Raw genomic sequence first — 55,600 nt, forward strand, 5'->3', positions numbered from 1 at the left:
GCGCCATCAGAGATGTGTATAAGAGACAGGGTCGGCACCGCTGCGGGCAAGCCGAAACGCGTTCCGGGCGTTCCGGAAGTCGATCTCGGCCTGCAGGAACTCGATATAGTTCGCGACGGGGCCTTCCTGTGGCTCGTTGCCCGCTCCGCGGGAGAGGTCTTCGAGCAAGTTCTCGTAGAACTCTCGGTCTAAGGCGTTCTCGAGTGGGACGAGCGCGCCCGTCTCTTCGTATTCCTCGAATGCTTCGGTCAGCGCCTCGTAGTACATCGTGCCGTAGAGCACTTCGATCGCGTCCTCGATCGTGTCGGACTCGAGGAGGCGATCGATCGTCCGGTCGTCGAGTTCGCCGGCGCGGATGAGGTCCGTGCGGATCTCCTCGGGATCGCTGTCGGTGTAGATCCCACGGAAGATCGTCTTCAGGTTCCAGACGTCGAACTTCCGGAGGTACCGAGCGATGAGGTCGTAGAGTTTCCCCTGCGACCAGTCGATCATATCCTCGAAGTGCTTTGCGAGGTTGCGGTTGAGCGCGTACTCGATCAGGTCGACGCCCGAAAAGCGCGTTCCGAGCTCGTTGATCTCGCGTTCGTACTCGGTCTCCTCCATGAACCGCGCGATCTCGCTCGGCCCCATCCGGATCAGCTTGCGGTAGTCTTCGTCCGAGAACAGCGAGGCTCGGCGTGACCGGACGCGAGCGTTCACGTATTCCGGATTTGAGGCACCTGCGCTCATTGCTCGAAGAGTCGGTTGCTGATCTCCTGAAGGTTGTCTTCCCACACGTCCTCGAGAACCGAGTCGAACGTGTTGTTGACTCGGACACGGGACTGCTCGCTCTCGACGACGACGCCGCCGAGACAGTCGACGTCACCGGCGTACTCGTAGCCGTCGTACTCGTCGACGATCGACTCGAGTAGCGCCTGATCGTCGCTACGACCGTAGACGCTGACGTCGTCGTCCTCGTCGAACTCGTCGCTTGCGGCCTCGAGCAGCTCGCGGGTCAGCTCCTCGCGAGTGTCGCCCTCGATGGCAGCGAGTTCGTCCTCGACTGCGTCGTTGACCTCACCGAGGACGTCACGGCGCGCCTCCAGGCGCTTCTGTTTCGCCTCCAGCTTCGCACTGGAGAGACGCTGTTCGCGGAGTTGATCGATCTCGCGCTCAACTTCCGCTTCCGCGTCGGCGAGGATCTCCTCGGCGTCTGCCTCAGCGGCCGACTCGATCTCCTCGGCGCGCGTTTCGCCCTCAGCGCGGATGTTCTCCGCACGCGCGTTGGCCTCTTCTCGAATGTCTTTGACGACTGTGTCCAAACTCATTGGTGAAGAAGGGGGTTGGCTTTTAGACGATGAAGACGGTGACCAGGGCGAGGATCACGAGCGTCTCTGGGAGGACGGTCATGATCAGGCCTGGGACGAACATGTCGTCGTCTTCAGCGATCGCGCCGACTGCCGCTGCGCCGATACCGCGCTCTGCGTAACCTGCTGCGAGCGCCGCGAGACCGACAGCAACTGCCGCTGCGCCTGTGTTCTCGAGGGTTGGTCCGGCCGCCTGTGCCGCCTGCAGTGCGATGTCAAGTTCACTCATTGTTAGTAGTCCTCAATGTGGTTTCGATCGGTTCCGAACGGTTCGTAGTTCTCCCCACCGCCTTCATAAAACTTGTTAAAGAATTCGACGTACTCGAGACGAACGGCCTGTAAGCCGGCGCTTGTCACGCCAAGTGCTAGCACGACAACGTGCCCGAGTACGAGAATCACAAGTCCGCCGAGCAGGGCTGCGGTGCCCGAGTGCATGAGGCCGTTGAAGACGACCTCGGCACCCTCGCCGTAGTGTTCGGCGACGTAGCTCGGCTCGTGCGTTCGAAGGAAGTGGAACTCGCCGTTGGGGTCTTCATACGCGCCGAAGAACAGCAGGTTGACCACGAACGCCATGCCGGCCTTCGCGAGCAACACTGCGCCCATCCGGGTGTACGAGATGACGTTCACGACGACGTCGAGCGCTTCGACGGCCTCGACGGGTTCGCTGACGATCAGCATCACGAGGCCGATCAGGAACATGAGCAGCGGTGCTGTCAGCTCGAACCCGAGTCCTGGGACGGTGAACAGTCCCAGTCCGGAGAACCCAGTGAAGCCAATCGGGAACGGTCCGCCGCTTGCGAACGTCTCGAACAGGAAGTCCGGCTTCGTGGCTTGGCCCTGTGTCGAGAAGATCCAGATCCAGATGCCGTTGATCATCAGGATCCACGATCCGCTGTGGAACAGGGCATCCTTGAAGCCGTGGCTAAGGTTCTCGAAGAAGTCCAGGATGTATCCAATGTTGAGGTGGAAAATCCCGGCCAGCACGCTAATGACCATCCAGCCAAGCGCGAAGTCGGCGGCTGCCGGCTCGAGTCCCTTGTTCAGCGGGAGCAGTTCGACGTTGCTCCAGACGACTGCGCCCAGGACGTGCAGGCCGAAGATTTCGCCGTACACGAACCCGAAGATGGTCGTGAACAGACCAGCCCAAACGGCGACACCGCCGAGACTGGAGATCGCGTCGTTGTCGACCTGCGTTACCATGTAGCCCCCGATGGCCATGTAGATGATGCCGTAGCCGGCGTCACCGATCATGAACCCGAAGAACAACGGGAATGTCAGGAACAGGAAGATCGTCGGATCGAACTCGCTGTATTTCGGCATGCTGACTGCCTGCACCAGCACTTCGAACGGCTTTGCCGGACCCGGATTGTCCTGTACCGTCGGCGGCTCGTCGCCCATCGTGACCGCCGATCCGCCGTCGGTAACTGCCTTCTGCTGCTGGTCGTCCGCTTCGGCGGGCGATTCGTCTTCGTCGGCCGCCGGCTGCGTGCCCTCCAGATCCGTTTCAGTGTGGGCGTGTGCGCCGTGGCGGTCGTAATCAGCCCGCTCGAGTTCTTCGATTTCGACGCTGTCGCCGACTGCGTCGGTCAACGCAGCGACGAGTCGGTCGTAGTCGCCGGTCGGGATCCAGCCTTCCGCGACGAACGCGCGATCGGTCGTCGCGAACTGTAGCGGCGCTTCCGCCTGCTGAACCTCCATCGTGAGGTGTTCTTCGACGCGCAGGAGGAAGTCGGCTTCCGCCTGCTTGATCTCCTCGAGCTCCGTGTCGATCTCGTCACGTCGGGTCTCGAGGGACTGCTTTTCGTCCTCGAGGTCGGCGACGTACGCCTCGGGGCTCTGTTCGGTCTCGGGCACCTCGTGGCGGGTGACGTCGACGCCGACGAGCGCGTCGTCGATCGGAGTCTCACCGGCGTCTTCGGTGGGTGCGGCGACGACCGCCACGACGTCACCACCGGTAAACGTCTCGAAGGCCCGAACCTCGTCGGACGCGCCGACGGCTTCGTCGATTGCGTCGACGTTGCCTTCAACGACGACGACGTCGACCGATTCGTACCCCGACAGCAAGTCGAGGTCGATACCCAGTTCGGCAAAGGGCGCGACGCGGTCGATCTTTTCGTCGACCTGCCGCAGTTCGTTGGTGACCTCGCCGCGGCGATCGTCGAGTTCGTTGACCCGCGTGCGGATCTCCTCGAGTCGCGCTTCCCAGCCCTCGTCGATGCTCCCTGGTTCGGCGTCGTCGGCCGACACGTCCAGGGTGCTCTGGAGGGCGCGGACGGTCACCAGCTTCTCGGATGCCTGATCGGCACCGGCGATGGGATTGCCGTTGTCGAACCCCTCCCATGAGCCGTCGTAGTCCGAGAGATGCACCAGGTTCAGTCCGTGGATCGTCTCGATGACCGTGGGCATAACGCCCCGGGAACCGGTCACCGAGACCTTGCTCATCCGTTCAGGTCTGAGCATGGACGTCCTCCTGGAACAGTTCGACGACGTGGTCGGTCACTTCGTCGACCCGGTTTCGGGCGCGCTCGGCGAGTGCCGCGCGCTCCTGTTCGCCTTCTTCGAGGACCTGCTCGCATTCTGCATCGATCTCTTCGCGAGCCTCCTCCAGGCGGCGCTCCTTGAGCTCCTGCGCCTCCTGTTCCGCTTCTGTGCGAATTTCCTCGGCACGTTTCCGGGCCTCGGCTATTCGCTCGTCGCGGTCGTTTTCTGCCAGTGCGACGATCTCGTCGGCCTCGTCTTCGGCCGACTTAATTCGTTCGAGAACCTCTGGCCTCGGCATACTCTAAGCAATCAGACGTTTGCCAGAGCGTGTATATGGTAGTTGCGAAAGTGACTCAGTGGCTGTCGTTCTCGAATATCTGGTAATCACCTATTAGTCGCATCTCATAGCGCCGAGAACAGCAGACATATGTCGATCGGATCGAAATCGATTACTAATGGGACTTCTCGAGAACAAGGCCCGTGCCCGACTGTTTTATAAGTACCTCTCGCGGGTCTACGATCAGGTGAACCCCTTCATCTGGACCGAGGAGATGCGCGACGATGCCCTCTCCCTGCTCGATATCGAGGAGGAGATGACCGTCCTCGACGTCGGCTGTGGGACCGGCTTCGCGACCGAAGGGCTGCTCGAGCACGTCGACGAGGTCTACGCGCTCGACCAGAGCGAACACCAGCTCGAACAGGCCTACGAGAAGTTCGGCAAACACGCACCGCCAGTTCACTTCCATCGGGGTGACGCCGAACGACTCCCGTTTGCGACCGACACGTTCGATGTCGTCTGGTCGTCGGGTTCGATCGAATACTGGCCGAATCCGATCCTCGCACTCAGAGAGTTCCGTCGTGTCCTCAAACCCGGCGGACAGGTGCTCGTCGTCGGTCCGAACTATCCCGACAACGTCGTCAGCCAGCTGTTGGCCGACTCGATCATGCTCTTTTACGACGAGTACGAGGCCGATCAGATGTTCAAGACCGCCGGCTTCGAGGACGTGAAACACGCCTTTATGGGCCCGTCGTACGATCCTGACGTCGCGATCACGACGATCGGCCGCGCGCCGGAATAGCGGCGCTTAGCTCGCCGTCGTCTCGAGCGTCGCTACCTGTCGATCGTCGACGGCGAGTGTGACGGTGACCGAATCACCTGTTGTAAGCGTCGGCCTGTTCGTCCCCGCGATCGAAACGCCGGCGCGTTCTCCTGCTGTCCACGTCGAATCGCTTTTCGCATTGAACGGGCCGTCGGGCGCACCATCGAACCCGCGCGCGCCGACGAACGGAACCGGCGGTTGTGTGGTCAACTCCGTCCCGTTGATTGCGATCGTCACCGACAGCGCCTCGACGTCGATGTCATCTCCTGCGCGGTGTTCGATCACGATCGCGGCGCGGTCGCCGTCAGCCGAGAGCTCGAACGTCGCGGTTGGGCCGGCTGGCTCGAGCGCCCACGCACCAGCACCAACGGCGACGATCGATGCCAGACAGACGGTCAGCGCTAACAGCAGGATGACACCAAGACTTTGGCTGATACCGCGCGACCTGCTCTCGGCGATCGTGCTGGGCTCTTCGTTCGCCATCACGACCGTCTGGCCGCGCATTACCGTATAAAGGTCCGCTTGCCCGTCGACCAGACGCTGGTCGACACCACTAGCTATTCGAAACGGGGACGGTGACGTTGGACCCCGTCGGCCGCTCTACCGTGAGTTCGTATCCGCCACTGGGTGGGACATACCAGAGGCTGCCATCCGCGTTCGTCTCGCCGACGTCGAAGCCGCTGATCGTGATCGTTGCTGTAACTGGCTCGTCGGTCTCTCGGTTGGTTACCGTCACTTTCCGTGGGCCGTTTGCGGCCGTCTTGTTGACGACGATTTCGAGCCCGTCTTTCTGCCACTCTTGCTGCCGAACCGGTGGCAATATCTCTGGGACCAGTGTCTGTAGCTCACGATGAATGTCTCCTGTTCCGCCATCAAGGTACGCTTTGAGCTGGCCTTGCTCGTGGGAGATGTCGATCTGGTACAGCTGCGCCGTCGTGTATTCGCTAACCGACGGTGACTGCCCCGTATCGTACGCCCAGGGATAGAGGTCATCGCTGTGCCCGTATGCCTCCGGGAGATTGGCGAACTGGGTCGACGTCGATGTATCCCGGTTGTCGAATCGAGTCGCTTCGCGGAGGTAGTCCTCGTCGAGGGTCTCGAGAACGTATCCGCTCTCGGATGTCTCGACGGAGATATACTCGATTGCTCCGTTTCCATACGCGCTCGACCAGAGCTGGCCGCGGATTTGGGTGCGATGCATCTTGAGTTTGTCTTGCTGGTCTGCGACCGATAGTGAACTCCCAGAAACACGATCCGAACGCTCTTCGAGTGTATCGAACGCTTCGGAGAGGGCCGCTGCCTCCTGATAATTTCGGAGCAACGTTTTCAGCAATTGTCTACTCGAGAGGTCCCCAGCAGCGTGTGCTCTCACCGCCTGTTTTTCGCGTTCCCTGAGGGTATTCGAGCGGTCTTTCAGCCGGTCGTATGTGGTTTGGAGTACTGCACGCCGCTCTGCGGTGGTTGCATCGTTGAACTGCCGATCGAGCGTGACATACTGGGTGTGATCGATCCGAAGCTCGTCGTCCGTGCTCGCGAGCGCTACACCAAGGTCAGGGCCGTACTCGGCGTACTCGCTTCTGGCTGCTCCCTCGAGTGAGAGCCGGTTCGTCGTATTCGACACTGGCTGGAGTCCAGAGTCGGCCGGGTCGATAGCCGCTACCTCATGCTGAACCGACATCGTTGCGGGTGCGCCTGCTGAAGATCCGGATGTCGCCATCCCTGGGACGGCAGTCAGGGATGAGACGAGAAGTAATGCGAGGAGGGGCGGAATCGAGCGGTTCATCATCGAATCGTAACCTCTCCTGATACAAAAACTGGTCGCACTGCTATTGACCCACGTGGATGAGAAATGAACTGCTGCTAATCACGTGTTAAAACTGAATTAGAAGGGGTCTCCGTCCTCGAGACGCTTCACTTCCGCTGGTAACGCTTTATTTTTCGATGGAAAGTGTTTTTTCCCCCGGGAAACCACCCGTTGATACGCATGCGGGTATCCACCGCCATCACAGTTGCCCTCTCAGCCCTCCTGGTGGCGTCTTTCCTCGGGACGGTGGTCGCTATACCGGGTGCAGCCGCTTCCCCCGCGCCCGAACAGACGGCTGCAGGTCCCGATCGGTCCCGTCCATCACTGGACCACGTCGCGTCCCCGCTTTCGAGTGATTCTCACGCGTTGTCAGTCGATCAGTCGGTATCGGTTCCCACTGCAGTGCAGTCGACTAGTTCGACTCCGGAAGCGACGCCAAAGCAGGTCATTCGGCTCACCGTTCGCGATAATGGGGACGTTCGATGGACAATCGAAAGTCGGTTTCTCCTGACGAACGAGAGCGAAGCTGATTCGTTTCGAGCGTACGCCGAGCAGGTCACGGCCGGCGAGCGAACTGTTGGTCTCTCACCCGAGCAGTTCGAACGCTTCCGTCAGATCGCTCAACAGGAAACCGGTCGCGAGATGTCGATCAAAGATGCCCAGTGGGACGAACCGCGCATCATCGAGTCACCGGCCGACGGTGACGGCAGCGATGAATCGGAGTCCACCACCGAGAACGCCCGGATCGGGGTGATCTCCTATTCGTTTACCTGGACCAACTTTGCGACCGTCGACGGTGATCGACTCCACTTCGGTGATGCGTTTCAGACGGATGATGGAACGTGGATGGGACTGACCGAAGGACAGCGTCTCGTCGTTGAAACACCACCTCAATACGCCCTCGAGACGCCGACATCGCTCACCTGGGATGGTCCCTACGAGTTTACCGCCGACGAACTCGAGATCGTGTTCGTTCGGACTGGAACCCTTCCGTCGTCGATGTCTGGCTGGCTGATCGGGGGTATCCTCGTGCTCATCGCTACCATCGGAACCGGTGGCTACCTGTTGGCGAAACGTGACGGCAAGACCGAGCTTCCGATCCCGATCGATCGACTGCCGTTGCACGAACGGCTCGGATTCGGCGACCGCGATACCGACGAGCACGCTGCTCCAGCGACGGAGACCGCCAGCAGGTCCGAGTCCGTATCCGGATCTGGGGACTCTCTAGCCGGCTCGGAGTCAGCTGGCGGTGCCGTCGCAGGAGAGAGCGATACTGACCGTGGTCGCGGAACCAGTCTCGAGTTCGAGGAATCCACCCATCAGGATGTCGACCCTGAGCTGTTGAGCGACGAGGAGCGCGTCCTCCGCCTGCTCAAACAAAACGGCGGCCGGATGAAACAGGCGTCGATCGTCTCGGAGACCGGCTGGTCGAACGCCAAGGTCTCGCAGTTGCTGTCGAAGATGGATGACGACGGCGAAATCGAGAAACTCCGCATCGGACGGGAGAATCTCATCACGTTGCCCGGCGTCGATCTGACCAATTTCGACTGATCGACCGGATCGTCACCATCCGGGGCCGATACTTAGCTCTCAGTCGATTCCGAATCGGTGGCGGTCGAATTCGAGCCGTCGGCGCTCGTCTCCGGTGTGTACTGAATCTCCGTGCCAACCGAGGCGTAGATGTCGTCCCAGTCTTTGTCTTCGTCCATCAGGAAGACTTCGACGGTCAGGGGGCCAGCGCCGAATTCTTCGATCCCGGCTGGCCGAACGTCGATCGTGAACGTGCCGTTTTCCGTCATTCGGACTTCATCTGTGCGCTCGATGATCTTCTGCTCGTCTTCGTTGATTTTGACGAAGAAGTACGGTTCGCCCTCCACGTCGCCGTGTTCCGGCGGATCGACGTTCTCCATACTGGTATTGGCAACGACTTCGAGATTGAAATTCGAGTATCCGTCACCGCTTTCTGCGGGCACTTTGTCGACGAACGTGACGGACTCGATCCGGTCCTCGCGTTTGTCTTCCAGCGGCCGATTCGGTTCTTCGGGCGGATACCACGCTGCATCGGCGGTATCATCGCCACGATCCGTGCTCGTGTCGTCCTCGGTTCCGTTCGGTTCGGCAGTCGAAGTGGTGTTCGCATCGGCGGATCCGTTTGTGGCTGGTTCGGTCACTGACTTCGTATCGGTCTCGTTTGCCGGTTCACCGGCTGGGATACCCCCGAGGGAACTACACCCGGAGAGAGCCACAAGCAGTGCAACGGCGACAACTGCGGCGTTTCGGAAGTGCATCGTAGTCACGTCTTCCGGGACAGCGTCATTACTACCCCCTCGATAAGTGGTCGCCACTCGACCGACTGCGAATGGATTAGAAACGACTCAAAACGGCTATTTTCGGACGTTGTACGCTGCGGGACGAACATTATACTGTGCAAAAGATCGCTTGGATTGTGCTGCCTTCCCAAAAACCGCTCGTGGTTCCTACGCTAACGGCGTTCGCTCGACGACCTGTCCGTCGTAGGTCGGATACTGCTCGACGATCTCACCGTCCTCGAGATCCCCTTCTTCGATCATCTCCTCTAAGAGCCACCAGGCGACCTCGACGTGGTTCGTCTTGACTGTGTAGAACTCTTCGGGGACGCCAAGTGCCTCGAAGCGTTCAGGGTCGGCATAGGTCTTCCCGTAGACAAGCGTACCGTCGTCGGTGATGTCGTCGAACTCGCGGCGGACGTTGCGGGCCATGCGTTTCAGGCGGCGGCGGTGCTGGGCTGCGTCCTTGAAAACGGAGGTACAGAAGTAGACTCGGTCGTGGTCGCCCATGACCTCGAGGATGTCCTCGCGGTCGCCGTCGACAGCACTCATGTGGTCCTCCTTGAGCTCGTACCCCTGTTCCTGCATCCGACGGTAGTTCCCGTCGCTCATCTCGAACTCGTTGACGTTACAGAACTCCGCTGCGCCCTCATCGAGGAATTCGAGGAACTCCTCCTCGGCGCGGATGCCGGGAATCTCGAAGGCGGGCGTGAGCCCTTCTTCGCGAGCGATATAGAGGATTTCCTCCCATTCGGTGCCATGGAGGTCACCCCACTGTTCGTAGGGCGGGTGGAAGCGAATCTCGTCGAGGCCGGCCTCCGAGAGCCGTCGCATGTTCTCGCGACCGCCCGTAATGCCAGTATAGAGGTGGGTGTGGTGGTCCTCGCCGAACTCGTCTTTCAGGAGCTCGAGGTAGTGACAGGTCCGCCCCAGCGCCTCCTGGGGTTCGCCGCCAGTGATCGATGTGCCGAGTGCGTCCATTCGGTGGGCTTCGGTGAGGACGTCATCGTCGCTTTCGACGAGCCGTTCGTTGGCGTAGACGTCGGTGACGTTTTTGCGATTCTCGCCAAGCGGGCAGTAAAAGCAGTCGCGCTGGTCGCAGTAGCCGTAGACGAACAGCACCATCTTCCCCCCTTTCGCGCACTGCTCACAGCCCTTCGAGATCATTCGAACCAACGTACCCGTCCGAGCCTCAAAAGGGGTACGAATCCACGCCGTCGCTGTGCCCCGTTGATCCGTCTCGTGGGTCGACCCGTTCGAGTGTCTCGATGCGATCCGACGCCTATCGGACACGGACTGGGATGGTCCGTCCCAGAAGACGGAAATAGCGCGGTGTGCAACTATGAGCCGATGCTGCTGGTCCTCTGTGTCGACCTCGACGACGATCTCGGCCGCAAGACCGGCTTTTCGACGCCGGTCATCGGTCGCGACCCAGTCGAGGAGGCGGCCGTCGCCCTCGCGACCGCGGATCCGGAGGACTCGGACGTCAACGTCATCTTCCAGGGATTGCATATCTACGACGATCTCGCCGAGCGCGACGAGAGCGTTGAGGTCGCCGTCGTCACCGGCAACGATCAGGGCGACGTTAGCGCCAACCGCGAGGTCGGTGACGAGGTCGATACCGTCCTCGCGAGCCTCTCGACTGGCGAGGACGTCACTGCGCTCGTGATCACCGACGGTGCACAGGACGAATCCGTCATCCCGATCATCCGCTCGCGGGTCCCTATCGACGGCGTCCGGCGGGTCGTCGTTCGGCAGGCTCAGAACTTGGAGTCGATGTACTACACGATCAAACAGGTGTTAGACGACCCCGAGACGCGCGGGACAGTCCTCATCCCGCTTGGCATTCTCCTGTTGATCTACCCGCTCGCGCTAGTCGGAGCCGTCCTGAACCTCCCCGGGCTCGTACTGGGAACGACATCGACGTTGCTCGGGCTCTATCTCATCTCGCGCGGCCTCGGCCTCGGGGACGTGCTCGACACGGCCGTCGAACGAGCGCGCCGATCGCTGTACGCCGGCCGAACGACCCTGTTTGCGTACGTCGTCGCCGCTGCCCTGTTCGTTCTCGGGGGCGTCAGCGGACACGACAGCCTCGAGGCCGTTCGGTCGTCGTCCGGTGGCGAACTCGAGGCACCCGTCATGCTCGCTGCGCTCGTCTACGGCTCGATCCACTGGTTTGCTGCTGCCGGGCTGACGACAAGCCTCGGTCAGATCACCGACGAGTACATCGCCGGCTCGCTCGAGTGGCGGTATCTCAACGCGCCCTTCTACGTGCTCTCGATCGCGGTCGTCCTTCATGCAGTGAGCGCGTTCTTCCTCGGTACTGTCGAGATGACGTATCTCGCGGTGGCGCTGACCGCAGGGACGGTATTAGGAATTATAAGTACACTTACGTTTGCTGTCGCGGAATCACGACTGTCCGACACGGAGCGCGAGGAGGGAACACAACAGGCTGAGCGGGTCTAACGAGTTGTGTTACCGTTCACGCTGAACGACGAACTCCGCGAGTTCGAGGAGATACTGTCGGGCGTCGGAATCAGCGACCTCGACGCGATCCAAGGCGTCGATCGCGCGGTCGGCTTCCCGCCGGGCGGCGGCGTTGGCCTCGTCCGGCGTGAGATCAGTCACTTGAACGACCGACGGCCGCTCGAGAGCAGCGTCGTGGCCGGTCGGTTTGCCGAGGGCCTCGGGATCGGCGACGGCGTCTAACACGTCGTCTCTGATCTGGAAGGCAACGCCGACCCGTTCTGCGTACTCGCCGAGCGCATCGACGGTGACGGGGTCGGAGTCGGCAGCGATCGCCCCGAGCTCCGCTGCAGCTCGGAATAGCGCGCCGGTCTTCCGACGCGCGAGCGTCATGTACTCGTCTTCGTTGGCTGGCTTGGCTGCCAGTTCGGTCGCCTCGCCGATACCGAGTTCGACCATCGCCTCGGCGACGACGCGCGTCGCGTCTGGATCGGGTGAAAAGAGCGCGAACGCCTCGCCCAGTAAGCCGTCGCTGGTGATAATCGCCGGGCCGTGACCGAACTCGGCCCAGGTGCTGGTCGTCCCGCGGCGCAGTTCGGAGCGATCGATGATGTCGTCGATGACAAGCGACGCCGTATGGACGAGTTCGATACCGACGCCGAACTCGACGGCATCCTCTGCCCGTCCACCCACCGTTTCGCAGGCCAACAGCGTCACCATTGGCCGGACGCGCTTTCCCCCGGAGAGCGCGATATGGCGAACTTCGTTGGAGAGCGTCTCGGGCTCGACCCCTTCGACCACCTCGACGAGGCGCTTTTCGATCAGTGCCCGTCGGCGCTCCAGCAGTTCCATCAACCGCGCTTAGGAGTGGGTAGAAAAGTAGCTGACGGATCCGAAACGAAATTTTTGCACGATTAGTGACTCCTGCGAAAGATACCGACGAAAAACACCGGAAGGGCGCAGCTCTGCCGAGCCCTTGTTCACTCCGTTCACGAGGACGACCGCTCACTCGCGCTGCTCGTTCGCGGTTCGGCTACTGGAATTCGTCGATGAGTTCGGGGACGACGTGCGACCACCTTTTTTCGCTCGGGTCGCTCACGGGTTCGCGACCACTCGCGAAAAAATCTGGATCAAAAAGCCGCTCACTCGCGATGCTCGTTCGCGGTACAGTTACTGGAACTCCTCGATGAGTTCGGGGACGACGTCGAAGAGGTCGTCGACGATCGCGTAGTCGGCAATGTCCATGATCGGCGCGTTGGGGTCGGTGTTGATCGCGACGATCGTATCGGAGCCTTTCATGCCGGCGACGTGCTGAACCGCCCCGGAGATACCGATTGCGATGTAAACGTCGGGCGTGACGACCTTCCCGGACTGGCCGACCTGGCGGTTCTTGGGCAGCCAGCCGTTGTCGACGATCGGACGCGAGGAAGACAGCGTCGCGTCGAGTGCGTCAGCCAGTTCGCGGATCATCTCGAGGTTCTCCTCTTCTTCGATCCCGCGGCCGACCGAGACCAGCAGATCGGCCTCGCTGATGTCGACGTCGCCGCCGCCGACTTCCTCGAAGCCGGTGACAGTCGAGCCGATCGCATCCTCGTCGATGTCGGCGTCGAAAGCTTCGATCGCGGCGTCGCCGGTGCCCTCGGCGGCGGGCCACTCGGCACCGCGGATCGTCACGACGGCGTCGCCCTCGAGTTCGGTTGTCGTCTCGACCTTGCCGCCGTACATCTCGCGGGTGGCGATGAGCGTCTCGCCGTCGGCCTCGAGATCGACGGTGTCGGTGACGACCGGCAGATCGAGCTCGTTTGCGATGGCGGGCGCGTAATCGAGTCCGTTGACGCTGTTGGGTGTCAGGACATACTGCGGGGCGAGCTCGTCGTAGAGTTGCGTGACCGCCTGCGCGTAGACATCGTGGTTGAACTCTTCGCCGTGGTCGACGGTGTGGATCGCGTCGACGCCGTCGCGGTTGAGCTTGTCGGCGAAGTCGTCGACGGTGCCGCTGATGACAGCCAGATGGAGGTCGCCACCGGTTTCGTCGGCGAGTTCGCGGCCGGCGGTGATGAGCTCGTAGCTGACATCGCGGAGGTCACCGCGTCGGTGGTCCGCGACTGCGAGGATGTCGCTCATTGTGCCACCCCCTTCTCGCGGAGCAGTTCACCGAGCTCCCCGGCCGTCTCCTCAGCACTGCCCTCCCAGGTCGTCACGTCGCTTTCGCTTTCGGGCTCGTACATGTCCGTCAGTTCGAGTTCGGTTTCGATCGTGCTTTCGTCGACGCCGATGTCGGCGAGCGTCTGGACGTCGAGTTCCTTGCGCTGGGCCTGCCGAATGCCCCGCAGGCTCGCATACCGGGGCTCGTTGATCCCGGTCTGGATCGTCAGTACTGCCGGAAGCTCGATGTCGGTCAGCTCTTCGACGCCACCCTCGAGTTCGCGTCGGACCGACGCGACGCCGTCCTCGAGATCGTGTTCTAAGTGATTGACGACGGCACCCCACTGGAAGCCGAGCTGTTCGGCGACCGAGACGCCGGTCGCGCCGAAGCTGTCGTCGCCAGCCTGGACGCCGGACAGTACGAGGTCAGGCTCTTCGGCCTCGATGACGGCGCTCAGGATTTCGGTCTTGGCGTTGACGTCGAGTAAGTCGACGCCCTCGAGAGCGTCGTCCCAGACGCGGACGGCACGATCGGCACCTTTCGCGAGTGCCTGCCGGATGGTCTGTTCACAGTCTTCCGGGCCGATGGTGACCGCGACGACCTCGTCGGCGATTCCGTCTTCTTGGAGCTGGACGGCCTCTTCGATCGCGTAGTCGTCCCACTCGTTCAAGTCGGCACCGAGGTACTTGCCCGCGATTTCGGTTCCCTCGATTTCGAACTCGTCTTCGACGGTCGCCACCTCTTTGACCGTAACGAGAATTTTCATCATGGGATAGTGCAACGCCCACCCCGTAAACCTTTTCGAAATCGGAAGCTATTCACCCCCTGTTCAGCTACCATATTTTAATAAATATTCGCGCTGAGTTAGATCTGCTTTCACTATCTCCATTGTTTGCTACCAGCGTTTTGTTCATCTTCCGTCCCCGTCTCGAAGACGGAAACGGTTTAACACCGCCGCCAGTAGTACTGTGCATGGCAGACTGTCCACTCGCCGACGACTGCCCGGAGTTCTCCGAACGGATCTCGGGTATGGGATGCCAACACTACGGCGACCGGGGTGGCAAGGAGTGGTGTAACCACTACAACCAGCCGATCGAGGATCTCAAAACCCAGCCGGTCAAGGCAGGCGAGGAGGTCGTCATCGACGTCGTCGACATGCACGAAAGCGGTGCCGGCGTCGGCCGAACCGAGGACGGGTTCATCGTGATGGTCGACGGCGTCCTGCCGGAAGCGCGCGCTCGCGTCGAGATTACGCGAGTCCACAGCAATCACGCACGGGCGGAGGAACTCGAACTCCTCCCGATGGAGGCCGACGAGGCCGACGAGGACGGTGACGGTGAGGACGACGAGTCCGCAACGGCAGACGGCGTCGATGACGAATCCGATGACGGTCGCTCGCCCGACCGTGAGCGGCTCGGTAGCCGCGAGAACTTCTGGGGCTCCTAGCGTCTCGAGTGGACAGTCGACGCGAGTCGTGGCGAGTCCGGACAGGACGAGACAACCGCTGATACGGCTGACGGCATCGACGTCTCGATTGTAGTCATCGCTGCCCCTCCCGACCGCACGGTGGCGGCCGCTCTCGTCGCGGTCACTGTCCTTGTCGCTGCAATAGCAATACCTATTCTTTGCGTGCGAGAATCCGACTGGTCGCGAACACGGTCTCGGCTTTCCCGTACCGCTTCAGGTAACGTTTTCTCGACGAGCGTGTGATACGTGTTCATGGAACGGCTCTCCCTGTCGAACGCTGCGTTCGAAGGTGATAACAACGCATATCTGTTCGCGGATGGTTCGGCGGTGACGCTGATCGATACTGGCGATTGGATGGCGACGACTCGCGAACAACTCGAGACAGCACTTTCCCAGCACGGCCTCGGGCTGGCGGATATCGACCGGATCCTTCTGACTCACTGGCATCACGACCACTGCGGACTGGCCGGCGAGATTCAGGCCGAAAGCGGCGCTGACGTGTACGTCCACGCCGCCGACGCGGCGCTCGTCGAGGGCGACGAAGCGGCCTGGAACGCGATGGACGACCGTTACCGGCAGTACTTCGAAAAGTGGGGAATGCCCGAAGACAAACAGGCAGCCCTTCGTGAGCGGTTGACCGACGGCGAGACGACTGTCGAGACACCGACGGTCACCACGTTCGAGGACGGCGAGACGTTCTCGGTCACCGACAGCGACCTCGAGGTCGTTCACACCTCCGGCCATGCCGCTGGGCTCTGTATGTTCGAGGCAGCCATCGACGGCGAGCGCCAGGTCTTTGCCGGCGATGCACTGTTGCCAGTCTATACGCCCAACGTCGGCGGTGCAGACATCCGCGTCGACCGACCGCTCGAGAAGTATCTCCGCGCGCTACAGGGAATCGTCGACGCCGACTACGACCGCGCGTGGCCGGGGCATCGGACGCCGATCGATGACCCGGCTGGTCGTGCTCAGTACATCATCGAGCACCACGAAGAGCGTTCCTGGCGGGTTCTCAACGCGCTGGACCGACGCGGCTCCTGTGATACCTGGACCGTCAGCGCCGACCTATTCGGAGAACTCGAGGACATTCACATCCTCCACGGACCCGGCGAGGCTTACGCGCACCTCGAGCACTTAGCGCGCGAGGGGACCGTCGTCAGAGAGGGAACCGAGTATCGGCTCGCTGATGGTGTCGCTGACGCGCTCACCGAGCTCGAGGGGGAGCGCTGGCCGCTCGCGTATTGATGCGAACTCCTGTTACCCATTTCTGGTGCAACCACGACCTGTTCTGCGGTTGCACGAGAACCGTTATAACAGATCGTATGAGCCGGTGTCAGTGCTCAAACACGGCCACACGTCGCGTCTCCGGGTGCCCGTAGCGATCGATCGGTGCTTCGATCTCGTCTGACACCGAGAAGTATTTACTCGCCACTGAGTTAGGAATGTGTATGATGTGGCAAGATCTCGTCTTCCTGGCTGGGAGCGTTCTGTCGATCGCCTTTCTCGCCCCGACAGTGCGTGATACGACGGCGAACGTGCCGCTTGGCTCGAGCGTGCCGTCGATGACGATCGGCGCGATTTATGCGGGAACGTACGCGACGATGGGGATGTCGTTTTCGGCACTGGGGTCGCTTGGCGTCGCGACGATGTGGTCGCTGATCGTCTCCTATCGCTCGCCAGGCCCACACGACGGGCCTGCGAACGTCGTCCGGTTTGGCCGCTCGCTGGTCCGGCGCGCATCCCAGTCTCTGATCGGGTCGTCGACCGAACACGACCAGCCCGTCTCCGGTCGCTCCGCCGACTAATACTACTGGACAGAAGTCAATACGAAACCGGTCGCGAATTCGCGGCCGTCCCCATAGGTGACGGCCGCATACGTGCGGCCGGCTTCACNATACGAAACCGGTCGCGAATTCGCGGCCGTCCCCATAGGTGACGGCCGCATACGTGCGGCCGGCTTCACGTCGTTCTGTCCAGCAGTATAACGGTGACTGGGTTCGTTCTCCACACACCGTCGTCCGACGTTCGTCCCACCATCGCAGTCGTCCAGTGCCGGGACCGTGGAAGCTTTGATCCCACCGACAGCTAGAGGGTACTATGGCCACGCGAGCCTGTAACGTCGGCGGAGGCGGGTCGCCGTGATCGACGAGGTTGCGGACCTCCTCGAGGAAATCGGGTTCGATCCCGAGACCAGCGTGTTGACCTACCGGCAGGCACAGGTGCTCGCGTTACGCGAACGCGACGTCTCGCAGGCCGACATCGCCGAGGCGCTGGGCACCTCTCGAGCGAACGTCTCATCGATCGAGTCAAGCGCCCGCGAGAACGTCGCGAAAGCCCGTGAGACGGTCGCGTTTGCGGAGGCGCTTCGTGCGCCGGTTCGGGTTCGCGTTCCTGCCGGCACCGACCTCTATGACGTGCCCGAACTGGTCTACGACGCCTGCGATGAGGCCGGCGTCAAGGTCGATTACACCGCACCGGATCTGATGAAGGTCGTCAGCGACGCTGCCGGCACCGCGGTTACCGGCCGACAGGTATCGACGCCGTTGATCGTCGGCGTCACGTCGGAGGGAATGGTTCGGGTCCGCCACCAGGACTGAGACGGACCCCTGTCAGTCAGTGCCCGCTCGAGATGACGTTGAGGCCCACGACCCCGACGACGATACAGCAAACAAACGCGACCCGGGCGGCCGTTGCTGATTCGTCGGACAGCCCGATTTCGAGCGTTGCCGTCCCGACCCCGCCGATCCCGTCCAGACAGCGTACGCGGTGCCGATCGGCAAGTTCTGAACCGCGTGCGCGAGCAACCAGCTACTCAGAACGAGGCGATCGCTGTTCCAGCTGTCGGCATCGGTTTCGAGAGGCCATCGGAGTCGTCGAGACCGATCGCCCATGCGGTTTCGAACAGTCCCGCAACGAACAGCAGCGGTCATGACATCGGTGCTATCCAGTCCGTTTTCGTCGACCGATAGTGTCGCGATTCTCGACGGCTACGGCGAGCCCACCTGCCGGCTCCCCGAGAGATTTGTACGCGCCTGTCGTCGAGTCAGGCATGGATCTCGAACTCGACGGCACTTCGGCGTTGGTGACCGCTGCCTCGAGCGGCCTGGGTTTTGCGAGCGCACAGGCACTCGCCGAAGAAGGCGCGAACGTCGCAATCTGTGGCCGCGACGCGGCGCGACTCGCGGACGCGCGCGACGACCTCGTCGCGACGGCCTCGGGCGACGTGCTTGCGGTACAGGCCGACCTGACTGACCCGGACGATGTCTCCCACCTCGTCCGCGAGACGGTCGACGCCTTCGGTGGCCTCGACCATCTCGTCACGTCCTCGGGTGGGCCGCCGAGTACGACCTTCCTCGAGACCGACGAGCAGGACTGGTACCAGGCTTACGACCTGCTGGTGATGAGCGTCGTCTGGACGATCGAGGAGAGCTACGAGCACCTGCTCGAGTCCGACCACGGGACGATCACCTGTATCACTTCCAGAACCGTCCGGGAGGTCGCCGACGGCCTCCTGCTCTCGAACTCGGTACGCCGCGGCGTGATCGGCCTCGTCAAGACGATTTCTCGGGAGTTCGCCCCCGAGATCCGCGCAAACGCGGTGTTGCCGGGGACAATCGAAACGGCTCGCATCGAGGAACTTATCGATGCCAGGGTCGAACGAGGGACCTACAGCGACTACGAGGAGGGACTGACGGCGATGGCCGGCGACATCCCGATGGACCGCATCGGCGAGCCCCGCGAGCTCGGCGACGTCGTCGCCTTCCTCTCGAGTCCCCGCGCGAGTTTCGTCAACGGAGCCGAGGTTCCGATCGACGGCGGCCTGCTTCGGAGCTAAATACCGATGTCCGTTCGCCACGCCGACCGCCAGGACTCGCGTGTCGAACCGTAACCCACTCCCGTCCCCTCGAGCGAAGATCGGTGTGTGTACGGTCCGGTTCGATTCGTCGGCTACGTCGCGTTGCTCGTTACGCCCGCCGCGTTACTCCTTGGTGCCGTTCGCGCGCCGCCCGATCTCTCGATCGGACTCCTGAGCGTTCCGTTCGGGGTCGCGCTCGCAGGCACTGTCGTCGCCGAAACGGAGCGCCAGCGCCTCTCGAGCGCCGACGCGATCGGTCTCGATCGAACGGATACCGTCGATGCGCTCGCAGTTGCCACGGCGGCAGTCCTGACGTACGGGCTGAGCGTTCACGCCGGCCTCGGACCGATTCGTGCCTCTGCGCTCGTCGGACTGGCCGTCGGCATCGGACTCCCGCGAGTCGACGGCGCGGCCTACTGCGGGTCGTTCGTCGGGATGGTCTCTCCGGCCGTCCTGCCGTCGCTCGAGGGAGTCGCACTCGCGGGGACGGTTGCCGGGCTCGCGTTCGTCGCGACGGCGGGCGTCTTCGGCGGTTTCGGTGGCAAATACGGCACGCTCGCACTCTTTGGCTGTCTCACGACCGGTTCCCTGCTCGGTGCCGACTACGCCGCTGGCAGTACACTCGTCTGGGACGTTGTACCTGCGATCGTCGCAGTCGCCGTCGTCGCAGCGGTCGCAACTGTCGTGTTACGCACGCACGCCGGCGCGAGCGCGGTTATCGCGTCCGCAACGGTCGGGTTGGCTGCTGGTCTCGCGTTCCCCGTCTTCCTCCCCACAGTGGGGCCAACGCTGGCTGCCGTCGCCTTCTGTGCCTCGTTCGTCGGGATGTCGAGTGCCGACCGGCTCGAGACCCTCGGTCAAGTCGCGGGGGCCGGCCTCGTCTGTGGGCTTGTCTACGTCGTCGTCGCGCCTGCTCTCGCCGGTGCGGGCGGCAAACTCGGAACGACCGCGTTCGTCTCCTGTCTCGCCGTCGCCGGCGCGCTCGAGTTGCCGGCTCTCATGCGCTCGCGCGTCGGCCCGTCTCCGCTACGCTGATACCAATTGTCGGAATATATACTATTCGAACCGGCAGCTGAAACGGGACCACGCGATTCGGCAACGGTGCCTGCGAACTTCCGGGTTATGCGTCCGTTCGGAGTCCCGAATTCCGTGTCACTGCGAATGAGTTGACCCACCGATTGACAATCCTTATGCGCGCCGAGTCGATTCCCTGAGACAGGATGGTACGTGAGAGTTGGGCGAGTCGCGCCGGATTCATCCTGGCCGCGGTCGGAAGCGCGATCGGCCTGGGGAACATCTGGCGATTCCCCTGGATGACCGCGGAGAACGGCGGGAGCGCCTTTCTACTGTTGTATCTGCTCATCGTCCTCGTCGTCGGGGTGCCGGGGCTGCTGGCCGCGTTCGTGATCGGTCGACGGTCGAATCGGAACCCAGTGGGGGCGTTCAAATCGCTCGCCGGATCGCGTTTCTGGACGGCGTTGGGCGCGCTTTGTGTCGTCACCTCGATCATGCTGATGTCGTTCTACAGCGTCGTCGGCGGGTGGATCCTTCGGTACTTCCTCGAGAGCGCGACGGGTGCCTATTTCGCGGCTCCCGAAACCCACTTCGCGGCGATCAGCTACGGTGCCGAAGCGTTCGGCTACCAACTTGCCGTCCTCGCGGCCACGTCCCTGATCGTCGCTGCGGGGATCAGACGCGGCATCGAGACGACGACGAAGGTGATGATGCCCGGCATCGTCGTGTTGCTCGTCGGACTTGCGATCTGGGCGGCCCGACAACCCGGCGCCGCGCAGGGATACGAGTTCTACCTCGAGTTCGACGGCGCCTACCTCGCGGAGAACTTCCTCCCGGTACTGGGATCGGCCGCCGGCCAGGCGCTGTTCACCCTCTCGATCGGCAGCGGGACGATGATCACCTACGCCTCCTACGTCGACGACAATCGCTCGTTGCCCCTCGACGCCTCGGCCATCGCCGTGCTCAATCTCGGTATCGGCATCCTGGCCGGACTCGTGGTGTTTCCATTGCTGTTCTCGTTCGCGCCGGGACCGACCGAGGGCGGCCCCGGCGCCCTGTTCATCGGGATCGCCGGCGCGTTCGCAAGCCTGCCCGGCGGGCGACTGCTCGGCGCGGTCTTTTTCCTCGTCGTTCTCCTCGCAGCCCTGACGAGTCTCATCAGCATGCTCGAGATTCCGGTCTCGTTCCTGGTCGACGAGTTCGATCTCGAGCGGTCGACGGCGACCCGGGGGCTGTTCGCGCTGGTCGCACTCACCGGCGGCGTGAACGCGTTCAGCCCCGCGGTGTTTACGCTGTTCGCGGACCACCTCGTCGATCTCCTCCTAGTGCTCGGCCTGACCGGGTTCATGGTCTATACGGCCTGGGTCCTCGGCCCGGCCGCGGTCGAGGAGTACCTCGAAGGTGCGGGACCGCTCTCACGCCAACTGGTGGTCCCGTGGCGGTACGCGATCGGGACCCTCTTCCCGGCGTTTCTCCTCTTTACGTTCTACGCCGACGTCGCAGCCCTCGTCGGACTCTCCGCGGGAACGGGACTGTTGGTGGTCGCGGCGCTGCTGACGGTGATGGCGCTCGTCTTCGTGGCCCGCCGTTCCGTCTCCGAAAACCGACCGCAACCGAGCGAGAGCGCGGACTGATTGCGACGAGTCGCTCGGTGCGAGCCGAACGTTTGTCGGCTCGTTCGCTCGCGGTGAGCATACGTACCCTTCCTGTCCTGTCCGTACTGCCGAGTGCCGTGTCCGAGAAAGACAGGAAGGTCGGACGGGCGAGCTCGAGTAGCTGTAACCGACTATGGTGATCGAACAGATGTAAATAAGAAATATAGTAACGCATATAAATATAAATATAGTACATGAAAACAGCCGAGTGGATACTTGTCACGATTACCTTTTTATTATCGGTTATCGCGTTCGAACTCGCATTGATCCTCGATGGAATCGGGTCCAGTCCCACCGGACTGGTGATCGCACCTATTGTCCTGTTTCTGGTCGGAATCCCTGCTTATGTCGTCGTATATGGTGGCTATCTTCTCGTATCGAATATCATCGAGCCGACCTAGGTTCGATCAGGAGTATCGATCGTGTTTCCGTGGGCTGATCGGTACTCGTCCGTTATGCCGTACCCGCATTTACCGTCTGGTTCGCGGCTCCCTCACTCCCGAAATCGCACTCCTGGGTGGGTAAAACTCGAGACACGGCTCGCCAGTCAGTCCGCCGAAATCTCGCAGGTTCCCTCGTAGGCGACGTCCTCGACGGACTCGATCTCGGGGTCGTCCCCACAGACCGGACACGCCGGGTTCGACTGGACCGGAACTTCCTCGAAGGTCATGCCCATCGCATCGTACATCAGCAGGCGGCCCTCGAGCAGGTCGCCTTTCCCGATGAGGTATTTGACGACCTCGGTGGCTTGGATGCAGCCGACGGTGCCCGGGAGGACGCCGAGGACACCCGTGGTCGCACAGTCGGGGACGGTCCCGGGTTCGGGGGCTTCGGGGAAGATACACCGGTAACACGGTGGGTCGTCGTCCCCACCGCGATCGTTGGTAAACGACGTGAGCTGGCCCTCGAACCGGTAGATCGCGCCGTGGAACAGCGGTGTCTCGGTGAGCACACAGTGGTCGTTGAGCAGGTACCGGGTGGCGAAGTTGTCGCTGGCATCGAGGACGACGTCGTAGTCGGCGACCAGTTCGTCGACGTTCGCCGCGGTGATGCGGGTTTCGTGTGTCTCGACGTCGATATCCGGATTCAGCGCCGCGACGTAATCGGCCGCGCTTTCGACTTTCGGTCGGCCGACGTCGTCGTCCCCGTGGACGATCTGGCGTTGTAAGTTCGAGCGTTCGACGACGTCGTCGTCGACGATCCCCAGCCGACCGACGCCGGCTGCTGCCAGATACTGAATTGCTGGCGAGCCGAGCCCGCCAGCGCCGACGATCAGGACTGATCCCTCGAGCAGCCGCTGTTGACCGTCAGGACCGATTTCGTCCATGATGACGTGTCTCGAGTAGCGATCGAGTTGGGTGGCATCGAGGCGGAGATCGCTCATACCGTAGTATTCGGACGAGACCGAGAAAAGGACGCGGGTCGTTTGGCTCGCTTGGCACGTGGTGGATCGGTTTTGTCGTTTCGCCAGCGTGGGCTTGTGGAGGGGGCAGTATCTTCACCGACCCAACGATTTATTACTGTGGTGTACGTTCACACACCTATGGCAACCTCACCCAATGATGCCGGTGACGACGTCATCGATCAATTCCTCGCCGATCGCGGTCACTCGGTCGAACCAGTAGGGTGGGAACAAGAGTATAACAAAAAGCAGTGTCCGGAGTGTGGCGGTCTTCACGATCCGTCCGCCAGCGCCTGTACCGTCTGTGGCTGGGAACCAGCGTCGTAAGCCGTCTTTTTCGCCGGGGACACGGCACACACTGCTGTCGTGATCCGTCCCAGCCGTCGCACTCATACGGACTCCTGTCAGTCAGTGTCGGGGGACCGTAACCCGCACTGCGGGCCCACCGGTACATCGGGACAGCAGCCCGTATCAGTGGAACTAGCGCGCTCGCCGTCGTTTATCATGTTACATACAATATAATTATAGGTCACTATTCGTTACTGTCAATTGAACTTACTATGCCGGAATGCCAGAACTGTGGCGCGTTCGTTACCAAACGATACGCACGAGTATTCACCCCACGCGGCGTCGACGAGCCACGCGTATGTCCAGACTGTCAGGATAAAATCCGCGACGGTGCTGACGTCCGCGAGGCCCGCTCTGCGCGCGATCCGTGAGCACTCGTTTCTGTCGACGAAAACCCACGTCACTTATGCGTGTCGCGCTCTTGTACAGCTACAATGGCTACGACGGACACGACGGTTACCCGCCTGTTCGGTGGTCCGGGAAGCGGGAAGACGACAGCGCTTCTCGACCACGTCGAGGACATTCTCGAGCAGGACGGCGTCACCTTCCGAGACATTCTCGTTGTCTCGTACACGCGAGCGGCAGCGCAAGAGGTTCGAGAACGACTCGCCGAACGGCTCGACGAGAGCCCGCGTGCGCTGCAGGGCAACGTCTGTACGATGCACGCGAAGGCCTACGAGCTCCTTGATCTCTCTCGAAGCGACGTAATCGGCGAATCCGACAAAGAGGACTTCTGCGACGAGTACGGCATCGAGTACGAAGACGAGTACTCGGGTGCTGGCCGCCGAACCGCTCGGTCGACGACGATCGGCAACAAAGTCATCGCGACCAGTCAGTGGCTCCAGCGAACCAGCCGCGACGTCTCCGACTGGTACGACGTCCCGTTCCAGTGGGACGAAGAGGAAGTCCGACTTCCACCCGAGATCGACCCCAATGCCCAGGAGGGCAACAAATACACCCCGACCTGGCCCAGCGACGACGACCGGATCGACGTCCCCGAAGCGATCCGCGCCTGGCGCTCCTACAAGGGCGAGCAGGGCAAGATCGGCTTCGCCGATATGCTCGAGCGCGTCGAACAGCGCTCGCTGCTGCCCAACGTCGATTACCTCGTGATCGACGAGTTCCAGGACATCACGACCCTGCAGTACGACGTTTACGAGGAGTGGAAACCGCACATGGAGCAGGTCCTGATCGCCGGCGACGACGACCAGGTCGTCTACTCCTGGCAGGGGGCCGATCCCGCGCTCTTGCTCGAGGAAGACGTCGATGAAGACATCATCCTCCCCAATTCCTACCGGCTGCCATCGAACGTCCTCAATGCGGTCAACAAGGAGATCCGCCATATCGACCAGCGACAGGACAAAGACCTCAAACCCCGCAAAGAGGGCGGGGCTGTCGAGGCACGCACGAACGCGTCGATGCTCGACGTGGTCCGGATGGTTCGGCGGACGCTCGTCGAGGGCGACGGCACCATCATGGTGTTGTTCCGGGCCCGCTACCAGATGTTCCAGTTCATCGATGAGTTCATCACCGAAGGCGTGCCCTTTACTTCGCTGACCGACCAGCGGATGTGGACCGACCGGCTCACGCAGTACGTCCGCGCGGTCGAAGCGATCGACGCCGGCGAGGACGTCACCGGCCTGCAGGCCCGCCGACTCGCCGATATGCTTCAGGAATCGGCGTTCGGCACCAACGACCGTGACGACCTCTTCGACGAGATCGACGAACGCCAGGAAGACGCCGGCATCGACGATCTCGCGGAGCTCATGATTCCGGCCGAGGTCATCACCGACCACGTGCCGTTCATGCCCGGCCCGGCCTCTGCCTCGGATATGCTCCGAAAAGTGACGAACTTCCAGAAAAAGAGCGTTCGGGCCTATTTCGCGATCGGCGAGTACCAGGGGATGGACACCGACCGCGTCCGCCTCGGGACGATCCACTCCGCGAAGGGTCGCGAGGCCGACCACGTCTTCGTCGGCACCGACCTCACCGAAAAAGTCGTCGAGCAGATGGTCGCCACCGTCGACGATCCGACTGACGTCCCCCACTGTGAGGAGTTCACCAAGACGACCTCGCCAGTGCCCGTCTTGACGGACAACGAACGGCGTGTCTTCTACGTCGGCATGTCTCGCGCCCGCGAGCGGCTCGTCCTCCTCGAGAACTTAGTCGACGGCGCACCCACGCTGCCGGTCGACGTCCTGTTGAAAAACGAACTGACAGAGCTGACCCTCGAGGAACTCGTCGAGGAGGCCCAGCAGCCAGTCGACGACGGGGACGCAGACGAGATCGAAGCCGAAGCGCCGTGACCGGCGCAGACGAACCCACTCTCGAGTACGGCCAGCGAGCCAGCGTTCCGTCGGCGCTCGCCCGTGAGCGGCGTGACCACGCGGCCAGCGTGCTGGCTGCGACACTCGAGAAGCGAGATGCGACCGCGTTCGTCCACGCCGGCCTGGAACACGATCCGGCGATCCGTTACAGCTGCGAGTCACTTCCACACGGGCGTACTGCCGTCGCGTACGACGGCACTGCCGACGAGTGGCTCGTCCACTCGCCCGACGTAAGCGACGGCCATCCTGCTGCCGACCTCGCGGCGACGCTTACGGGTCGCGGTTGCGAGGGGACGATCCTGACCCCGCCACACGTTCCACACGATGCGGCGCTCTACCTCGAGAACGCGGGCTTCGAGGTGGCCTCGACGGATGCCATCGCACGGGCACGGGCGACGAAAACCGCCGGCGAGCGCGATCGGATCGCGCTCGCACAACGCGCAGCGAGCGCTGGGATCCAGAACGCTGCAGCGATGCTGGCCGACGCGACGGTCGTCGACGGTCGGCTCGCGGTTGCGGATGGGAACGGCGACACCATCCCGTTGACGCCCGCCCGCCTGCGAATCGCCATCGACGAGGCGATCGTCGGCGCGGGTGCGTTCCCGGCCGGCAACACTGCCGTCAATCCAGAGACTGTCTCACACCTAGATACCGACGCCGATGGCACAGCGCTCCGGCCCGACGAGCCGATCGTACTCGCAGCTGCGCCCTGCGGTCCGGCCGGCTACTACGGGGGGCTCGTCCGGACGCTCGTCGTCGACAGCGACGGCGGCCAGGAACGGCGCGTCCACGTCGCCGTCACCCAGTCGTTTCGCTCCGCGCGATCGCTTCTGACGGCCGGCTCGGCGTCCGTGCGGACCGTCGCGGCCGATCTCGAGGCAGAAGTTCGCTCGTTCGGCTTCGACGACAGCGACGACATCGAGGCCACCGTCTCCGGCGTCGGCCTCGAGCCCTGTGAAGGGCCGAGTGACGGCAGCAACGAGATCGAACCCGGGGCCGTCGTCCGACTCGATGTGGCCGCCCGCGTCGACGAAACGAGTCGACTTCGGATCGCCGACGTGGTAGTCGTCACCGACGAGGGCGAGCGACCCGAGCGACTCGCTGCACCCGCACACTCGCTGTCGCCAGCGGCGCTGCTCGAGCAATCGTAGTTCGGTTCGTACTGCCGCGTTATCGCTCGTCTTCGGCGTCGGGCTCTGGCTCCTTTGTGACGACTCCCACGAGCCGTTTTGCGAACAGTTCGGGGATGTCCGTCGGAAGCGTCAGCCAGTGTTGGATGACGACGAGTCCGATCGCGAGTCCGACGAGGGCGACGCCGATCGTCGTCTGTCCGCGAATCAACACGAGCTCGAGCCCGGCGATCGCAGCCGGAAGCGCGAGGACGAGCGTACCTGCGAGTTTGATCGTGTCGATGATGCCGGCCATTGGCGGTATATCGCGCCTGCGGCGTAAAAACGCGACGACAGTGGCTCCGATCGTTCACGGTGGCGCTGTCGACATCCGGGTAAACGGATTTGATTTCGGTATGCGGAATTGACTATTCATTAAAACTTTGAAATAGATGGCGCTCCGGGTACGAGTATCGGCCTCGAGCCCGAGAGCGCACGTCATGCTACGCCAATCGAGACAGCGATACGAAGCGATCTGTGAAGCCTCTCCAGATGCCATCCTCCTCGTCGATCACGATGGTCGGATCACCTACGCGAACGCGCGCGTGACCGATCTGTTCGGATACGAGCCAGCCGACCTCCTCGGTGAGCCGATCGAAATCCTCGTTCCGGAGTCCGTCCGGGACGAGCACATCGCCCGACGAGATGCGTATATCGCCACTCCGGAGGCCCGTCCGATGGGTGTCAATCTCGAACTCTCGGGCCGACGAAAGGACGGCTCGACATTCCCGGTCGACGTCAGCCTGAGTCCGATCGAGACCGACGGACAACGCCGGTTCATGGCTGTCGTCCGGGACATCAGCGAGCATGAGGCGCTTCGGACAAAGTACCTGACGATCCTCGAGGCAGTGCCGGACGCGGTCCTCGTTGCGGACGCGGAGACGGGCGAGATCATCGAAGCGAACCAGCAGGCAGCCGACCTCTCGGGATACGAACCGACCGAACTCATCGGTGAGCCCCAGACGGTCGTCCACCCATCGGACGAAGAAGCGGCCTACCGTGAACTCTTCGAAAACCACGTTGGGTCCGGCCAGTCGATCTTCACGCAGTTTCCGGACGGCTCCGACATCTACGTCGAAACCAAAGCCGGCGGCCGAGTGCCGGTCGAGATCAACGCTCACGTCTTTGAACTTCAGAATCGACAGCTGATTGCAGGGGTCTTCCGGGATGTGACGGCCCGAAAGGAGTACGAGCGACAGCTGCAGGCGCTTCACACGGCGACGCGCTGGCTGATGGAGGCCGACGACAGCGAAGAGATCGCACAGCTCGTCGCCGACGCTGCGAGTGCGATCCTCGGCTACGAGCACAACGTCGTTCGACTCGTCGACGAAACGTCTCTGCGGGCGGTCGCCGTAACCGAGCAAGCGGAAACGGAGCTAGGTGAACGACCGGCGTATCCGGTCGACGGTGACTCTCCGGTCAGCCACGCCTACCGAAGCGGTGAGCCGATCCGGTACGATGACGTTCGATCGCTCGAGGACGACCACGATCGCGGCGAGGCACACGCCGCGATGTATCTCCCGCTCGGAGACCACGGTGTGATCAGTATCGTCGATCCCGAGACCGGCGCGTTCGACCAATCGGACGAGGACCTCGCGTTCGTGTTGTCGCTGAACGCCGAAATCGCGCTCAATCGACTCGCGTACGAACGGGACCTCGAGCGCCAGAACGATCGTCTAGACGAGTTCGCGAGCGTCGTCGCACACGACCTGCGCAATCCCTTGAACGTCGCTCAGGGTCTCCTTGCGACCGCACAAACCGAATCCAACCTCGATCACTTGGACGACCTCGACGACGTCCTCGATCGGATGGCGGGGATCATCGACGACGTGTTGACGATGGTTCGGTGTGGGTACGACCTCGAGTCGACCGACGCGCTCGCGTTCGGTGACGTCGTCACGTCCTGTTGGGACACCGTCGCGACTGCCGATGCCTCGCTCGAGATCGAAGCCGATGGCCAGTTGTTCGCCGACGCGAGCCGCATCCGGAACCTATTCGAGAACCTGTTTCGAAACGCTGTGGAGCACGGCTCGACGAGCCCTACCTCGAACGCTCGGCAGGACGCCGTCGAGCACGGCTCGACGAGCCCCGCCTCGAACGCTCGGCAGGACGCCATCGAGCACGGTGGCGAGGGCGTCACCGTGACTGTCGGACTCGTCGAGGACGGATTTTATATCGCCGACGACGGGCCGGGGATTCCACCCGACGAGCGCGATCGCGTCCTCGAGCCCGGCTGGACCACGAACCCCGACGGAACCGGGCTTGGCCTGAATATCGTCCGTGAGATCGCACAGGCTCACGAGTGGGATATCGACGTCACCGAAAGCGCGGCTGGCGGCGCGCGGTTCGAGTTCTCCGGCGTCCGCACCGCCGTCGGTGACGAGTCGGCCGCGCCATCATCCTGACGTCCCGACCGTGAGCACTCGGATGTGGCTCCGCTGTGGGCCGGACCCGGAACGGCTTTCCCCCATCGCCCGTCACTTGTAGATATGTTTACGGGGATCGTCGAGGAGACCGGCGAGATCGTCGCCCGAGAGCGGACCGACGACGGCCTTCGACTGCGGATCGGGGCCGACGAGGTCGCGACGGACCTCGAGCACGGCCAGAGTATCAGTGTCAGTGGCGCGTGTCTCACCGTCGAGCGATACGACGAGGGCGCGTGGTTCGAGGTTTTCCTGGCGACCGAAACCGTCGAGCGGACCTATCTGGGCGAGCTCGAGGTCGGCGACCCGGTCAACCTCGAGCGGGCGATGCCGGCCGACGGCCGGTTCGACGGCCACGTCGTCCAGGGCCACGTCGACGCGGTCGCGACCGTGACGAACGTCGAGTCGGTCGAAGAGGACTGGTTCTTCGAATTTGACCTTCCGGAGGGGTACGACCGCTACGTCGTCGAGAAGGGCTCGATCACGCTCGACGGCATTAGCCTGACCGTCGCTGAGCTCGACGCAGCGAACGGTCGGGTGACCGTCGCGATCATCCCGACGACTTACGACATGACCACGCTCTCCGAGAAGGCACCCGGCGATCCGGTTCACCTCGAGGTCGATGTCTTGGCGAAGTACGTCGAACGGTTGCTCGAAGCACGATTTGAAGACGACTGAGTCGCGAGTGCGACGCTCGACTGCGTGATCAGCGTTGTGGTGGCTCGAATTCGGTCAATTCCGGACGTGGCGTCTCGACGTCGTCGTCACTGAGCGTCAGATACGCGTCCCGGTAGCGGGCGAGTTTCCGATAGAGGTAGTAGCCGATCGTGAGGTCGTAGCCGATTACATACCCCACGAACGCGACGCCGTAGCCGACGGGCAGGGCGTCGGCGAGGAGTTGTGGAACGATGCCGACCGTGACGTTGTACGTGCCGTGGACGAACGCGGCAATGAGCAACCCTTTGAGGACGATCGGGCCGGCGTACTCTTGGTTGAACTTCGCTAAGCCGAGGTAGTAGCCTGCGATCGCCGAATAGATGACGTGACCGGGACCGGCCAGCGCGCGGACCGTCGCGATCCCGCTGGCGGTAACGAAGAGGTTTACTTCGGGACTTGCTTCGCCGATGACGCGGCTGATGTAGACGGCGTTTTCGATGGCCGCAAAGCCAAGTCCAGCGACGGCCCCGTAGACAGCCCCATCGATGACGGCAGTGAAGCTGCTGCTTCGATAGGCAAACACGTAGACTGCGAGGAGTTTGACCGTCTCCTCGACGGGGCCGACGATCAGGTAAAAAAAGAACACGCCGCTACCGAAGCCGAGAACTGCCTGACTGAGCGAATTGATAAGCGCTGCAAACGTCGCGAAGAGGACCGCGAGCAGAAAAGTCGCCACGAGCAACCCGAGCGGCTCGCTCGTCGTGATGTCTGCATACCAGATATAGGTCGCGAGTAACCCCGCGGGGACGACAGAAAGCGCAAGGAAGACCGCGACGAACGGGTCCTCGAGGACGATCGCGGCCGGCGAGACGAGCAACGAGACAGTGATCGCGATGGCAGCCAGCAAGACGAGCGCACGGAGCCCGTAGCTAACCGTACTGTAGAGCGTGTACGCGAGCAGATCGACGACTGATCGGGGCTCCCACGTCGAGATGTCGTAGAGATCGACGGTTCCGTCACCACGTCGCTCCTCGGCTCGCTCGACCGGGTCGTGCCTGCGCTGCATGGCTGTTCGTTGGCGCGCTGGCCCGGTATAGGTTCGGCACTCGGCGGCGCGAGCGTTGCATCGCCAGTCTCTCACGTATGGCTCGTCGTGACGCTGCTCGAGTCAGCGGTCTACAGGCGGGGCAGGCCGAGTGCCTCGGGGCGTGACCTCGAGGCGGTTCACTCGCCGCGGAGAAGTCGCTGGATCGCGATGGCAGCGTCTTCGAACGCGTTGACGTCCATACTGCCGATCGTCAGCAGGACGCCGATGTCGCGCTGGAGCACTCGGACGACGAACCCGTTCTCGTGAAACCGGACGGTAAACTCGTAGTCGCCGATGTCCGAGTTACGTTCTCTGCGGGCGACCGCCGTCCGGACAGGGACCTCGGAGAACCCGGCCTGTTCGAACTCGACCAGTTGCGCTTTGGCATCACGGGCGTCGGCCGTTGAACCGTAAAGGTCCTGCCGGAGATACAGGATGTCGAACGCCGACGGCGTGAAGTAGAGCACGCTCCGAAGCGTGTCACCGAGACTAGTCCGTGCGGCGCTGACGATACCGGTTGCCAGTTCATCGTCGAGATCCGTTCTGTAGAGTTTGCCACTCATGCGCATTGTTGGCAGTTCCCGGTATCAAACGTTTCGCCTACAGTACTCGTGAACGGAACGACAGCCGGGCTGAAAATTCCGGCAGACGCGTGTCTACTCAACGCAGCGACCGGCACGAACTCGGAATGATCAAAGGTCTCCCGGCCCAACCGGCGGCTATGCATTTCGACCAGCGAACTCAGCAGGCGCTTCGCGACGTCGGCCTCGAGACCGACGACCTCCGGGCCGCCTCGGAGGCCGTCGTCGAAGCCGTCGCCGAGGACGCAGCGGCGCTCGAGGACTTCTTCGACGAACACGACACCGTCTATTCCGATATGGAGATGGCCCACTCGACTGTCGACTATCCCGAGCACACCGTCGAGTATGCCGACATCACGACCCACGCCGACGAGATGCGCGGCTGGCTCCGGTTCGACACGTGGGGCGTCTCCATCGAGGACGGCCGACTGCTGGACGACGGCTCCGTCGAACTGACGCTCGGGCCGACGATTGACGATCGGGTGCGGTTCGCGCCCGACCGCGAGACGCTGCGGTGATCGCCGTGTTCGCGGCCACCGACGGATCGCGCTCGAGCGATCCACGACGGACGACGGAGGGGAACCGATGACGACGGCCCGCGTTCGCGGCATCTACACGACGGCGGTTACCCAGCTATTGAGCGAGGCCGATTTCGAAGTCGTTCAGGCCTCCGACCCGATTCGGGAGCGGTTCGACCAGTCGTTCGACACCGTGCCGGCCGACGTCTCGATCGAGACCACCCGCGACCGGCAGGGCGTCGAGGTGTCGGGCGATCCCAACGCGGTCGAGATGGCCATGGCCGAACTCGAGGGGCTTGCGATCGATACCTTCCGCTGGGACGACGCTGTCGCTCGTGGCGCGGTCTTCGATGCCGAAGTACTTGATGCCGACGGCGGCAGCGGTGCCGTCGTTGCCCTTGGCGACGGCCGGCGGGGCTATCTCAGCTACGACGACGTCGATGGCTACGTCGAGGCCGGCAATCGCTACCGGGTGCAGGTCACCGAGCCCACACCGCCATGGGACGACGACCGACCACTCGTGCGGCCGACCCTCGAGGTGCAGGGCGGGCTCTGTACCCTTTCGCGGGACCGGAGCGGCGTCTCGGCGGCGATGCGCGGTGAGCGCGCGGACGAACTCGTCGGCATGACCGACCTCCTCTCGGTCGACGTGCCTGACGGCTGGGGAATCCGCTGGCAACACGCCGCGGCTGATGCGGACCTCGAAGCGATGGGCACGGCCCTCGAGGACGCGGCGAATCGCGCGCGCCTGTTCGAGGACGAACTCGCCGATGCACCCGACGAACCGGGCGAACCGGCGCTGCTCGCCGCTCCCCAGCGAACCGCGTGGGGCTGGTTCGGCCGCCAGTCCCGATTCGCGCTCGATGGAGTCCGCCGGCACGTGGAGACGACGATGCCGGGCCACCACCGGACGAAGGCAGCCGATCGCGCCGCGAGCGCGGCGGTCGACTTCGCGGAGGCAGTCTGTGGATCGGCCGACGATGCCGCGGCTGGCGATGACTTCCCGTTTGCAGCCGTCACGCGTCAGTTCGGCCCCACGACCGGCGATCGTCTCGAGATCGGCCACGGCAAACCCGACGGTCGACGCATCTCGCTCGGTCGCGGCGAGGTCACCGACTGGGACCCCGAGGGCAAGCTCACGCTCGAGCGCTCGATGCGCGGGGGCGGCAGCTACGACGCGCTCGGCACTCCCAAAGACGACGGCGACGTGGCCGTGACGAAGTTCCGCGAGGGCCGGTGGTGGTATCCGACGACCTACAAGGCTGCCGACGGCACGTCGAAGGGGACCTACGTCAACGTCTGTACGCCGGTCGAACTCTTCCCCGACTACGTGCGGTATGTCGACCTCTACGTCGACGTGATCCGCCAGCCTGATGGAACGGTCGAGATCGTCGACGCCGACGAACTCGAGGACGCTGTCGATGCCGGGCTGGTGTCGGACGAACTGGCTGCAAAAGCCATGGATGTCGCGGAAGCCGTCGAGCGCGCGCTCTCGTAGGGCGGCACCGCTCAGTCTGATACAGTTGAGATCTCGTCGGGTCGGGATGCGGTCGACCTACCAGCTCCCACGATGTTCTCTCGTTAAAACCTGTAATATCGGAACGGAATGGAGGGGGGAGGACCCTCTCTGGTCTGCAAGCCGTCCCTGATACCACTGGACAGAAGTCAATACGAAGCCGGTCGCGAATTTGTGGCCGTCCCCGCAGGTGACGGCCGCATACATGCGACGGGCTTTACGTCGTCCTGTTCGGCAGTGTGTGAAACGGGGACCGTTCGAGCCGTCGATACCGCGTCGATCCTGTGGCTCGCCGCTCGAGCCCTTAGAGTGCGAAGTTGCCTTCCGTCACCGATCGTCCGCAGACCGGACAGCCGTTGGCCAGCGTCGCCGCTCGCATCGGGTCTGTAACCGTGATCGACCGCTGGCAGTCCGGACAGGTAAACTCGTATGCTGTCATGGGTCTGAGTGTGCTGGCACGTCTAGAGAGACGGGACCGTTCGGGTTAGACGGGGGGCCCAGATATGGAGGGGCATATATAAGTCATCGATCCTGACGCTCGCCGCTGTCCGCAGCCAGTGTAGCCAGCTCTGTGGATTGCTCGCGATCCTGTATGCGCTTCGAATGCCGACCTGAACGCACCGGCTGAGTTACAGGACCCGTTACGAGGCCGACCGAACAGGGTAAATCGTTACGGGGTGGTATCGCATACCAGTATCTATGGGTTCGCTCAACGAGGAAATGGCCGACGTGCGGTCGGATATCGACGACGTCAGAACACAGCTTCGGGAGGACGTTCCGGACTTTTTCGAGTTCGACGTGACGGTGGGGAACATCTCGTACAACGCCAACAGCAACAGCGTCTCCGTCACCATCGAGCCGAGCGCTCGAGCGCGGGATCAGCTCTCGGCGCAACTCGGTGGCGTCGACGTGCGGACGGACGGTAAACTCGAGTTCGAGTTCCGACTCACGGAGTCGTCGTCTCCCAACGAATAGCGACGTCCACGGGCGTGACCGCTCGAGTCTGTCGCAGTGGCTCGATCAGTCAGCCGCGAGTTTGTCCAGTCCGGCGGACTCGATGTCTTCGCCGTCGACCGACGAGCGTAGCGCGTCCATGCCGTCGTCGCGGTCGATGCCGAAGTCGTTCGCGTAGAGGTCTGCGACGCGATCCATCTCTTCGTCGGAGAGCTTTGGCACGTCGCTTGCGGCTGCCCACTCGTCGATGTCCGCTTTCGTGCGGAACGTCGGGGTGACGGTCGCGACGGGGTCGTGGGAGAGTAGCCACGCGATCGACGCCTGTCCCATCGTGCGCTCGCCGTCACGCTCTAAGAAGCGCAGTTGCTCGAGTTTCTCCCAGCCGGTCTCGTACCACTCGTCGGGGCGGAAGCCGCGGTGGTCGCCCTCCTCGAGTTCGGTCTCGGGCGTGACCTGTTCGTTGAGGATGCCCGAGGAGTGTGGCACGCGGGGGATCAGGCTGGTCGACGAGCCGGTCCGCTCGATCGTCTCGAGGAAGTGGTTGCCGACCTCCTGTTCTAAGACGTTCCAGACGAGTTGCACGGAGTCGAACTCCTCTTCGATGGCGAGGTCGCCCTCGGCGAGCCAGCCGATCGAGGGGCCCAGTGCGAGGCCGGTGGCGTCGATCTTGCCCTCTTCTTCGAGTTCGTCGAGCAACTCGAGGACGTCGGGCGTGATCTCGTCGACGTCGGCGTTGTGCAGTTGGAGCACGTCGACGGAGTCCATCTCGAGGCGATCTAAGCTCTTCTCGACGGCCTCCCGGAGATACTCGGGGTTCATCTCCTTGGGGAGTTCGCCGTGGCCGGCCTGTGGGTTGTTGTAGAAGTCATAGCCGACCTTGGTCGCGATGGTCACCTCGTCGCGGACCTCGGCCAGTGCCTGCCCGACCAGTTCCTCGCTGTGGCCGTGGCCGTAGACGTCGCCCGTATCGAAGTAGGTGATCCCCTGCTCGACCGCGTACTGGAGCATTTCGATGGCGTCGTCTTCGGAGCGGTCGCCCCACCAGTCGGTACCGACGGTCCATGCGCCGAAGCCGACTTCGCTGACCTCGACTCCGGACTCGCCGAGTTCGCTGTGTTGCATACTCATCTCTTTGGAGCGGGAGAACTTAGGGTGACCGGAACGCTCGAATTTCGTGTCGAACCGGTTTGGCCGTCAGTCCTGTGAGGCGAATCGCTCTTGGGTGTCGGTTGAGACGTATTCGTATGTCCAGTTCTCGCCGCGACTCGCGCGATCCCAGATGGGTCCTGCTCGCCGTCCTCCTTGGCAGCCTGTCGCTTGCCCTCCTCGCTGTGAGCCGACTCGAGATTCCGAGAGACCGACTTTCGGTTGGCGCAGTGCTCGTCGGGACGTTGCTGGTCGTCGGCACGCTTGCATTGCCCGCGTTGCTCTTTGCTGGGTGGCAGTCCGGTCAGGAGTAAGAACTTATCAGAACAACCCAGTAACACGCACGTTAGTTGGTCCGGCAACCACGGACGCACAACCGAACCCCTATGAACTCGGCGGGCAATACGTCGGGGTATGACAAAGCGGTACGTGTCGCTCCCCGAGGAGGCAGAAACGGGGATGCGCGAGTTTATCGATGAGGTCGACCGACGGCTCTCGAGCGACGAGGACACCTGCTCGGTCGTCGAGGACGTTCTGATCGACCTCTCGGGCGACCGCGAGGCCTACGAACGCTGGCAGCGCGGCGAGTCGGTGCCGCCAGCCGAACGCATCCGCCTGCAAAGCTACGATCCCTGTAATACGACCTTAGAGAGCGAATACTACGCCGAGAAAGACGAGGCGGCGTTCCGCCGCTCCAAGCACCTCCAGTGGCTCTGGCGGCAGTTCGACAGCCTGCCGATCGCGGACAACGTCGAGTTCGCGCTTCGGTTCCGGCGGATGCTCGCCGATCACCTCTTCGAGGACTGTGGCGACAACTGCCGCTTTTTCAAGGGCATTACGTTCACTTACGGCCACAACATCACGATCGGGGACAACGTCGTCGTTCACGACGACGTCCACTTGGACGACCGGGGAAAGCTGACGATCGGCGATCGCGTCTCGATCTCCGACGGTGTCCACATCTACAGCCACGACCACGACGTCGTTGACCAGACAGAGGTACGTAACTACCACACGATCGTCGAGGACGACGTCCGACTCACCTACGACGCGATGGTCCGCGCCGGCTGTAAGGTCGGCGAGAACGCCGTCGTCGGCGCACGCGGCATCGTCCAGAACGACGTTCCCGCCCACCACATCGCCATCGGGATGCCCGCCAAAAGCGTCAAGATCAAACCCGGCTGGGAAGACGTCGCGACCCCGATCGACGAGGCCGGCGTCAACCGGCAGGACGAACGCCACCTCGAGTACGACCTGCCCGACGACCTCGAGGTCTTCGACGAGTTCGGCCGTGACTTACAGCCGCCCCAGTAGTTCTCGTCGACCTGACTCTCGTCAGCCCCGACAGCGGGGAATATCCAAGTGCCTCGAGACCGTATCGCACACTGATGGCACTCTGGGGCTGGCTCATCGGCTATGTCGCGCTGTTTGCCCTGCTCCACCTGTTACTGTACTACCTGTACGTCCGGCGCAGCGACGGCGAGAACGAGCGAACGCCGTCGTTTGCCGATCCCAACCACGCGAGTCTTCGATCGTCGCCCGGTCCTGATCGCTATCCGCGTGCCACGGACGAGGGACACGATGCTGACTGGGATCACGACGCTGATCGCGAGTTCGACGGGGAGACGATCTGCTGTCCCCACTGTGGCGCACCCAACGAGGCCGATCAGACGTTTACGTACTGCTGGAACTGTGCGTCGGGCTTGCGCCGGTGAACGGCAGTAACGCGGCTGCCGATCGAACCGGTTTTTTATTCTGCCAGCGCCGTCGCAAGCCGATCGAGGTGATCGACGCCGACGACGGCGACGGCCGTCCCCGGTTCCGAGCGGATCTCTGCGAGTCGCTCGATCATACAGCGCTCGCGCGTTTCGTCTCGGTACGCTAGAGTGGTACCGTCGGTGTCGACGCTGCCAAGCAGCGCCTGAATGCTGGCGACATGGGCGCGCTCGTGGGCGGCCTGTCGATCCGGCGAATCCTCGTGATCGACATCGTATTCGACCGTGTCGCCGGGAATGACGGTCATCGACGTCGCGTGGGTCAGCGTCGCGGCGATCCGATAGGTGAGTGCATCACGGGTCGCGTTGCCGACACTCGAGAGGACACGTCGCGCCGTCGCGGGCGAGACACGGTCGGCGACCAGTCGCGTGACGAGCCGGCGGAGGAACGACCAGTTCGGGGCGTCGATGCCGACGGCCTCGGCGTCGGGGGCAGCGCGGATCGCTGCGCTCATCTCGCCGCCGAACCGCGGCGGCGTCGGATCGTCGGCGTCACCGTTGCGGCCGTAGACGCGGTACAGCGGCATCGCAACGGGCGGTAACTCGAGTGCAAGCGTCGCCGGCTCGACGTGTTCCAAGACGCGTTCGACGCGGGCGACGCTGGCGGGATGGTCGTGGACGACGCCGATCAACACGAGATCGCCGGTCGTGTCGGGAAGTCGGCGGCAGAACTGGGCGGTGATCCGAGGATCGTCGAACGATTCGGCGAACGAGGGGGACTCGTCCATTGCTCATAGAGTAATACGTGACTACCGCTATAACGCTTCCGTTGTATTGACTCGGATTCGAGTTGTGATTGGTCCTGGTGCTGACGGAACCGCCAGCGTCGTAGCTGGCGCTCGAGTGACCTAATAAAAACACTCTGTCACTGACCGATTGGGAACGAGTAACGACCGACTTCAGCCGAGCGAAACCGTCGACATCGTCCCGCACTGCCACGGTTTTCCTCGATCAACGACCGCACAGGCTGCGATCGGAGTGTGAGAGAATAGGGAAATATTTATATAGAATCACAATCAATCACTCGACCGACTATGAGTCAGCGAATGCAGCAGGGTCAGCCGATGATCGTAATGAGCGAGGACTCCCAGCGCGTCAAGGACAAGGACGCGCAGGATTACAACATCAGCGCCGCCCGTGCGGTCGCTGAAGCAGTCCGTTCGACACTCGGCCCGAAAGGGATGGACAAGATGCTCGTCGACTCCATGGGATCGGTGACGATCACCAACGACGGCGTCACCATCCTCAAGGAGATGGACATCGACAACCCGACGGCCGAGATGATCATCGAAGTCGCCGAAACGCAGGAAGACGAAGCCGGCGACGGCACCACGACGGCCGTCGCGATCGCCGGTGAACTCCTCAAGAACGCCGAGGACCTCCTCGAGCAGGACATCCACCCGACGGCGATCATCAAGGGCTTCCACCTCGCCAGCGAGCAGGCCCGTGAGGAGATCGACGACATCGCGACCGACATCGACACCAGCGACGAGGAGGTCCTCCGCAAGACCGCTGAAACCTCGATGACCGGCAAGGGCACCGAGGTCAACAAGGAGTATCTCGCCGAACTCATCGTCGAGGCCGTCCGCCAGGTCACCGTCGAGAACGAAGACGGCGAGAACGTCGTCGACCTCGAGTTCTTAAACATCGAGACCCAGACCGGCCGCAGCGCCGGCGAGTCCGACCTGCTCGAGGGCGGCATCGTGGACAAAGACCCTGTCCACGACAACATGCCCACGTCGGCCGAAGACGCCGACATCCTGCTGCTCAACGAGGCCATCGAAGTCGAAGAAACCGACATCGACACCGAGGTTTCCGTTACGGACCCCGACCAGCTCCAGCAGTTCTTAGACCGCGAGGAGAAACAGCTTCAGGAGAAGGTCGACACGATCGCCGACCTCGGTGCTGACGTCGTCTTCTGCCAGAAGGGCATCGACGACCTCGCCCAGCACTACCTCGCCAAGGAAGGCATCCTCGCAGTCCGCCGCGCCAAGAAGTCCGACCTCGAGTTCCTCAAGGAAATCGTCAGCGCGAACATCGTCTCCGACCTCGAGAGCGCCGAGGAGGACGACCTCGGCTTCGGTGACGTGACCCGCGACGACGAGGACGAACTCTTCTACGTCGAGGGCGAGGACGCCCACGGCGTCACCCTCCTGCTGCGTGGCTCGACCGAGCATGTCGTCGACGAACTCGAGCGCGGCGTCAACGACGCACTCGACGTCGTCGCCCAGACTGTCTCCGACGGCCGCGTCCTCGCGGGCGGCGGTGCCATCGAGGTCGAACTCGCCTCGCGACTCCGTGACTACGCTGACTCCGTCTCCGGTCGCGAGCAACTCGCCGTCGAGGCCTTTGCCGACTCGCTCGAGCTCGTCCCGCGCGTGCTCGCTGAGAACGCGGGCCTCGACTCGATCGACACGCTGGTCGACCTGCGTGCGGCCCACGACGACGGCGACGTCGAAGCCGGCCTGAACGTCTTCACGGGCGACGTCGAGGACACCTTCGAGTCCGGCGTCGTCGAACCGGCCCACGCCAAAGAGCAGGCCGTCACCTCCGCTGCCGAAGCGGCCAACCTCGTGCTCAAAATCGACGACATCATCTCCGCCGGCGACCTGTCGACTGACAAGGGCGACGACGAGGAAGGCGCACCCGGTGCCGGCGGCATGGGCGGCATGGGTGGCGGCATGGGCGGCATGATGTAAGAGCGGTTCGGAACGAACGCAGTGAGTGAGAACCGCTGAAAGCGAGCGGGGAACGGAGTGACCCGCGAGCTAAACCTAAATTTTGCTCTGTCGTTCGAGAGAGCTTCGCTCTCTCGTGATGACGAAAGGCGCGAAGCGCCTTTCGAACCACGGGCCGCCGAAGGCGGCCCTCGGCAAAATTTAGTATAAAATCACTCCTCGCTCCCGGGCTCACGGCTATCGCCGTTCGCCATCCCGCGGCGCGAAGCGCCGCGCCTTGGTCGCTCGTCGGCCCGAGCGCCGTACGCTCACGGGCTTTGCCCGTTCACGCCCGCGCTCGGTGAACGGCGTCACTCGGGTTCTTCGAACCGCTCGCTCGCCGACAGTTGCTCGGACAGCGTTCACTGCAGACATCTGCTTTTGTTCGCTCGCGAGGAGCGCCGTAGTGTTGCCACTGCTTGCAGTCGGAGTATTCGAAAAGGACCGTCTGTTTACGCTTCCTCGTCGACCTCGAGTTCGAACTGCTCGTTCTCGGAGACAGCGTTGAGAACGACGCTGGTGTTCGAGGCTTTGATATCGGGGTCGGTCAGCAACTCTTTGATCTGATCGTTCATGCCGTCGGTGTTTTCGAACTTGCCGATGGCGATCACGTCGTAGTCGCCAGTGACCTCGTAGACGCTGGTCATCTGGCGGTGGTCGCGTAGCGTGTCGGTGACGTCGGGCAGGGCATTCCCCTCGACTTGCAACTGGATGACGGCGGTTACGTCGTAGCCAACCGCGTCGTAATCGACGCGGGGGGTATAGCCCTCGATAACACCTTCTTCCTCGAGATCGGAGAGGTGATTCGAGACGGTCGTCACGGAGACGTCGAGATCCTCGGCGAGGCTGCGCAGGCTCGCCCGACCGTCGCCGAGAAGTGCATTCACTAGTTTTGCATCGAGATTTTCGTACGTCATCACATCGACTCACTCATTGAAGCCTTTAGAACTTTACGAATATGCAGTTTGGGGCGGGAGAGAGAAGATTTGCTCAGAACAGTAGTGTTTTAGTAAGCGGGTTACGAGAATACGACGACGAGAAAGATGACAAGCGGAAACCTCACAGACACAGAACAGGCGGTGCTGGACGAAATCGAGGAGAAAGACGTTGACTTCCTCCGACTGCAGTTTACCGACATTCTCGGAACGGTCAAGAACGTCTCCGTCCCAGCCCGTCAGGCCGAGAAGGCCTTTGAAGAGGGGATCTATTTCGACGGTTCTTCTATCGAAGGCTTCGTGCGCATTCAGGAATCGGACATGCGGCTCAAGCCCGACCCGGAGACGTTTGCGATTCTGCCGTGGCGCAAGAAAGAGGGCAGCGCTGCCGCCCGAATGATCTGTGACGTCTACGACACCTATACCGGCGAACCGTTCGAGGGTGACCCGCGTCGCGTCCTCAAGAACGCCCTCGAGCGTGCCAACGAGATGGGCTATACGGTCAACGCCGCGCCCGAACCGGAGTTCTTCCTCTTCGAGGAAGACGAGGAGGGCCGTGCGACCACCAAGACCAACGACGCCGGCGGCTACTTCGACCTCGCACCGAAAGACCTCGCCTCCGACGTCCGCCGCGACATCATCTACGGCCTCGAGAGCATGGGCTTCGAAGTCGAAGCCAGCCACCACGAGGTCGCCGAAGGCCAACACGAGATCAACTTCACCTACGATGACGCCCTGACGACGGCCGACAACGTCGGCACCTTCCGCACCGTCGTCCGTGCGATCGCCGCCCAGCACGACCTGCACGCGACGTTCATGCCCAAACCGATCCCGAAGATCAACGGTTCGGGGATGCACACTCACCTTTCGCTGTTCACCGAGGACGGCGAGAACGCCTTCCACGACGACGACGACGAGTTCAACCTGAGCGAGGAGGCCCACGCCTTCACCGCCGGGATCTTAGAGCACGCACCCGCGATCACGGCGATCGCAAACCCCACCGTCAACAGCTACAAGCGACTGGTGCCGGGCTACGAAGCTCCCGTCTACGTCGCGTGGTCCGACCGCAACCGCTCGGCGCTGATCCGCCGACCTGCCGCACGCACGCCCGCAGCGTCGCGCATCGAACTGCGCTCGCCGGACCCATCGTGTAACCCCTACCTCGCGCTTGCGGTCATGATCCACGCCGGTCTCGACGGTATCGAGCAGGGCCTCGAGTGTCCCGACCCGGTTCGCGAGAACATCTACGACTTCGACGAGGCAAAACGCGAAGAGTACGGCATCGACACGCTGCCGGCGAACCTCGGCGAGGCTGTCGACGCCTTAGAGGAAGACGAAGCGATGTACAACGCCCTCGGCGACCACGTCGCCTCCAAGTTCATCGAGGCCAAACGCCAGGAGTTCGAGGAGTACCTCATCGACGTCTCCGAGTGGGAACTCGACCGCTACCTCGAGACCTTCTAACCCGGCTTCTGCTGCCCCATAGGTCCGTTTTTTCTTTTGTATCGCGGGCAATCAGTCGCTACTCGATCGTGGTCATGACCTTCCAGTGCCAGCGTTTCGGACTCGAGTGTGTCGTAGCGGTCCCAGATTGGCGCGAGGCTCACGACACGAGTATCCCCGATCGTGGCCTCGCGGTGGCGATGATGATGGCCGACCGCTGCCGGGATGGGGTCGGAGACGTTTTCGCGTCGATCGAATCCGAGGAGGCAGATTCAAGCCCGGCCCTTAGACGCGTCGGCGTCGGACCCTCGGGTATGGCTGACACTCCTGACAGCAACACTGTCGAAACGGAAGACGACTCCATCCACGTCCGATTTCGCGATCCCGATCGGGACGACGAGATCCGGACTCCCGAGTGGGCAGCGCAACCGGCCAGATCGGTTTCGGATGGCAGTGAGGTCCACACCGGAAAGCTCGAGGGCGATCAATGATCCAACCGGTATCCGCCGGGCTGTGCGCAGTGGGCTTCAGCCGACTCGAGAGACGGCAGTGGCACATCCGGTCGAACTCGCCGTGTCGGTCCCGACGAGTCCAACCAACGCAAGACTGTCATGGCTTCCAGACTGCAGAATTATACGTTCGATCGTTGACGGTGTGGATATGGTCGACAGGCGAACCTACGCGTTCGAGGGGACCCAACCGACGATCGACAAGACAGCACGGGTAAGCCGAGAAGCGACGCTCGTGGGCGACGTCGACATCGGAGCCGACGCGAGCATCTGGCCCGGCGTCGTGCTTCGCGGTGACGTCGGTCCCGTCCGCATCGGACAGGCAACGCACGTCGGGGACAACGCGACGATTCACGCCTCACAGCTCGGGGATCAGGTCATGGTGGGCCACGGAGCTATCCTCAACGAGACGACCGTCGAGGACCGGGCGCTGGTCGGGTTCAACGCGACGACTAACTCCGACGTCACGATCGGCAGCGGCAGCATCGTCGCCGCAGGCACCGTCGTCCCAGACGGCTATGATATTCCGCCGGAGTCGTTCGTCCGTGGCGTGCCAGCAGAGATTACGCCACTCGAGAAAACGGGGATCGACGCCGAGGCCATCCTTGAGGAGTACTCGTCGGGCGAGTACACCGATCTGGCCAAGCGCCACGAGGAACTGTTCGAGTAATTCGCTTCAGGCTTGCTGGGTCGCCGAGCCGAGCTCGAAGATCTCACGGTAGAGGCTCTCGGCGAGGTGATCGATGTTCGCTTCGGCCTCGCTGGCGTCCATCGTGTCGCCGATGCCCTGCCACTCGATGGACAGCCGGGTGATCGGCACCAGTGCGACCCCACCGATGACGATCTCGCCGTCGGGCGTGTGGACGTGCCACGCTGTCTCCATCCCGTTCGACGAGCGAGTGACACCGTCGATCTTGCCGCCCGCAGCAACCCACCGCTCGACGAGATCGTCAGTGAGTCTGCGGAGCTTCCGTTCACCGAGCAGGTGGAGAGCGCCGCCGCCACTCGCTAACAGCGCGAACGCGACGGCTGCCATCGGCAGGCCGCCGTAGGGGACGTTGATCGACGCTGCAAGGCCCGCCGTCACGACGACCAGGCCGAGCACCCGCACGTCGACTGCGCTCGGCACCGTGCCGCTCCAGGCCGCTGTCGTCTCCCGAGACGACTGCTCGAGTTGCATCTCGACCGCATCTCGATGCGGTGACCGGGTAGCCGTTTGCCTGTCCTATTGCGGGCTTTATCCGACTGATTGTGAGTTTACTCGTCCTCGAGTAGTGCGTCGTCGCCGTGGGTTTCACGCAACGTCTCGAGAGACTCGCGTTGGGCCTCGAGTCGCGGCGTCGGCTCTGCGTAGGTGTACTCGAACAGCTCGCTGGGATCCCCATCGACGCCCTCGGCGCGGTCGACCAGCGTCGCCAGCGTCTCCTCGATCTCTGACTCGATCGTGTCGATCCGATCGTCGTCGATAACGCCTTCATTCCGCAGGTACGCCTCGAACCGGTCGATCGGATCCCGCTCGCGCCATCGTTGGACCTCCTCGTCATCCCGGTAGACGCTGGGGTCGTCCGCCGTCGTATGGGCACCGTAGCGGTACTGGACCGCCTCGATCAGCGTCGGGCGCAACCGGCCACCGTCAGGCTCGAGGGCCTTTTCCCGTGCCGCTTTCGTCACGGCGTAGGTCGCGAGTGGGTCCATGCCATCGACCTGGACGCCAGCAAAGCCGTAGGCGTGGGCCTTCTGGGCGATGGTTGCGCTCGCGGTTTGCGCTTCGCGCGGGATCGAAATGGCCCACTGGTTGTTGTTACAGATGAAGACTGTCGGGGTGTCGAACACCCCAGCAAAATTCATCGCCTCGTGGAAGTCTCCCTCCGATGTCGACCCGTCGCCGAAGTGGGCGATGCCGATGCGCTCGTCGCCGTCTAGTTTCGCCGCCCACGACCAGCCCACTATGTGAGGCAGATGGCCGGCGATCGAGATATTGAGCGGGAAGACATCGATTTCGGCCAGCGCAGCGTTGCCGTCCTCGTGGCCCATCCAGTAGAGCAGATACTCCCACGGCATTCCCCGCGCCGCAAGCGCACCGTGTTCGCGGTACTGAAAGGAGAGCGTATCTTCGTCGGCCAGTGCGTACGTCGAGCCGATCTGAGAACCCTCCTGGCCGGCCAGCGAGGAGTACGTTCCCAGCCGACCCTGCCGCTGGAGGCTGATCATCCGCTCGTCGAACCGGCGAGAAAACCGCATATCCCGGTACATCGAGCGTAACGTCTCCGGCTCGAGCTCCGGTTCCAGTTCGGGTGCGACGACGGTCCCATCGGCATCGAGCACCTGAATCCGATCGTTCGGTGCCCGCTCGAGAAGGTCGCGCTCGCGGACGTCTCCTGCCATGGCTTGTCACTCGAGTGCGGCCTATATAACAGTGGTTCCGAACGCGGGTCAGTTCCGTCCCACTCGATTACTCATACACTGGCAGCCGATCCGACTGATCCGACCCCTCAACGAACGGCAGTTCCGTGCGGGTTGCAGCCACTTCGTCGCCGCCGATCCGGACCGTCAACTCGTCGCTCTCGAGGCCGTAGTCGACGAGCGCGAGCGCAAGGACCGCCTCGCACATCGGACTCTCGCCCGCGCGGGTGACTTCGCCAACCGACGCGTCACCGTCGAAGATGGCCGCATCCGATTCGGGCACGGCTTCGCCCTCGAGGGTCAGCCCGACGAGTTGGCGGCTGGGCTGGCCGCGGTTCTCGACGCGGGAGACGACTTCTTGACCGACGTAACAGCCCTTCTCGAAGTCCAAGGCGCTTTGCAGGCCGAGGACGTTCGGGAGCGTTCCCTCGAGTTCGGTGTGAAAGAGCGGCGAGCCGGCCTCGAGCGCCAGGCTCTCGAAGGTTCGGTAGCCGAAGGGGGCGGCATTCAGTCCCTGATTGAGCAGCGTGTCGTAGACGGCCGCGGCGTCGGCAGCGGCACAGATCACCTCGTAGCTCTCCTCGCCGGTGAGCGCGTCGGTGCGGATGACGGTGACGCCCTCGTCGCCCATCGTCCCGCGGACGAACGAGTAGCGCTGCTCGGGCGAACCGGCACCGTTGAGGACACTCGCGATCTTTTCAGTGGCCTGTGGGCCGTGAATCCCGAAAATCGCGTACTCGTCGGTCGCGACGCGAATCTCGACGTCCTGGATGAACACCTTCTCGGACCACTCCTCGGCCAGCCCCTCGGCAGTCTCGGGCTGGGTAAACAGGAGGAGTCGCTCGCCCGCGTTGTAGATATAGAGTTCGACCTCGATCCCGCCCTGTGGATCGAGCACGAGCGCGTAACACCCCTGTCCGTCTTCCGCTGGGACGCGGTTCGACACCACGTTGTCGACGTACTCGAGACGGTCGTCACCTTCGACGACGAGTACGCCGTAAGCTAACTCGAGTAAGCCGACGCCGTTGCGAACTGCCCGATGCGTGCGCTCCGGTCGCCCGTAGTGTTCGACGATCCGTCGGTCTGCGCGCTCGCCGAATGTGGCCCCGAGATCTTCGTGGATGGACTCGATGACGCTCATGGATACCCTCTGGGCGCTGCGCGTATCAGGCGTTTCGATTCAAAAAGGCATCCGGTCGCGCAGCCACTCCCCGATCGACTGGTCGTCGTCCTCGTCGGCCGGCTCGTCGGGGACGACGCGGTCAGCGGGCTTGATCACCGTCTCTGAGTTCGACTCGACGACGATCAGATCGTCTTCTTTGAGCATCGACAGGGCTTGCTCGAGTTCGTCGATGTCAACCTCGACGGCCGCCCGGAGTTCGAAGACGGTCATGCCGTCATCGGCGCGATCGACCAAGGCATCGAGTATCGCCACCTCCGTCCCCTCTCGGTTCCGGTACTCCCGCTTTGCTCTCATCCATGCTCCCATTCGACGACCCGGGATTTGACGTTTGTCGTTCTGACGACGTGGCTATCGGCTCGATTCACGAGACTCGGTCACAGCCTCGGGATCGGACCACAAACGGACACCGTTTCTCTGTTCGACAGGATAGAACCGCGAGACAGTTCGAATTACTTTCACGAATAGCAGACATACAGGCAGTACGTTTTTTATGGACTGGATCGGTACGATTGGACAATGGTCCTGCGATGTTCGCTGCTCGGACACGACTTCGGCGACACCGAGGTCGAACACGAGCGCGAAGAACGGGGCAGTGAGGTCGTCGTCACCGTCCAGGAATTCGAAGAGTGTTCCCGCTGTGGCGAGCGCAACGTCATCAGCGAGAACACTGAGGTGACCAGCCTCGCCGCCGGAACAGATGCCGACTCACTCCCCAACGATCACGATCCCGACCCGACTGAACCGCCCCTCGAGCCAGACGCTACTGACGAACTCACGTCCGAAACGGACGCCGCGGTCATCGATACTGACGAACCCGTCACCGAAACGGATGCCGAGTTCATCGACGCCGACGAACCCGATTCCGGAGGGGACGCTGCGTTCGTTGACGCTGACGAACCCGTCACCGAAACGGATGCCGAGTTCATCGACGCTGGTGAATCCAGTTCCGAGACTGATGCCGAATTTATCGACGACAACACCACCGAGTCGACCGCTGAAAGCACACCCACTGACTCGGACACGGAGACCGCCTCCGCGGAGACCACAGCCACCGACGACATCGATCTCCCGACCGACGAAAACGGCGATCCCGTCGTCGATGACGGCGAGATCCTCGAGGACGACGATCTTGCCCCTGAACGGGACCGCGAACACGGTGAGTGGCCCGACTCGAGCGACGTCGGTCCACCGGTCGGTGCCGACTCCGCCCCGACGGCGTGGCCCGATGATGATACCGACACTGGGACCGACACCGAAGACGTGGCATCCGATCCGACCCCAACCGACGACGACGCGGTCGTGATCGACAACGACGTACCAGCAGATGCCAGAAACGACGCTCGGTCGGTGACCGCAGCGCCCCCGACCGACGCGACCGACAGCGCGACCGACGCGACCGACGACGCCTCGTCCGAGTCGGCAAGCGGTATCGAGTGGGCCGACTCGGTTCCGACGCCGACCGAACGCGACAACGGCACCGCAGACGACGTTCCGACCGAGTTCTACTGTCCACGATGTGACTACGTCGCCAGCGGCGACCGCGCCTCGCTGCGCGCCGGCGACATCTGTCCTGACTGTCGCAAAGGCTATCTCAGCGAACGCGAGCATCAGTAGCCGTCTCCCTCTGGTTGTGGTCGTCCGTTCACTTACACTGCTGCTGGTCGGTCGATCGATCGACGACCCTCCCGGCCAGTGGTCGAATCCGTACCTTCGTAGCCTGACGAGCGCGTTCAGTAGCGGTGACCGATCAGGAGACCGAAACGTCGGCTATGAAAAGAGGTAAACGCTCCGCCGTGTTTCTCCCAACCCATGAAGGAGTACAAGATGCGCCGCGGTGAATATCTCGAGGAGCGAATTCCGGATCTGGAGTCGACCGTCGAGGACTACTTCGGTCCGATCACGGGCACTCAGGAGTACAAGGGCAGCGAGCTCTTTTGCATCGAGGAGCCTGACAACCCCGTCTTCGAGAAGATCGTCGTCGGTGCCGTCGAATACTCCGGCAAGAAGGACAAACTCGGCGTCGAGTTCCACGAACGCGACCCCACCGAACTCGACCCCGATGAACTCGAGGCCGCCGCGGATGCCGTCGACGCCAAAAACGACTTCTTGCTCGAGGCGACCGGCCGTGACGCCAAGTCCCGCCGTGACTCGATGAAACGGACAGTCGAAGACGACCCGGATCACGACTTCTAACAACCTTTTACGCTGCGGTTTGTCGCGAGCGAGGCGCTACGCGCTCGCTCGCGACGTCCCTCGGTAAAATCTCGAGAGAGCGAAGCTCTCTCGGACCTCGCGGGAGCTTCGCTCCCGCTTAGGGTTGATCAATAACATTCCTCCCTCCCCGTTGGGTCGGTCGTCGGCCCGCTCGTTCGCTTCGCTCACTCGCGGTCGGTATCTGGTATCTGCCTGCCCTTCCCCGAGTCGGACGGCTCTCGCGTTGCTCGAGCCATCCTTCCGGCCACAGTCCGCTGTATTCGGTGTGGCCCCAATTACCTTCGTAACGGTGAGGCTGTCAGATAACGGTTTACATGCGCCAGTGTTCGGGACTTCCGACTCGGTCACGACAGGGAATGCATGTACCAGTTACTGGAAGTCGTACCGCAGCCTAAAGCATTTAACTATGCCGTGTGTGAATAAAAATATGAAAAGACGTTCGGTTCTTGCTGCGATAGGGACTTCCCTTACAGTTTTCTCTGCGGGCTGTTCAAGTAGGATATCCAGTGACCGGGATCGGAACTACGAGTTTGGACTATATAATGGCTCACAGGACCCTCATTCGTTCAGAATTCGAATTGGAAATGACGTGGAGGGGTATTTCCAAGAAGAGACATTTGAGATGGAAGGCGAGACAGCCAACGAAAACGTTCCAGTAGAGGACACACCATCCCGTATCTATCTCAAAATAGATTCAGCCGATGAACGAAGGTTTCCATGGCCAGCTTCAACCGGTGAGTTAGGGAAAATTGCATTAAAAGCAGACGTTTGGTATGAGCCGACACTTCAACAAGATATTTTGATTCAAGAGGGGTAAAGCATTCACCCTTACCTGATACGTAAACAGAGACACTGACCAGTTGATTCGTTCTTCTCTGTCTGAAACCAATCTCTTGTGCAGAGTTGTATGAGCCCGCTTCGTAACGGCTTTTATCGCTGCGTCGAACCCTCGAGTCATGGACCCACAGGCGTTTGTCGTTGCAACGCTCGTCGCCCACGTCGGGCTCGCGATGTTCGTGACCGGCCACGCGCGCCTGACAGAGACCGAGGCCGGTAAGTGGCCGTTCGTGGCGCTTACGTTCGGGTTAGCCGGGGTTGCCGCGTACTTTTTCTACGACGAGTCGTCGGACGCTGGCAGAATCTAAGATCGAGTCTCGGCCTCGAGTCAGCCAGAAAAAAGCGCCCAGTTCTTAGGCGAGGAAGACGTGTCGCGGCCGATCAACGAGGATGTCGCGACCGAACTCGACGGTCTCTGAGAAGGCGTCGCTGCGGAAGAACTCCATGGCGTCCTCGCGGGAGTCCCAGCGGCTGGCGATGAACATATCGTTTTCGTCCTCGCGATTGACGAGCAGGTCGGTCTTTCGGTGGCCGTCCATGTCCGCGAGCATGTCGGCGGCGTCATCGAACACGCTGGTGAAGTCGCTGCGATGCTCCGGCTTGACCGTGTAGAACATGCCCATCGTATCCCACGAGTCGTCCTCATCGTCGCCCGCCTGCCGGACGATATCAGGGAGATCCGCAAGGAAGCCGGCGGCCGTGTTCGCGGCGCGATCGGTCTCCCAGAGGCTGACGACTGCGGTCTCCGCGCCGTCGTCTCGAGGCTCGTAGACAGCCGTCTTTACGTGCGTGTCGTAGTGGTCGAAGTTCTGGCGCAGCCCGTCGACTTCTTCGAAGAGCTCGTTGGCGTCGGCCTCGGAGTAGAGCACGACCGCGTGGATGTCCTCGCCGTGTGGCTGGCCCGCATAGACACCCTGCTCCTCGAGTTCGCTGCGGACGTCCTCGTCGTCGCCGTGTGGGCCGCCGGAGCCGCCATGGTGGCCGCTCGACTCGCCGCCGTGGTGGCCCTCGGTATCGCCGCTCGCATGGGGGTGGCCGCCGTGTGCATCGTCTTCCTGTGGCACCGGCTCGCCCGCGAGATAGGCATCCAGATCGGTGGGATCCATCCGGCGGGCCGAGAAGAACTGTCCGAACTCGGCAAAGCGGGAACTCGAGGGGTCGAATCGCATCTCGTAGAGCAGTTCCTTGACGTCGGTGGGGTCGTCGCCAAAGAGGGTGATGCCCCACTCGAAGTCGTCGAAGCCGATGCTGCCGGCGATGATCTGGGTGACACGACCGGCGTAGTCCTTGCCGATTTCGCCGTGATTCGAGAGGTAGTCCGCGCGCTCGTCGAAGGGGAGCTCGTACCAGTTGTGGTCGGGCCCGCGGCGCTTGTCCATCGGGTAGAAACAGAGGAAGTCGCTGTCCGGCAGCGCTGGCTTGAGCCGGGACTCGATGTAGTTTGCGATCCCGGTATCGGCGGTTTCGCCCTCCTCGAAGTAGTCCTGAGACATATACCCGGAGACTTCTGTCACCGAGACGTAGGAGTCGGCCCGCTCGGTGAACTCGGCGAGGGCGGTGTGTTCGAACCGGCGCTCGAGCGTGTCGATGTCGGCGAGCGTCGGCCGCAGGTGCAAGACGAGCAGGTCGGCCTTGTGGCCGAGCACTGCGAACGTCGCCGACTCGCCCTCGTCGGCGTCGTCGACGCGCTCACAGGACGTGAGGTATTCCATTCCCTCGTCGATCGCCCGTTCGCGCCGTCGCTCGGGCGCGTCTCGCCAAGCGTCCCAGTCGACCGACCGGAAGTCGTGGAGAACGTACCAGCCTTCTTCGGTCTGTGGTGGTTGCCGTCGTTCCATAGACGCGGGTTAGGACGGCGACGCTAAGAAGGGCCGGGTTTCTCCCCAATATCGTGTGATGATACTCCTGTCTGTGAGCGGTTGCGTACACGGTGCGTTAGAAGCTGTTTCGTCGGCTGACCGGGCCAGCTCCGGGTTCAGCCCGCGAGCAGTTGCGGCCCGAACAGCAACATGAGGAAGCTGACGAGCATCGTCACGCCGATCGTGGTCGTCACAACGCGGACCATGCCACGGGTGGCGTTGATCGGGAGCCGCGAGACGATCGCTTCAGTGCTCGTTCGGAGGATGTGCCCGCCGTCGAGCGGGAACGCCGGGATGCAGTTGAAAAAGCCGAGCTGGACGTTGATCCAGCCGGTCCAGAACAACAGGTTCGCCAGCAGGAAGATGCCCCCGTCGCCGAACGCGCCGAGTGCCCCCTGGACCTCGTAGAAGTTCTGAATCCCGCCAGTGAAGCCGGCGAAGTTGAACGGAAGCACGCCGCTGACGCCGATCACCGGCAACAGCAGTGCCACCCCGATCTTGCCGAGGAAGGTGTCTGCAACCGGGCCGAACCGCGTCTCGCTGTCGCCACCGAGCAGGCCGAGATACTCGCCTGCGGGGTAGAGCTGGACGCCGATGTCGCTCATCGAGATGCCGGACGTTCCCGGCTGGGGCTGAATGCCGAGGAAGCCGCTGTCGGTGCGCGGATGCTCGTCGAGGGTGACGGTGTAGGTCTCACGCTCATCGCCGAAATAGCCCTCGACGGTGACCTCCTGGCCCGGCTCGGTGTCCTCGAGCAGCCCGGCGAGAGCTCCATAGTCGTGTACCCGTTCGCCGTCGAAGTGGGTGATGACGAACGTCTCGTCGGTCGATCCGGCCTGGGACGCGAGTGGCTCGCCTTCGACGATCGAAACCGCAGCGCCGATCGTCACCTCGCGCTCGACCCGGTCCCCATCGTTTTCGGGCTCGATCGTCAGATTGACGCGCTCGTTGTCACCGACGGTGTCGGTGAAGCCGCGTTCAGTCGCGACCGATTGCCCGTCGACCGCGCGGATCTTGTCGCCAGCAGACAGCTCTGTCGGAGTGTCGTCAGTCGCTGCGGTCACGAGCAGTGCACGATCGACCGGGACCGTCTCCTCGCCGTTGAGCTCGACACGCACCTGTTCGCCGTCGGTGGCCTCGAGCTGGTTCGCGAGGTCGCCGTTGCCCTCGACTGCGGTGTCGTTGATCGACGTGATGCGGTCGTTGGGTTCGATTCCCGCGTCGGCGGCGGGGGAACTATCCGCGACGCCGCCGACGGCAGCGCCGGGTGCGACGGCGATCGAGCCGGCGACGGGGCCAAAGAGGAGCGCGAAAGCAAGGAGCGTGATCGCGAAGTTGTTCGTGACGCCGGCGGCGAACATCCGCGTCTGGCCGCCACGGGAGGCCGCCTTGCTGCTCTCTTGATCGGGTTCGACGAACGCGCCGACGGGGAGGACGGCGAGCATTGCAACACCCATGGAGTCGATGTCGATGTCCTCGACGCGACAGAGCAGCCCGTGGCCACCCTCGTGGACGACGAGTCCGACGAGCAGCCCGAAGACGATGCCCGGTGTGGCCGCAAGCGGCAGGAAGTCGTTGACGCCGGGGATGACGAGGACGTTGCGTGGCTGTCGAACCGCCGAGGACGACACCTGTGGCGACGAGAGCGTAACCATCGCCGCGCGGATGAGAAACACGAACATGCTCACCATCACGACGATCGCGATGCCGACGCCGAGGTTCGACCACGCGCGCCAGAACCGCTTGGGCTGTGCGAGCCGGTCGAGCAGGGCACGGCCGCGTTTAGTGTGGAACGTGAGAATCGGCCCCTGTGTACCGATGTAGTCGGGCAGATAGCCGCCGTTTCGTAGGCTGAGGACTGCGACCCAGTAGAGGAGGAGGCCGACAAGAACCCACGTCAGCACCTCTGATCCGTAGATCTCGGGGGGTGAGACGACAGCGGGGAAACCGTGATCCATTGGTAGTGAGTCGGGCCGGCAGTCTCAAATGGCTTTTGTCTATCTCTCTCTCGGAACCGGGACTGGTCGATACCTCGAATCACGTCTTGAGTGCAGACGACTGCCCGTTGGGCCGGCTGCTGTGAGTCAGTCGGCCGGCGCTAATTGTTGGTTTGTCGTCCGGAACCGGCTTAGCGTTCGCGCCGGAGCCGGTCGACGACGAACTCCTGATCGACTTTCGCGAGGAAGGGACCGAGTTTCGGGCCCTGGTCTTCGTCGAAGAACAGCCGGTAGCCAGCCCCGAAGAAGTCGCCGACATCGACGTCGTTGCGCTTCGCGGCTTCGTAAATCTCGCCCTGAATCTCGTCGGGCTCGTGGCCCTCCTCGATGAAGTCGGCCAGTTCTGCGAGCGCGGCTTCGGTGTCCGCATCGAAGTCGTGGGCCGGAATCTCGCTGCGCTTGAGCTCGTAATCGAACTCGTTGCCGGTTCGGCGCGCCCAGTTGCGGGCCCGCTCGACCCGCTTTAGGGCCCCCTCGACGGCCCACTCGGGTGCGCCGTCGGGGATGTGACCCTCGCGGCGAGCGATCTCCTCGCGCAGGTCAGGATCGTCGGTCATCCCGAGCACCGCGGCGAAGGTGTACGGCAGTCGAATGCGCGCTTCGCGTGGCTCCTCGACCACGAAGGGATAGACACGCTCGGCGAAGGCCTGCTCGTCCTCGTCGGCGTCGATCTCGCCGAAGTAGCTCGCCTCGAGCCGGTCGAACTCGTCGACCAGCTGATCGAGCCGTTCGATGCTGAAGTCCCGGGCCTTCGAGGGGTCTTTCGCGAAGAAATAGCGCAGCACTTCGGGCTCTAAGAGTTCGAGCACGTCAGAGACGAGGATGACGTTCCCCGCAGAGGAGGAGAAGGGCTCGCCCTCGAGGGTGAACCACTCGTAGACCATCGGCACCGGCGGCTCGATCTCGAGGACGTTCCGGGCGACGTCTTGGCCGCTTGGCCAGGAGCCTTCGGCGTGGTCCTTCCCGAAGGGTTCGAAATCGACGCCGAGCAGTTGCCACTGGGCGGGCCACTCGAAGCGCCAAGGCAACTTGCCCTCGCGCAGCGTCGCCGTCCCCTCGTGGCCACAGCCGTCGATCGTCTGATCGCCGGCGTCCATGTCGGTACAGCGGTAGTCGACGGTTCCGGCGTCGGCGTCGACGCTCGTGACCGTCTCGGTGATCTTGCCACACTCCTCGCAGATCGGGTTGAAGGGAACGTAGTCCTCGTCGACTTTGTCCTGGTACTGCGAGAGGACCTCGCGGGCGCGATCCTGATGCTCGAGGACGAAGCGGGTGACGTCCTCGAGGTCACCGGACTCGTAGAGTTCGGTGTTCGAGACCAGCTCGATCGGCACGTTGACAGCGTCGGCGCTGTTCTGGATAATGGTCGAGAAGTGGTCGCCATAGGAGTCACAGCAGCCGAAGGGGTCCGGAATGTCGGTGTAGGGTGCGCCCAGGTTCCGGCCGAGTGCGCCGGCGTCGACCTCGCCGAGATCGACGAGGTTCCCCTCTAAGTCACAGAGGGTCCGGGGCAGCCCCCGGAGTGGGTCGCGGTCGTCGGCAGTGAAGACCTGCCGGACCTCGTAGCCGCGGTCGCGAAGGACTTCAGCGACGTAGTAGCCGCGCATGATCTCGTTGACGTTGCCAAGGTGGGGAACGCCCGAGGGCGAGATGCCGCCCTTGATCACGATCGGCTCCTCGGGATTTCGCTCCTCGACACGATCAGCAACGGTGTCGGCCCAGAAGGCATGCCGCGTCTCGCTGGCTTCCTCACGCTGGAGCGTGTAGGGGCTGATCGCCTCCGACTCCGGCGTGTCGTCCGTGTCGCCGTCGGCGCTCATTGGTCGTCGCTCGCCCAGTAGGTCGGTTCCGCGCCGGCGCTGTCGGGAAGGATGTCGGTGCCGCCGTGTTCTCCGTGGCGAACGGCGCGTGCGATCCGGTCGGGATCGGTGCCGTCGAGGACGATCGTCCGCATCCCCG

The 55,600-nt window shown here is 62.7% G+C and carries 58 protein-coding genes and 2 pseudogenes (1 of these 60 cut by a window edge); 31 read left to right on the forward strand and 29 right to left on the reverse strand.

Annotation, left to right across the window (positions count from 1 at the left end; genetic code table 11):
- Window positions 1-18: 18 nt before the first annotated feature.
- The 5 genes and pseudogenes from ahaC to ahaH all read right to left on the reverse strand — a co-directional run.
- Window positions 19-729 (reverse strand): annotated as a pseudogene (ahaC, locus tag C476_RS05630) (ATP synthase A1 subunit C); the annotation flags it as partial.
- Window positions 726-1,307, reverse strand: coding sequence for a V-type ATP synthase subunit E (locus C476_RS05635; protein WP_008010744.1), 582 nt, complete (start codon window positions 1,305-1,307; stop codon window positions 726-728). The pseudogene ahaC and the gene C476_RS05635, both read right to left, overlap by 4 nt.
- Window positions 1,308-1,329: 22 nt before the next feature.
- The gene (locus C476_RS05640; RefSeq protein ID WP_008010747.1) at window positions 1,330-1,575 is read right to left on the reverse strand and encodes a hypothetical protein; all 246 of its coding nucleotides are present in this window, start codon (window positions 1,573-1,575) and stop codon (window positions 1,330-1,332) included.
- Between the two features lie 2 nt (window positions 1,576-1,577).
- Window positions 1,578-3,806 carry a V-type ATP synthase subunit I gene (locus C476_RS05645; RefSeq protein WP_049911619.1) on the reverse strand — a complete coding sequence of 743 codons (2,229 nt, stop codon included), beginning with the start codon at window positions 3,804-3,806 and terminating at the stop codon, window positions 1,578-1,580.
- Window positions 3,793-4,125 carry an ATP synthase archaeal subunit H gene (gene ahaH, locus C476_RS05650; RefSeq protein ID WP_008010750.1) on the reverse strand — a complete coding sequence of 111 codons (333 nt, stop codon included), beginning with the start codon at window positions 4,123-4,125 and terminating at the stop codon, window positions 3,793-3,795. The genes C476_RS05645 and ahaH overlap by 14 nt, the downstream gene beginning before the upstream one ends.
- A gap of 157 nt (window positions 4,126-4,282) precedes the next feature.
- On the opposite strand from ahaH, the gene C476_RS05655 reads away from it, so the two are divergent.
- A complete protein-coding gene (locus C476_RS05655) occupies window positions 4,283-4,906 on the forward strand; it encodes a methyltransferase domain-containing protein (protein ID WP_008010752.1) in 624 nt (207 codons plus the stop codon).
- Between the two features lie 6 nt (window positions 4,907-4,912).
- Here C476_RS05655 and C476_RS05660 read toward each other — a convergent pair whose 3' ends face one another.
- Both C476_RS05660 and C476_RS05665 read right to left on the reverse strand, forming a co-directional pair.
- A complete protein-coding gene (locus tag C476_RS05660) occupies window positions 4,913-5,410 on the reverse strand; it encodes a type IV pilin (protein WP_049911622.1) in 498 nt (165 codons plus the stop codon).
- A 70-nt stretch (window positions 5,411-5,480) separates the two neighbouring features.
- Window positions 5,481-6,713 carry a DUF7096 domain-containing protein gene (locus C476_RS05665; RefSeq protein WP_241430477.1) on the reverse strand — a complete coding sequence of 411 codons (1,233 nt, stop codon included), beginning with the start codon at window positions 6,711-6,713 and terminating at the stop codon, window positions 5,481-5,483.
- Window positions 6,714-7,133: 420 nt separating this feature from the next.
- Between C476_RS05665 and C476_RS05670 the strand changes: the two genes are divergently transcribed.
- Window positions 7,134-8,282, forward strand: a complete 1,149-nt coding sequence (locus tag C476_RS05670; RefSeq protein ID WP_008010759.1) for a helix-turn-helix transcriptional regulator — start codon at window positions 7,134-7,136, stop codon at window positions 8,280-8,282.
- A gap of 32 nt (window positions 8,283-8,314) precedes the next feature.
- Here the strand turns inward: C476_RS05670 and C476_RS05675 are convergent, their stop codons facing one another.
- Together C476_RS05675 and C476_RS05680 are read right to left on the reverse strand one after the other, a co-directional pair.
- Entirely contained in the window at window positions 8,315-9,019 is a 705-nt protein-coding gene (locus tag C476_RS05675; protein ID WP_008010761.1) for a hypothetical protein, read from the reverse strand.
- Between the two features lie 189 nt (window positions 9,020-9,208).
- On the reverse strand, window positions 9,209-10,204 hold the full coding sequence (locus C476_RS05680; protein WP_008010762.1) for a radical SAM protein: 996 nt from the start codon (window positions 10,202-10,204) through the stop codon (window positions 9,209-9,211).
- Window positions 10,205-10,387: 183 nt separating this feature from the next.
- On the opposite strand from C476_RS05680, the gene C476_RS05685 reads away from it, so the two are divergent.
- A complete protein-coding gene (locus C476_RS05685; protein WP_008010764.1) occupies window positions 10,388-11,503 on the forward strand; it encodes a DUF373 family protein in 1,116 nt (371 codons plus the stop codon).
- A gap of 9 nt (window positions 11,504-11,512) precedes the next feature.
- Here the strand turns inward: C476_RS05685 and C476_RS05690 are convergent, their stop codons facing one another.
- The 3 genes from C476_RS05690 to C476_RS05700 form a co-directional block, all read right to left on the reverse strand.
- Window positions 11,513-12,355, reverse strand: a complete 843-nt coding sequence (locus C476_RS05690) for a polyprenyl synthetase family protein (protein WP_008010766.1) — start codon at window positions 12,353-12,355, stop codon at window positions 11,513-11,515.
- Window positions 12,356-12,673: 318 nt separating this feature from the next.
- On the reverse strand, window positions 12,674-13,627 hold the full coding sequence (locus tag C476_RS05695) for an electron transfer flavoprotein subunit alpha/FixB family protein (RefSeq protein WP_008010767.1): 954 nt from the start codon (window positions 13,625-13,627) through the stop codon (window positions 12,674-12,676).
- The gene (locus tag C476_RS05700; protein ID WP_008010770.1) at window positions 13,624-14,415 is read right to left on the reverse strand and encodes an electron transfer flavoprotein subunit beta/FixA family protein; all 792 of its coding nucleotides are present in this window, start codon (window positions 14,413-14,415) and stop codon (window positions 13,624-13,626) included. Before C476_RS05700 ends, C476_RS05695 begins: the two co-directional genes overlap by 4 nt.
- A 206-nt stretch (window positions 14,416-14,621) precedes the next feature.
- On the opposite strand from C476_RS05700, the gene C476_RS05705 reads away from it, so the two are divergent.
- The 4 genes from C476_RS05705 (at window position 14,622) to C476_RS05720 (ending at window position 17,713) form a co-directional block, all read left to right on the forward strand.
- Window positions 14,622-15,095 (forward strand): TRAM domain-containing protein, encoded by a 474-nt coding sequence (locus C476_RS05705; protein WP_008010772.1) that lies wholly within the window; start codon window positions 14,622-14,624, stop codon window positions 15,093-15,095.
- 273 nt (window positions 15,096-15,368) lie between these two features.
- Complete coding sequence (locus C476_RS05710) at window positions 15,369-16,361, forward strand: MBL fold metallo-hydrolase (RefSeq protein WP_008010773.1); 993 nt, start codon at window positions 15,369-15,371, stop codon at window positions 16,359-16,361.
- Between the two features lie 203 nt (window positions 16,362-16,564).
- On the forward strand, window positions 16,565-16,921 hold the full coding sequence (locus tag C476_RS05715; RefSeq protein ID WP_394295555.1) for a hypothetical protein: 357 nt from the start codon (window positions 16,565-16,567) through the stop codon (window positions 16,919-16,921).
- 333 nt (window positions 16,922-17,254) lie between these two features.
- The gene (locus C476_RS05720) at window positions 17,255-17,713 is read left to right on the forward strand and encodes a Tfx family DNA-binding protein (protein ID WP_008010776.1); all 459 of its coding nucleotides are present in this window, start codon (window positions 17,255-17,257) and stop codon (window positions 17,711-17,713) included.
- A gap of 16 nt (window positions 17,714-17,729) precedes the next feature.
- Here C476_RS05720 and C476_RS17720 read toward each other — a convergent pair.
- Window positions 17,730-18,039 (reverse strand): annotated as a pseudogene (locus C476_RS17720) (DMT family transporter).
- 126 nt (window positions 18,040-18,165) lie between these two features.
- Here C476_RS17720 and C476_RS05725 point away from each other — a divergent pair.
- The 4 genes from C476_RS05725 to C476_RS05740 all read left to right on the forward strand — a co-directional run bounded on the left by C476_RS05725 (window position 18,166) and on the right by C476_RS05740 (window position 22,042).
- Window positions 18,166-18,951: an SDR family oxidoreductase gene (locus C476_RS05725; RefSeq protein ID WP_008010779.1), complete on the forward strand. Its 786-nt coding sequence runs from the start codon at window positions 18,166-18,168 to the stop codon at window positions 18,949-18,951.
- A gap of 87 nt (window positions 18,952-19,038) precedes the next feature.
- Window positions 19,039-20,007 (forward strand): hypothetical protein, encoded by a 969-nt coding sequence (locus C476_RS05730; RefSeq protein WP_008010783.1) that lies wholly within the window; start codon window positions 19,039-19,041, stop codon window positions 20,005-20,007.
- A 185-nt stretch (window positions 20,008-20,192) separates the two neighbouring features.
- Window positions 20,193-21,620, forward strand: a complete 1,428-nt coding sequence (locus C476_RS05735) for a sodium-dependent transporter (protein WP_008010785.1) — start codon at window positions 20,193-20,195, stop codon at window positions 21,618-21,620.
- A gap of 215 nt (window positions 21,621-21,835) precedes the next feature.
- Complete coding sequence (locus C476_RS05740) at window positions 21,836-22,042, forward strand: hypothetical protein (RefSeq protein ID WP_008010787.1); 207 nt, start codon at window positions 21,836-21,838, stop codon at window positions 22,040-22,042.
- A gap of 146 nt (window positions 22,043-22,188) precedes the next feature.
- On the opposite strand, the gene ubaA is transcribed toward C476_RS05740, so the two are convergent.
- Complete coding sequence (ubaA, locus tag C476_RS05745) at window positions 22,189-23,025, reverse strand: SAMP-activating enzyme E1 (protein WP_008010788.1); 837 nt, start codon at window positions 23,023-23,025, stop codon at window positions 22,189-22,191.
- Between the two features lie 159 nt (window positions 23,026-23,184).
- On the opposite strand from ubaA, the gene C476_RS17725 reads away from it, so the two are divergent.
- From C476_RS17725 to C476_RS05760, 4 genes are all read left to right on the forward strand, one after another.
- Window positions 23,185-23,370, forward strand: coding sequence for an HVO_0416 family zinc finger protein (locus tag C476_RS17725; RefSeq protein WP_083857028.1), 186 nt, complete (start codon window positions 23,185-23,187; stop codon window positions 23,368-23,370).
- Window positions 23,371-23,603: 233 nt separating this feature from the next.
- Entirely contained in the window at window positions 23,604-23,762 is a 159-nt protein-coding gene (locus C476_RS19910; RefSeq protein ID WP_449289258.1) for a DUF7563 family protein, read from the forward strand.
- 63 nt (window positions 23,763-23,825) lie between these two features.
- Window positions 23,826-25,697, forward strand: a complete 1,872-nt coding sequence (locus tag C476_RS05755) for a UvrD-helicase domain-containing protein (protein ID WP_008010791.1) — start codon at window positions 23,826-23,828, stop codon at window positions 25,695-25,697.
- On the forward strand, window positions 25,694-26,869 hold the full coding sequence (locus C476_RS05760; protein WP_008010793.1) for a M24 family metallopeptidase: 1,176 nt from the start codon (window positions 25,694-25,696) through the stop codon (window positions 26,867-26,869). Before C476_RS05755 ends, C476_RS05760 begins: the two co-directional genes overlap by 4 nt.
- Window positions 26,870-26,888: 19 nt before the next feature.
- Here C476_RS05760 and C476_RS05765 read toward each other — a convergent pair whose 3' ends face one another.
- Window positions 26,889-27,143, reverse strand: coding sequence for a DUF7533 family protein (locus tag C476_RS05765; RefSeq protein ID WP_008010797.1), 255 nt, complete (start codon window positions 27,141-27,143; stop codon window positions 26,889-26,891).
- Between the two features lie 184 nt (window positions 27,144-27,327).
- Here C476_RS05765 and C476_RS05770 point away from each other — a divergent pair, with 184 nt between their 5' ends.
- Window positions 27,328-29,292, forward strand: a complete 1,965-nt coding sequence (locus C476_RS05770; protein ID WP_008010799.1) for a sensor histidine kinase — start codon at window positions 27,328-27,330, stop codon at window positions 29,290-29,292.
- 84 nt (window positions 29,293-29,376) lie between these two features.
- Window positions 29,377-29,988 (forward strand): riboflavin synthase, encoded by a 612-nt coding sequence (locus tag C476_RS05775; RefSeq protein WP_008010800.1) that lies wholly within the window; start codon window positions 29,377-29,379, stop codon window positions 29,986-29,988.
- A 28-nt stretch (window positions 29,989-30,016) separates the two neighbouring features.
- Here C476_RS05775 and C476_RS05780 read toward each other — a convergent pair whose 3' ends face one another.
- Together C476_RS05780 and C476_RS05785 are read right to left on the reverse strand one after the other, a co-directional pair.
- A complete protein-coding gene (locus tag C476_RS05780; RefSeq protein ID WP_008010802.1) occupies window positions 30,017-31,033 on the reverse strand; it encodes a PrsW family intramembrane metalloprotease in 1,017 nt (338 codons plus the stop codon).
- 158 nt (window positions 31,034-31,191) lie between these two features.
- A complete protein-coding gene (locus tag C476_RS05785; protein WP_008010804.1) occupies window positions 31,192-31,617 on the reverse strand; it encodes a DUF7522 family protein in 426 nt (141 codons plus the stop codon).
- Window positions 31,618-31,775: 158 nt separating this feature from the next.
- On the opposite strand from C476_RS05785, the gene C476_RS05790 reads away from it, so the two are divergent.
- The gene (locus tag C476_RS05790; RefSeq protein ID WP_008010806.1) at window positions 31,776-32,153 is read left to right on the forward strand and encodes a DUF7532 family protein; all 378 of its coding nucleotides are present in this window, start codon (window positions 31,776-31,778) and stop codon (window positions 32,151-32,153) included.
- A 67-nt stretch (window positions 32,154-32,220) separates the two neighbouring features.
- Window positions 32,221-33,651 carry a DUF402 domain-containing protein gene (locus C476_RS05795; protein WP_008010811.1) on the forward strand — a complete coding sequence of 477 codons (1,431 nt, stop codon included), beginning with the start codon at window positions 32,221-32,223 and terminating at the stop codon, window positions 33,649-33,651.
- A gap of 322 nt (window positions 33,652-33,973) precedes the next feature.
- Here the strand turns inward: C476_RS05795 and C476_RS05800 are convergent, their stop codons facing one another.
- Window positions 33,974-34,108, reverse strand: a complete 135-nt coding sequence (locus C476_RS05800) for a DUF7560 family zinc ribbon protein (protein ID WP_049911620.1) — start codon at window positions 34,106-34,108, stop codon at window positions 33,974-33,976.
- Window positions 34,109-34,368: 260 nt separating this feature from the next.
- On the opposite strand from C476_RS05800, the gene C476_RS05805 reads away from it, so the two are divergent.
- Entirely contained in the window at window positions 34,369-34,644 is a 276-nt protein-coding gene (locus C476_RS05805) for a hypothetical protein (RefSeq protein ID WP_008010812.1), read from the forward strand.
- 45 nt (window positions 34,645-34,689) lie between these two features.
- On the opposite strand, the gene C476_RS05810 is transcribed toward C476_RS05805, so the two are convergent.
- The gene (locus C476_RS05810) at window positions 34,690-35,745 is read right to left on the reverse strand and encodes an aldo/keto reductase (RefSeq protein WP_008010813.1); all 1,056 of its coding nucleotides are present in this window, start codon (window positions 35,743-35,745) and stop codon (window positions 34,690-34,692) included.
- Window positions 35,746-35,867: 122 nt separating this feature from the next.
- On the opposite strand from C476_RS05810, the gene C476_RS05815 reads away from it, so the two are divergent.
- The 3 genes from C476_RS05815 (at window position 35,868) to C476_RS05825 (ending at window position 37,484) form a co-directional block, all read left to right on the forward strand.
- Window positions 35,868-36,083, forward strand: a complete 216-nt coding sequence (locus C476_RS05815; RefSeq protein ID WP_008010814.1) for a hypothetical protein — start codon at window positions 35,868-35,870, stop codon at window positions 36,081-36,083.
- Window positions 36,084-36,183: 100 nt separating this feature from the next.
- Entirely contained in the window at window positions 36,184-37,083 is a 900-nt protein-coding gene (locus C476_RS05820) for an acyltransferase (protein WP_008010815.1), read from the forward strand.
- 74 nt (window positions 37,084-37,157) lie between these two features.
- Window positions 37,158-37,484: a DUF7577 domain-containing protein gene (locus C476_RS05825; RefSeq protein WP_008010816.1), complete on the forward strand. Its 327-nt coding sequence runs from the start codon at window positions 37,158-37,160 to the stop codon at window positions 37,482-37,484.
- Window positions 37,485-37,519: 35 nt separating this feature from the next.
- Here C476_RS05825 and C476_RS05830 read toward each other — a convergent pair whose 3' ends face one another.
- On the reverse strand, window positions 37,520-38,272 hold the full coding sequence (locus tag C476_RS05830; RefSeq protein ID WP_008010817.1) for a TraB/GumN family protein: 753 nt from the start codon (window positions 38,270-38,272) through the stop codon (window positions 37,520-37,522).
- A 306-nt stretch (window positions 38,273-38,578) separates the two neighbouring features.
- On the opposite strand from C476_RS05830, the gene thsB reads away from it, so the two are divergent.
- Window positions 38,579-40,243 (forward strand): thermosome subunit beta, encoded by a 1,665-nt coding sequence (thsB, locus tag C476_RS05835; RefSeq protein WP_083857029.1) that lies wholly within the window; start codon window positions 38,579-38,581, stop codon window positions 40,241-40,243.
- A 470-nt stretch (window positions 40,244-40,713) separates the two neighbouring features.
- On the opposite strand, the gene lrp is transcribed toward thsB, so the two are convergent.
- The gene (gene lrp, locus C476_RS05840; protein WP_008010819.1) at window positions 40,714-41,178 is read right to left on the reverse strand and encodes an HTH-type transcriptional regulator Lrp; all 465 of its coding nucleotides are present in this window, start codon (window positions 41,176-41,178) and stop codon (window positions 40,714-40,716) included.
- Window positions 41,179-41,304: 126 nt separating this feature from the next.
- Between lrp and glnA the strand changes: the two genes are divergently transcribed.
- The 3 genes from glnA (at window position 41,305) to C476_RS05855 (ending at window position 43,818) form a co-directional block, all read left to right on the forward strand.
- Window positions 41,305-42,660 carry a type I glutamate--ammonia ligase gene (glnA, locus tag C476_RS05845; RefSeq protein WP_008010821.1) on the forward strand — a complete coding sequence of 452 codons (1,356 nt, stop codon included), beginning with the start codon at window positions 41,305-41,307 and terminating at the stop codon, window positions 42,658-42,660.
- 293 nt (window positions 42,661-42,953) lie between these two features.
- Window positions 42,954-43,130, forward strand: coding sequence for a hypothetical protein (locus C476_RS18675; protein ID WP_160162891.1), 177 nt, complete (start codon window positions 42,954-42,956; stop codon window positions 43,128-43,130).
- A gap of 169 nt (window positions 43,131-43,299) precedes the next feature.
- Entirely contained in the window at window positions 43,300-43,818 is a 519-nt protein-coding gene (locus C476_RS05855; RefSeq protein WP_008010825.1) for a gamma carbonic anhydrase family protein, read from the forward strand.
- A 6-nt stretch (window positions 43,819-43,824) separates the two neighbouring features.
- Here the strand turns inward: C476_RS05855 and C476_RS05860 are convergent, their stop codons facing one another.
- From C476_RS05860 to C476_RS05875, 4 genes are all read right to left on the reverse strand, one after another.
- Window positions 43,825-44,328 carry a hypothetical protein gene (locus C476_RS05860; protein ID WP_008010828.1) on the reverse strand — a complete coding sequence of 168 codons (504 nt, stop codon included), beginning with the start codon at window positions 44,326-44,328 and terminating at the stop codon, window positions 43,825-43,827.
- 77 nt (window positions 44,329-44,405) lie between these two features.
- Entirely contained in the window at window positions 44,406-45,533 is a 1,128-nt protein-coding gene (gene pdhA, locus C476_RS05865) for a pyruvate dehydrogenase (acetyl-transferring) E1 component subunit alpha (protein ID WP_008010830.1), read from the reverse strand.
- 67 nt (window positions 45,534-45,600) lie between these two features.
- Window positions 45,601-46,692 carry a CAF17-like 4Fe-4S cluster assembly/insertion protein YgfZ gene (gene ygfZ, locus C476_RS05870; RefSeq protein WP_008010832.1) on the reverse strand — a complete coding sequence of 364 codons (1,092 nt, stop codon included), beginning with the start codon at window positions 46,690-46,692 and terminating at the stop codon, window positions 45,601-45,603.
- A 39-nt stretch (window positions 46,693-46,731) separates the two neighbouring features.
- Complete coding sequence (locus C476_RS05875) at window positions 46,732-47,028, reverse strand: DUF6432 family protein (protein ID WP_008010834.1); 297 nt, start codon at window positions 47,026-47,028, stop codon at window positions 46,732-46,734.
- Between the two features lie 222 nt (window positions 47,029-47,250).
- Here C476_RS05875 and C476_RS05880 point away from each other — a divergent pair, with 222 nt between their 5' ends.
- The 4 genes from C476_RS05880 (at window position 47,251) to C476_RS05890 (ending at window position 50,093) form a co-directional block, all read left to right on the forward strand.
- Window positions 47,251-48,348 (forward strand): DUF7093 family protein, encoded by a 1,098-nt coding sequence (locus C476_RS05880; RefSeq protein WP_008010835.1) that lies wholly within the window; start codon window positions 47,251-47,253, stop codon window positions 48,346-48,348.
- 195 nt (window positions 48,349-48,543) lie between these two features.
- Window positions 48,544-48,927 (forward strand): DUF5611 family protein, encoded by a 384-nt coding sequence (locus C476_RS05885; RefSeq protein ID WP_008010837.1) that lies wholly within the window; start codon window positions 48,544-48,546, stop codon window positions 48,925-48,927.
- Window positions 48,928-49,375: 448 nt separating this feature from the next.
- Window positions 49,376-49,765 carry a hypothetical protein gene (locus C476_RS18310; protein ID WP_152418181.1) on the forward strand — a complete coding sequence of 130 codons (390 nt, stop codon included), beginning with the start codon at window positions 49,376-49,378 and terminating at the stop codon, window positions 49,763-49,765.
- 139 nt (window positions 49,766-49,904) lie between these two features.
- Window positions 49,905-50,093, forward strand: coding sequence for a hypothetical protein (locus C476_RS05890; protein ID WP_008010839.1), 189 nt, complete (start codon window positions 49,905-49,907; stop codon window positions 50,091-50,093).
- A 45-nt stretch (window positions 50,094-50,138) separates the two neighbouring features.
- Here the strand turns inward: C476_RS05890 and C476_RS05895 are convergent, their stop codons facing one another.
- From C476_RS05895 to pyrH, 4 genes are all read right to left on the reverse strand, one after another.
- Window positions 50,139-51,623: a heme-binding protein gene (locus C476_RS05895; RefSeq protein WP_008010840.1), complete on the reverse strand. Its 1,485-nt coding sequence runs from the start codon at window positions 51,621-51,623 to the stop codon at window positions 50,139-50,141.
- 137 nt (window positions 51,624-51,760) lie between these two features.
- Window positions 51,761-53,602, reverse strand: a complete 1,842-nt coding sequence (locus C476_RS05900) for a site-2 protease family protein (protein WP_008010841.1) — start codon at window positions 53,600-53,602, stop codon at window positions 51,761-51,763.
- A 170-nt stretch (window positions 53,603-53,772) separates the two neighbouring features.
- Window positions 53,773-55,461, reverse strand: a complete 1,689-nt coding sequence (gene lysS, locus C476_RS05905) for a lysine--tRNA ligase (protein ID WP_008010842.1) — start codon at window positions 55,459-55,461, stop codon at window positions 53,773-53,775.
- Window positions 55,458-55,600, reverse strand: the 3' end of a protein-coding gene (pyrH, locus tag C476_RS05910) for a UMP kinase (protein WP_008010843.1). It continues 583 nt past the right edge of the window; the window shows 143 of its 726 coding nt (coding positions 584-726); its start codon lies beyond the right edge, outside the window; its stop codon occupies window positions 55,458-55,460. Before pyrH ends, lysS begins: the two co-directional genes overlap by 4 nt.

The sequence above is a fragment of the Natrinema limicola JCM 13563 genome, from assembly GCF_000337475.1.
In the GTDB taxonomy this organism is placed as follows: Archaea; Halobacteriota; Halobacteria; order Halobacteriales; family Natrialbaceae; genus Natrinema; species Natrinema limicola.

Coding starts and splice junctions, on each gene's coding strand:
- C476_RS05635 (WP_008010744.1), bottom strand. CDS start 1,307: ATGAGTTTGGACACAGTCGTCAAAGACATTCGAGAAGAGGCCAACGCG.
- C476_RS05640 (WP_008010747.1), bottom strand. CDS start 1,575: ATGAGTGAACTTGACATCGCACTGCAGGCGGCACAGGCGGCCGGACCA.
- C476_RS05645 (WP_049911619.1), bottom strand. CDS start 3,806: ATGCTCAGACCTGAACGGATGAGCAAGGTCTCGGTGACCGGTTCCCGG.
- ahaH (WP_008010750.1), bottom strand. CDS start 4,125: ATGCCGAGGCCAGAGGTTCTCGAACGAATTAAGTCGGCCGAAGACGAG.
- C476_RS05655 (WP_008010752.1), top strand. CDS start 4,283: ATGGGACTTCTCGAGAACAAGGCCCGTGCCCGACTGTTTTATAAGTAC.
- C476_RS05660 (WP_049911622.1), bottom strand. CDS start 5,410: ATGGCGAACGAAGAGCCCAGCACGATCGCCGAGAGCAGGTCGCGCGGT.
- C476_RS05665 (WP_241430477.1), bottom strand. CDS start 6,713: ATGATGAACCGCTCGATTCCGCCCCTCCTCGCATTACTTCTCGTCTCA.
- C476_RS05675 (WP_008010761.1), bottom strand. CDS start 9,019: ATGCACTTCCGAAACGCCGCAGTTGTCGCCGTTGCACTGCTTGTGGCT.
- C476_RS05680 (WP_008010762.1), bottom strand. CDS start 10,204: ATGATCTCGAAGGGCTGTGAGCAGTGCGCGAAAGGGGGGAAGATGGTG.
- C476_RS05685 (WP_008010764.1), top strand. CDS start 10,388: ATGCTGCTGGTCCTCTGTGTCGACCTCGACGACGATCTCGGCCGCAAG.
- C476_RS05690 (WP_008010766.1), bottom strand. CDS start 12,355: ATGGAACTGCTGGAGCGCCGACGGGCACTGATCGAAAAGCGCCTCGTC.
- C476_RS05695 (WP_008010767.1), bottom strand. CDS start 13,627: ATGAGCGACATCCTCGCAGTCGCGGACCACCGACGCGGTGACCTCCGC.
- C476_RS05700 (WP_008010770.1), bottom strand. CDS start 14,415: ATGAAAATTCTCGTTACGGTCAAAGAGGTGGCGACCGTCGAAGACGAG.
- C476_RS05705 (WP_008010772.1), top strand. CDS start 14,622: ATGGCAGACTGTCCACTCGCCGACGACTGCCCGGAGTTCTCCGAACGG.
- C476_RS05710 (WP_008010773.1), top strand. CDS start 15,369: ATGGAACGGCTCTCCCTGTCGAACGCTGCGTTCGAAGGTGATAACAAC.
- C476_RS05715 (WP_394295555.1), top strand. CDS start 16,565: ATGATGTGGCAAGATCTCGTCTTCCTGGCTGGGAGCGTTCTGTCGATC.
- C476_RS05725 (WP_008010779.1), top strand. CDS start 18,166: ATGGATCTCGAACTCGACGGCACTTCGGCGTTGGTGACCGCTGCCTCG.
- C476_RS05735 (WP_008010785.1), top strand. CDS start 20,193: ATGGTACGTGAGAGTTGGGCGAGTCGCGCCGGATTCATCCTGGCCGCG.
- C476_RS05740 (WP_008010787.1), top strand. CDS start 21,836: ATGAAAACAGCCGAGTGGATACTTGTCACGATTACCTTTTTATTATCG.
- ubaA (WP_008010788.1), bottom strand. CDS start 23,025: ATGAGCGATCTCCGCCTCGATGCCACCCAACTCGATCGCTACTCGAGA.
- C476_RS17725 (WP_083857028.1), top strand. CDS start 23,185: ATGGCAACCTCACCCAATGATGCCGGTGACGACGTCATCGATCAATTC.
- C476_RS19910 (WP_449289258.1), top strand. CDS start 23,604: ATGCCGGAATGCCAGAACTGTGGCGCGTTCGTTACCAAACGATACGCA.
- C476_RS05755 (WP_008010791.1), top strand. CDS start 23,826: ATGGCTACGACGGACACGACGGTTACCCGCCTGTTCGGTGGTCCGGGA.
- C476_RS05765 (WP_008010797.1), bottom strand. CDS start 27,143: ATGGCCGGCATCATCGACACGATCAAACTCGCAGGTACGCTCGTCCTC.
- C476_RS05770 (WP_008010799.1), top strand. CDS start 27,328: ATGCTACGCCAATCGAGACAGCGATACGAAGCGATCTGTGAAGCCTCT.
- C476_RS05775 (WP_008010800.1), top strand. CDS start 29,377: ATGTTTACGGGGATCGTCGAGGAGACCGGCGAGATCGTCGCCCGAGAG.
- C476_RS05780 (WP_008010802.1), bottom strand. CDS start 31,033: ATGCAGCGCAGGCACGACCCGGTCGAGCGAGCCGAGGAGCGACGTGGT.
- C476_RS05785 (WP_008010804.1), bottom strand. CDS start 31,617: ATGAGTGGCAAACTCTACAGAACGGATCTCGACGATGAACTGGCAACC.
- C476_RS05790 (WP_008010806.1), top strand. CDS start 31,776: ATGCATTTCGACCAGCGAACTCAGCAGGCGCTTCGCGACGTCGGCCTC.
- C476_RS05795 (WP_008010811.1), top strand. CDS start 32,221: ATGACGACGGCCCGCGTTCGCGGCATCTACACGACGGCGGTTACCCAG.
- C476_RS05800 (WP_049911620.1), bottom strand. CDS start 34,108: ATGACAGCATACGAGTTTACCTGTCCGGACTGCCAGCGGTCGATCACG.
- C476_RS05805 (WP_008010812.1), top strand. CDS start 34,369: ATGGGTTCGCTCAACGAGGAAATGGCCGACGTGCGGTCGGATATCGAC.
- C476_RS05810 (WP_008010813.1), bottom strand. CDS start 35,745: ATGCAACACAGCGAACTCGGCGAGTCCGGAGTCGAGGTCAGCGAAGTC.
- C476_RS05815 (WP_008010814.1), top strand. CDS start 35,868: ATGTCCAGTTCTCGCCGCGACTCGCGCGATCCCAGATGGGTCCTGCTC.
- C476_RS05820 (WP_008010815.1), top strand. CDS start 36,184: ATGACAAAGCGGTACGTGTCGCTCCCCGAGGAGGCAGAAACGGGGATG.
- C476_RS05825 (WP_008010816.1), top strand. CDS start 37,158: ATGGCACTCTGGGGCTGGCTCATCGGCTATGTCGCGCTGTTTGCCCTG.
- C476_RS05830 (WP_008010817.1), bottom strand. CDS start 38,272: ATGGACGAGTCCCCCTCGTTCGCCGAATCGTTCGACGATCCTCGGATC.
- thsB (WP_083857029.1), top strand. CDS start 38,579: ATGAGTCAGCGAATGCAGCAGGGTCAGCCGATGATCGTAATGAGCGAG.
- lrp (WP_008010819.1), bottom strand. CDS start 41,178: ATGACGTACGAAAATCTCGATGCAAAACTAGTGAATGCACTTCTCGGC.
- glnA (WP_008010821.1), top strand. CDS start 41,305: ATGACAAGCGGAAACCTCACAGACACAGAACAGGCGGTGCTGGACGAA.
- C476_RS18675 (WP_160162891.1), top strand. CDS start 42,954: ATGGCTGACACTCCTGACAGCAACACTGTCGAAACGGAAGACGACTCC.
- C476_RS05855 (WP_008010825.1), top strand. CDS start 43,300: ATGGTCGACAGGCGAACCTACGCGTTCGAGGGGACCCAACCGACGATC.
- C476_RS05860 (WP_008010828.1), bottom strand. CDS start 44,328: ATGCAACTCGAGCAGTCGTCTCGGGAGACGACAGCGGCCTGGAGCGGC.
- pdhA (WP_008010830.1), bottom strand. CDS start 45,533: ATGGCAGGAGACGTCCGCGAGCGCGACCTTCTCGAGCGGGCACCGAAC.
- ygfZ (WP_008010832.1), bottom strand. CDS start 46,692: ATGAGCGTCATCGAGTCCATCCACGAAGATCTCGGGGCCACATTCGGC.
- C476_RS05875 (WP_008010834.1), bottom strand. CDS start 47,028: ATGAGAGCAAAGCGGGAGTACCGGAACCGAGAGGGGACGGAGGTGGCG.
- C476_RS05880 (WP_008010835.1), top strand. CDS start 47,251: ATGGTCCTGCGATGTTCGCTGCTCGGACACGACTTCGGCGACACCGAG.
- C476_RS05885 (WP_008010837.1), top strand. CDS start 48,544: ATGAAGGAGTACAAGATGCGCCGCGGTGAATATCTCGAGGAGCGAATT.
- C476_RS18310 (WP_152418181.1), top strand. CDS start 49,376: ATGAAAAGACGTTCGGTTCTTGCTGCGATAGGGACTTCCCTTACAGTT.
- C476_RS05890 (WP_008010839.1), top strand. CDS start 49,905: ATGGACCCACAGGCGTTTGTCGTTGCAACGCTCGTCGCCCACGTCGGG.
- C476_RS05895 (WP_008010840.1), bottom strand. CDS start 51,623: ATGGAACGACGGCAACCACCACAGACCGAAGAAGGCTGGTACGTTCTC.
- C476_RS05900 (WP_008010841.1), bottom strand. CDS start 53,602: ATGGATCACGGTTTCCCCGCTGTCGTCTCACCCCCCGAGATCTACGGA.
- lysS (WP_008010842.1), bottom strand. CDS start 55,461: ATGAGCGCCGACGGCGACACGGACGACACGCCGGAGTCGGAGGCGATC.